Below are 43079 nucleotides of genomic sequence, written 5' to 3'. Positions count from 1 at the left end.
AGAGCCAGTCACGCTCTCCGGCGACATCTACGCGAGCCACCCAGACATAAGCGCCACTATCAGACTATGATCAAACTATTTTAGCGCCTATGGGCTTTCGCCGGGACGACGCCGTGTTGCGGTTTATGAATGCCGCATGGCCGTTACGGCTGCGGCTCGGCCTTGGCAAAGCGGTCGTCGAGCGCGTAGCCGGCGCCGCGCACAGTGCGGATCGGATCCTGCTCGCGGCCCGGATTGAGCAGCTTGCGCAGGCGGCCGATATGCACGTCGACGGTGCGCTCATCGATGTAGATGTCGCGGCCCCAGACGCTGTCGAGCAATTGCTCGCGGCTGAACACGCGGCCGGGATGCTCGAGGAAGAATTCGAGCAGGCGATACTCGGTCGGCCCGAGATCGATCGGACGGCCCGAGCGCGCCACGCGGCGCTTCTCGCGGTCGAGCTCGATGTCGCCGTAGGTCAGCACGGTCGCAAGCCGCTCCGGGCTGGCGCGGCGCAACAGGCCCTTCACCCGCGCCAGCAGCTCCGGCACCGAGAACGGCTTGACGATGTAATCGTCCGCGCCGGTGGCAAGCCCGCGCACGCGCTCGCTTTCCTCGCCGCGCGCGGTCAGCATGATGATCGGAAGCTGCTTGGTCTCGGGCCGCGCCCGCAGGCGGCGGCACAGTTCGATGCCGGACAGGCCCGGCAGCATCCAGTCCAGCACCACGAGGTCGGGGACGCGCTCCTTCAGCCTTGTATCCGCATCGTCGCCGCGCCCCACCGTCTCGACATCGTAGCCTTCCGCATCGAGATTGTAGCGCAACAGCGTCGTCAGCGCTTCCTCGTCTTCGACTACCAGAATGCGTGCGCTCATCGGTTTAAGTTCTTTCTCTGTGGTGATCCGTTGCCCAGACGCAAACCGAAACGCTTACTTCCTTGAGCATAGTCCCCGCGGAAACGATTTGTCGCGAGGATCGTCCAGTTTCGCTCTTGCCGGTTCCGTGCTTGCCGATCATGCCTCAGTTGCCCGGCACCGTGGTGGCAAAAGTGGTCATGTCGCCCTTCGGGCGCTTGTCGGTGATCTGCTGGCCCTCGATCATGTAGAACACGGTCTCGGCGATATTGGTGGCGTGATCGCCGATCCGCTCGATGTTCTTGGCGCAGAACATCAGATGGATGCAGAACGAGATGTTGCGCGGATCTTCCATCATGTAGGTGAGCAGTTCGCGGAACAGCGAGGTGCAGATCGCATCGACCTCCTCGTCGCCCTTCCAGACGTTCATCGCCGCCGGCAGGTCGTGCGCGGCATAGGCGTCGAGCACCGACTTGACCTGCGACAGCACGAGGTCGGTCATGTGCTCGAGGCCGCGGATCAACTTCAGCGGCTGGAAATCGCTCTCCAGCGCCGCGACGCGCTTGCCCATGTTCTTGGCGAGGTCGCCGATCCGCTCGAGATCAGTGGCGACGCGCATCGCGCTGACGATCTCACGCAGGTCGATCGCCATCGGCTGGCGGCGCGCGATCGTCAGCACCGCGCGCTCTTCGATGTTGCGCTGCAGATTGTCGATCTCGATGTCGGCGGCGACCACGCGCTTGCCGAGCGCGACGTCGCGACGGATCAGCGCGTCGACCGACTCGGTGATCATTCGTTCGACCAGGCCGCCCATCTCGGCGACCAGGCGGGTCAACTCCTGCAGGTCGCTGTCGAATGCCTTGGCGGTATGTTCAGAAGCCATCGCTTGTCTCCCTCAACCATGATCCCGGGGATCATGGCTTCGTGTCCTGAATTTTAGCATGACCTGATCGGAAAACCGGTTTCCACTTTTCCGGATCATGCGCCGGTCAACCGAACCGGCCGGTGATGTAGTCCTGGGTGCGCCGATCGCTCGGTGAGGTGAAGATCTTGTTGGTGTCGTCGAACTCGATCAGCTCGCCGAGATACATGAAGGCGGTCTTGTCGGAGACGCGCGCCGCCTGCTGCATGTTGTGGGTGACGATCGCGATCGTGTAGTCCTCGGAGAGTTCCTGGATCAGCTCCTCGACCTTGGCGGTCGAGATCGGGTCGAGCGCCGAGCACGGCTCGTCGAACAGGATCACCTCGGGGCGCACCGCCACGGTGCGTGCGATGCACAGGCGCTGCTGCTGGCCACCGGAGAGCGACAGGCCGGAGGCGTTCAGCTTGTCCTTGACCTCGTTCCACAGCGCGCCGCCGCGCAGCGCCTTCTCGACCCGGTCGTCCATCTCGGACTTCGAGATCTTCTCATAGAGGCGGATGCCGAAGGCGATGTTCTCGTAGATCGTCATCGGGAACGGCGTCGGCTTCTGGAACACCATGCCGACCCGCGCGCGCAGCAAGTTGAGGTCGAGCTTGGGGTCGAGAATGTTGGTCTGGTCCAGCATCAGCTGGCCGACCGCGCGCTGACCCGGATACAGGTCGTACATCCGGTTGAAAATGCGCAGCAGGGTCGACTTGCCGCAGCCGGACGGGCCGATGAACGCCGTGACGCGGTTGGTGCCGAGCGCCAGGTTGATGTTCTTCAGCGCGTGGTGCTCGCCGTAATAGAAGTTGAGGTTGCGCACCGTGACTTTCGGCGGCGCTTCCGGCAGCGGAACCTGGGGAATGTGGCCTGCGGCAGTCGTGGAGACGGAAAGCTCGGTCATTTTGCGGCCCTTTCGGCACCAAGGATACGCGCGCCGATATTCAACGCGAGCACGGTGAATGTGATGAGCAGCGCGCCGCTCCACGCCAGCTCTTTCCAGTAGGCGTAGGGGCTCTGCACGAAGTTGTTGATGGTCACTGGCAGGTTGGCCATCGTCTTGGTCAGATCCAGGCTGAAGAACTGGTTCGACAGCGCGGTGAACAGCAGCGGCGCGGTCTCGCCGGCGACGCGGGCGGTCGCCAGCAGCACACCGGTGATCAGACCCGATCGCGCGGCACGATAAGCGATCCGCTTGATCACCAGCGAACGCGGCAGGCCGAGCGCGGAGGCGGCCTCGCGCAGCGGATTGGGCACCAAGAGCAGCATGTCCTCGGTGGTGCGCAGCACGACCGGGATCACGATCACCGCGAGCGCAAGGCTGCCTGCGATCGCCGAGAAGCCGCGCATCGGCACCACCACCGCACCATAGATGAACAGGCCGATGATGATCGAGGGCGCGCTGAGCAGGATGTCGTTGATGAAGCGGATCACCGAGGTCAGCTTGTCGTGCTTGCCGTATTCGGCGAGGTAGGTGCCGGCGAACAGGCCAAGCGGCGCGCCGATGCCGACGCCGATCACGGTCATGATGACCGAGCCGACGATGGCGTTGAGCAAGCCGCCTTCGGTCGAGCCGGGCGGCGGCGTGTTCTGGGTGAACAGCTGCACGCTGAGGCCGGCAAGGCCGTTATAAAGCAGCGTGATCAGGATCAGCGCCAGCCAGGTAACGCCGAACAGCGCCGCGCCGACACAGAGTGCGCGGATGACGATGTCGCTGCGGCGGCGGGATTTGTAGATCGGGTTCATGGCGTTACTTCCCCGCCTTCTTTTCAAGCCGCATCAGCATCAGCCGCGCGCCGGCGAGCACGAAGAAGGTCAGCACGAACAACAGCAGGCCGAGCAGGATCAGGCCGGACTGGTGCAGGCCGTCGCTCTCGGCGAATTCGCTGGCGATCGCCGCCGAGATCGTGGTGCCCGGCGCGAAGATCGACGACGAGATCCGGAACGAGTTGCCGATGATGAAGGTCACCGCCATGGTCTCGCCGAGGGCGCGGCCGAGCGCCAGCATGATGCCGCCGATCACGCCGACGCGGGTGTAGGGGATCACGACGCTGCGGACGACTTCCCAGGTGGTGCAGCCCATGCCGTAGGCGGCCTCTTTCAGCACCGGCGGCACGGTCTTGAACACGTCGACCGAGATCGCGGTGATGAAGGGCAGCACCATGATCGCAAGGATCAGCGCGGCGTTGAACAGGCTGAGATAGGACGGCGGGCCTGCGAACACCGCGCCCAGCACCGGGACGCCCTCGAAGATCCGGATCATGAAGGGCTGGAACGTGTTGGCCAGGAACGGGCCGAGCACGAAGAAGCCCCACATGCCGTAGATGATCGAGGGGATGCCGGCGAGCAGCTCGATCGCGATGCCGATCGGGCGGCGCAGCATTTGCGGGCAGAGCTCGGTGAGGAACACGGCGATGCCGATGCCGACCGGAATGGCAATCAGCATCGCGATGACCGAGGTGATCAGCGTGCCGTAGATCGGGCCGAGCGCGCCGAGCACCGGTGGATCGGCCGAGGGCGCCCAGCGCTGCGTCCAGAGGAAGGCGAAGCCGTATTCCTTCATCGCCGGCCAGGCGCCGACGATCAGCGACAGGATGATGCCGCCGAGGATCAACAGAACCGAAATCGCCGAGATACGGGTGATCCAATAGAAGGTGAGGTCACCGAGCTTGAAGGCGCTGAGGGCCTTGGCGCGATCGTAAGGTCCCGCGGCTTCCATCACATCGCTCTGAACAGCCATGTCTGCCACGCCAATCCCCTCTTTAGTATGCAAAAGCCACGCAAACCGCTACGCCCCGAAGCGATCTTCACTGACGCATTTGGCCGGGCGTCGTCGTTCCAGCCACGCCCCTTGAGGCGCGAACCCGGCCTCGATCGCGCGCTTGTTGCCGCGGTGATGGAGACCGGGTCTTGGTCGCTCAACCTGGGCCGCGATCGAGTCGGCACAGGCCCTGTCGCAGCGTCGGACTTAGCTCTTGATGTCCGACGACCAGGTCTTCTCGATCAGCTTGACGACCGAGTCCGGCATCGGGATGTAGTCGAGCTCTTCGGCCGCCTTGTCGCCCTTCTCGAAGGCGTACTTGAAGAACTTGAGCGCTTCCTGCGAGGCCGCCTTGTCGGTCGAGTCCTTGTGCATCAGGATGAAGGTCGCCGCGGTGATCGGCCAGGAGGCCTCGCCCGGCTGGTCGGTCAGGATCACGTAGTAGCCGGGAGCCTTGGCCCAGTCGGCATTCGAAGCGGCAGCCTGGAAGGCAGCCATGGTCGGCTGCACGGTCTTGCCGGCCTTGTTGACCAGCCCGGTGTAGGTCAGCTTGTTCTGCTTGGCGTAGGCATACTCGACATAGCCGATAGCGTTCTTGGTCTGGCTGATGTTGCCGGCAACGCCTTCGTTGCCCTTGGCGCCGACGCCGACCGGCCACTCGACCGCGGTGCCGGAACCGACCTTGGACTTCCAGTCGGCGTTCGACTTGGAGAGATAGTCGGTGAAGTTGAAGGTGGTGCCCGAACCGTCCGAACGGCGCACGACGGTGATGGCATCGCCCGGCAGGGTCAGCTTCGGATTGAGTTTGGCGATCGCCGCGTCATTCCACTTGGTGATCTTGCCGAGATAGATGTCGCCGAGCACTTCGCCCGACAGGATCAGGTCACCCGGCTTGATGCCTTCGAGGTTCACGACCGGGACGATCGCACCCATCACCATCGGCCACTGCACGAGGCCGTCCTTCTCGAGTTGCTCGTGCTTGAGCGGCGCGTCGGTGGCGCCGAAGGTCACGGTCTTGGCCTGGATCTGCTTGATGCCGGCGCCGGAGCCGATCGACTGGTAGTTCAGACCGTTGCCGGTCTCCTTCTTGTAGGCGTCAGCCCACTTCGAATAGATCGGGAACGGAAACGTCGCGCCCGCGCCGGTAATATCGGCAGCGAAGGCCGACGTCGAAGCGGCGATCACGCCGGCTGCGACGATTGCTTTGATGAAATTCATGGGTGCTCTCCATCCAGTGAGCGAAGCGCCGAATGCGCCCGATCGCGCTCACGCCGGTCCATCTAGGAGCGGTCGGTGCTGCTTTTACGAAGGTTGGATGACAGTTGGATGACAGTACTAAGCTTCTGAAAACGCTTAGCTCTGAGTTGGCAACGGGGTCTTCGGCCGGGGAAAACAGGCGGTAAAAGTGGCCCCGTTCTTCGGCACGCTCTCGATCAAAAGACGCCCGCGATGACGGTTAAGAATATGTTTCACCAACGATAATCCGAGGCCCGTTCCGCCCTGGTTGCGGCTGTCGCCGACGTCGACCCGGTAGAAGCGCTCGGTCAGCCGCGGCAGGTGCTCGGGGGCGATGCCGGGGCCGAAATCCCGTACCATGACACGGATTTCGGGGGCCCCTTCGCCCGATGCACCCGAAACGGCCTGATTCAGCGACACTATGACGCGCCCCCCGGAGGCGCCGTATTTGAGGGCATTCTCGATCAGGTTCTCGAACAGGCGGAGCAGTTCCTCGCGGTCGCCGGCGATCATGACCGGAGCCTGAGGCAGGTCGACCTCGATCTCGACCTGGCGCTCGCTGGCCAGTGCCTCGAGCCCGTCGGCGACCTGGCGGATGATCGGCACGATGTCGATCGAGGCCTCGGGCCGCACATGGGCCGACAACTCGACCCGCGACAGCGACAGCAAATCGTCGATCAGCCGCGCCATGCGGGTCGCCTGGGTGTGCATGATGCCGAGGAAGCGCTCGCGCGCCCGCGCGTCCTCGCGCGCCGGCCCCTGCAGCGTGTCGATGAAGCCGGACAAGGCGGCGAGCGGCGTGCGCAGCTCGTGGCTGGCATTGGCGACGAAGTCGGCTCGCATCTCCTCGACCCGGCGCAGCGGCGTCAGGTCGTGGAAGGTCATCAGCATGCACTTCTCGGTGCCGCCGAACTGGGTCGGCACCGGCACCGGCGTGATCACCAGTTCCATCCAGCGATCGACCGGAACGTGGTCGGTGTAGGTGGCGCGGCGTGGCTCGGTGGTCGCGATCGCCTCGCGCAGCGCGGTGATGATCTCCGGCGAGCGCAGGGCAAATTGCGCCAGTTCGTTCTTGCGCAGCGCAGGCGCGAGCTGCGCCGCTGCGGCGTTGAGATGGATGACGCGGCCGGCGCGATCGAGCAATACGGCCGGATCCGGCATGCCGGCGACGACCGCGCTGACGGCGGCGGCCTCGACCGGATTGACGCCGCGGACATCCTCGCGCGAGGTTCCGGCATCATGCAGCCGCCACGGCACCAGCGCCGCGGCCGCGATGCAGACGAACACGGCGCAGGCGCGCACCAGCGACAATTCGCCGAGCGCGACCACCACGCTCAAGGCCAGCGCTGCGGCAAGCAGGATCAGCGCGGAGTGGCGCAACCGGTCGGGCCAGGGCGAGAAGATGGAGGAATGCGAATCGTCAATTGCCATCGCGGCGGCTTTCATCCCGTCGGTTCATGTCTCGCCCAGGCGCGGTCATAGCGACCTTCCCTCGGGAGGCATCGGGCCGCTTCATCAGACCCCGGAGTCACCGCGCTTGCGAACCAGAACCGCCTCATGGTGCGGCTCGGCGCGGGGACCCGAATCAGCCTGCGGCAGCCGTTTGAGTCGGGCGCCGACAATAACCTCCCGAAACGTCAGCAAGATTACAGATATGACGAACGGCGCAATATAGTAGAGCAGCCGGAACAGCAGCATACCGCCGAGCAGGTCCTCGCGGTCCATCTGCCAGAGGCCGACCAGCATAGCGGCGTCGAACACCCCGAGGCCGCCGGGGGAGTGGCTGGCGAAGCCGAGCAGGGTCGCCGACACGAAGATGACGGCGACCACGACGAAGCCGAGATTTGGCTCGTCCGGCACCAGCACGTACATCGCCAGCGCGCAGAAGCCGAGGTCGAGGATGCCGATTGCGATCTGCAGCAGCGTCAGCGGGCCACCCGGCAGGGTCACCGTCCAGGGGCCGCGGCCGACCACCCGCGGCTGGGTCCAGACCCAGACCACATAGGCGACCAGCGCGGTGATGATCGCGAATGCCAGCGCCCGGTTGAGCCAGGGCGGCAGCTGGTCGATGTTGGCGGCGGCCTCGGGGTGGTAGGCGATGCCGAGCCCGAGCACCGCGGCATTGCCGAGCCAGAAGGTGAGCCCGGCGAGAAAGCAGATCTTGGCGACGTCGATCGCGTTCAACCCCCACGCCGAATAGATCCGGTAGCGCACCGCGCCGCCGGTGAAGACGCTGGCGCCGACATTGTGGCCGATCGAATAGGAGGTGAAGGCCGCGAGCGCGTTGATGCGATAGGGCACATGGGCGTGGCCGATCGCGCGCACCGCGAACAGATCGTAGAAGGTCAACGTGAAGTAGCCCGCCGCGACGAACAGTCCCGCCAGGGCAATCTGCCGCGGCTCGGTGCTCTTGATGGCCTCGAGCACCTCGTTGGTGTCGATGCCGCGCAGCATGTGATAAAGGACGTAGCAGGCGATGCCGATGACGGCGATGCTGATGACAACACCCAGCCGATGCAGGATTTGCTTCTGGCGCAGAAACGCCATCGCCCTGCGTATTGCTTCCAGCATCTAGACCTCGAATTGCGATCCCGCGACGACGGCTCCCGGGCGATCTCCGCCGGCGCTTCGCTGTGCCCTGGCCCGTGTAGCGCGTTTTAAACCGGAGTGGAATTCGTCAAAAGACAATAAAACGCGCATCTTCAAGATATTACGGATGATTCATGACAGCGGGTGCACAAATATGCGCGTTTCCCGCCGCCTTCGACAAGACTTGACATGCGCGTGCGGCAGTTAGCCCGCCGAACGGTCTGCAAGGCCATCCGGAAAACTACGGTGAAGTACCGGCACGGCCGAATAGAGAATGATCTTCCGGTACCCGCCGGGAGGCGCTCCGCCGATCATCAATCCCGCGCGGCCGTGACCGCGGCGACGATCTCGGCGGCATCGGGAAAATGTCCCTTCGTGCGCCTGGCGACAACCTCGTCGCCGAGCTTGACCTGGAAGATGCCGCCCTTGCCGGGGATCAGCGTCGCATCGACGCCGAGGCGCTCGCGCAACAGCGCCGCGGCCTCTTTGGCACGCTTCTCATAGCCGCACGGCCGGCAATAGGTGATCGAGACATCCCTCATGTCACGCGCTCCGTGCCCCTCATGCGGCGTGGCGCTGCGCGGAGGCAGCCTCGACGCCGGCGATCCAGCCGGCCACAGAACGGCCGATCGCCTCCGGATGATCCTCCTGCAGATAGTGCGCGCCCGCGCCGAGTTGAATGACCGCGCAATGCTTGAGCGTCTTGGCGAATTCGGCGGCAAAGGCTGGTGACACCAGTGCCCCGGGCGTCGCCGCGAACAGCAGCTTCGGATAGGTCGATGCCACGAGCGCCGCATGCGCCACCGTGAGCGCCTCAGTGACATCGGCCGGCTCGCCCGCGATCGGCAGCTCGCGCGGCAGCATCAGGGTCGGCTTGCGGCTCTCGCGCGTCGCAAACGGCGCGCGGTAGGCGGCCATCTCCTCCTCGCCGAGCGTGCGCAGGATCGAGCCGGGCAGCACGCGTTCGACGAACGCATTGTTGTCGAGGATCATCGCTTCGCCCTCGCCCGGCGTGCGGAATTTCCGGAACGTCTCCCGCGCGGCGTCGTGCTGGTGGAAGTCCGACCAATCGCGCATCGGGCGGATGAACTCAATGAAGGCGAGCCCGCGCACCAGTTGCGGACGGCGTACCGCGAGGTGGAAGGCGAGCGCCGTGCCCCAATCCTGGGCGACGAGATAGGCCGAGGCAATGCCCAGCTCGTCGATCAGCGCATCGAGATAGTCCGCCTGGTCGAAGAAGCGATAGCCGATGTCGGGTTTGCCGGACTGGCCGTAGCCGATCAGGTCGGGCGCGATGCAGTGCCCGACGGGGGCGACCAGCGGCATGATGTTGCGCCAGATGTAGGACGACGTCGGATTGCCGTGCAGGAACAGCACGTGCGGCGCGTCGCTACGGCCGGTCTCGCGATAGGCCATCGTAGACCCAAGCACGGCGCGATGATGCAGGCTGATATCGGGGGATCTGGTCATGGCAACTCCTTGAACACGGTTTGGAATGCGATCGTCTTGAAACGCGTCAGCGCCGCTTCGCTGCGTTCGACCTTCATGCGCAGCATCGCGCCCTGCCAGGATGCGAGCAGGAAATCGGCCAGCTGATCGGGATCGAAGTCGGAGGCGATCTCGCCGGTGGCCTGAGCCTCGGCGATGCAGGCCGCAAACGGCGCGCGCCATTCCCGGAAGATGTCGTCGAGCTGCTCGCGCAGCATCTCGCTCGAGCCCGATGCCTCGAGGCTGAAGTCGCCGATCAGGCAGCCGCGGGTGAAACCGTCACGCGCGAGCTTGCCGGTGATCAGATCGAGATAGCTTCTCAGCCTTTCGCGCGGCGTCAGCGTCAGGTCGCCCAGCGCCTCGGCGACGAGGCCGCGGACATAGAGGAAGTAGCGGTCCAGCACCTCTGACGCGAACAGCTCCTTCGAGCGGAAATGGTTGGTGAAGGAGCCCTGCGGCGCGCCGGCTGCGGCAGTGACGTCGCGCACGCTGGTGCCGTGATAGCCGGTCCGGAACATTTCCGTCAGGCCGGCGTCGAGGATGGCATCGCGGAGAGAGGGTTTTGGCATGGACAGGATTTAATACGTACGTACGTATTGATGTCAAGCGCTAAAACGAATGCAGTTCGCCCTGCGCTTGGCGACGCCGCTCAGGCCTGTCGGATCAGGGGATTGAGGTCAGCTCGCGGGCTTGCTGCGCGAAACCACCCAGTCGCGCAGCCAGGAGCCGATCGCGCAGCCGACGAGATAGAGCGCGAACATGACCAGGAAGAGATCGAGCCAGTAGCCGAACCGGCCGGGCACGATTCGCGCGAACGACGCCGCCACCAGCGCGGCGGCGAGCAGCGCCAGCCAGCGCATCCAGACCTTCGAGACCCCCCGCGCCCGATGCACCACCGCGATCCAGCCCATGCAAAAGCCGAGCAGCGCCGCGCCGAGCAGCCAACCCCAGAAGAATGTCGCGAGCACGGTCATCGCTACTTCACCACGAATTCGATGCGGCGGTTCTGCGCCTTGCCGTCTTCACTCTCGTTGCCGGCCAGCGGCTGCGTGCTGCCATAGCCGATCGGCGTGAAGCGGCTGGCAGGCAGCCCGGCGCGCACGAGGTAATCCACCACGGCCTGCGCGCGGCGTTCCGACAGTGCCTGGTTGGCGGCCTCCTCGCCGTCGCTGTCGGTATGGCCGGCGATCTCGATCGTCGCATTGGGGCAGCGCAACGCGGTCTCGATCAGGCGGTCGAGCAGGCCGGCGGAATCCGGCACGATGTCGGCCTTGCCGGACTCGAAGCGGATCTTGCCCTTCGAGAGAATTTCGGAAAACAGCTGCTGGCACACCGTGGGATCGACCGGGGCAGCCGCCGGCTTGACCGTGACCTCGGCCTTGTACTGCCAGCCCTGCGGAAAATCCTTGCCGAGCCCGTCGCGGATCTGGCCGGCGGCAGCATCGTAGAGCGCATCGCCCGACAGCTTCACCTCGCGGTCCGATACCACCAGCGTTCCGGTCGATAGCCGCGACAGCGCGCCGAGCGCGGGCACCACCGCGGCCGCGAAACCCGACGGCGCGCCGATGCTGGCCTTGAGATTGTCGACCACCTTCTCGCTGAAGAACTTGCGGCCGGCGGCGGCGACCAGCGCGGCATGCACGTTGTTGTCGGGCACGTAGCCGGTCAGCGTCAGCGTCACCGAAACCGGGTCCTTGTAGGCCTGGAACACGTAAGGCGGCGCCTTGATGTCGTTGGCGGCGATCGAATAGCCTTCCGGCAGGTTCTTCAGCGCCGCGGCGACCGCTTCGCGTCCGCCGAGCTCGCGCGCCATGCCGGCGAGATTGACCTTGTTGTCGGTCAGCGTGATCTTGCCTTCCTTCAGCTTGCCGATCTGGTCGAGCAACAGCAGCGCCGCCGCGTCGAACCGCAGCGGCGCGCCGCGGGCGAGCACCATCTGATCCACCACCTCAACGCCGCCGAGACCGGCCTTCGCGGCTTCGGTCAACTTGCCCTTGCTCGACGGCAGCGGCGCATTGCCGCCGAGCGTGACCCGCACGACGTCGCGTTCGGCGGACCAGACAAAGGGCTTGGCTTCGGGAACAAGGCGGGTCTCGTCGTTGACCAGCCGCACGCCGGGCACGGCTTCGACCGACGCCACCGCGCTGAGGCGGCCGTCTTCGGAGAAGGCGTTGGCCGCGAACGTAACGTCGCGGCCGTCGACGCTGATGCGGCGCTTGTCGAGGACTGTGTCCTTCAGTGCGGCATTGGAGCGCGCGGCAAGGTCCGCTTCGACCGTTGTGGTGCTCGTCCAGGCCGCGATACCCCAAAGCACGACCAGTGGAATCACCCCCGGCCACCACTTGCTACTCCACTTGAAAAGTCCGTGCATTCAGCGTCCTGCGGGGTCGGGAACCAGAGAGAAAACAAACCCTTGGCTGACTGTCAAACCCCAAATGACGCGCCATGGCGGGGGCGCCATGTCGGACCGGGATAACAGTTTCTTCAGTGGTCTTTCGCTAAGTTTGCCGCGGAATGCAAATCGGCCGGCCCGCGCCCTCATGAAACAACTCCGCAACACCGTGATCCGTGCCGGGATGGAGGCGTTGTATTTCTCGGGTGCGCATATCCTGCTGCGGCCGATCTTCGCCGGCGTCGGCGCCATCTTCATGCTGCACCACGTCCGTCCGCGGCGCGGCGACGCGTTCCAGCCGAACCATCATCTCGAGGTCACGCCGGACTTCCTGCGCGCGATGCTGACACATCTGCGCGCGCTCGACGTCGACGTGATCAGCATCGACGAGGCGCATCGCCGTCTCGCCGAACGGAATTTCGCACGGCGCTTCGCCTGCTTTACCTTCGATGACGGCTATCGCGACAACCGCGATTTCGCGCTGCCCGTGATGCGCGAGTTCGGCGCCCCGTTCACGGTCTATGTCGCGAGCGATTTCGCCGAGGGCTGCGGCAGATTGTGGTGGATCGCACTGGAGCGGGTGATCGCGGCGGCGTCCGCGATCGAGGTGCCGATCGACGGCACCATGACGCGGATCGACACCGCGACAGCGCAGGCCAAGCGGACTGCCTTCGGCCGCATCCACGACTGGCTGCGTTCACTGCCCGGCGAGCAGGCGATGCAGGCCGAGATATCCGCGCTGTGCGCCCGTCACGGGGTCGACGAGACCGGCATCGTGCGCGAGCTCTGCATGTCCTGGGACGAGTTGCGCGGCTTCGCCGAGGATCCGCTGGTGACGATCGGCGCGCACACCATCACCCATTGCAATCTCGCCAAGCAGAGCGAGACCATCGCATCGTTCGAGCTCGCGACCAGCCGGGCGCGGATCGAGGATGCGCTGCAGCGGCCGGCATTGCATCTCGCCTATCCCTATGGCGACCGGATCGCCGCCGGGCAGCGTGAATTCGCCCTCGCCCGGTCGATCGGCTTTCGGACCGCGGTGACGACGCGGCCGGGCATGCTGTTTCCCGAAAGCGCCGACCATCTGACCGCCTTGCAGCGGGTCTCGCTGAACGGCAATTACCAGGACGCGCGCCTGCTGCCGGTGCTGACATCAGGCGCCGCTACAGCGGTGTGGAACGGCTTTCGCCGCATCGACGCGGCGTAAGCTACTCTTCGTAGCCCGGATGCAGCGAAGCGTAATCCGGGGCCGTCGCATCCGCGGATAGCATTTTCCCGGATTTCGCTTCACTGCATCCGGGCTACCGATCCCTTCCCTCTCCTTGACTCGCTCCCCGGGCGCGCCCAGAACCACTGGCAACGCAAAGGAGGAGCGCATGTTCAAGGATCTGTTCTCGCTGAAAGGCCGCGTCGCATTGGTGACCGGGGGATCGCGCGGCATCGGCAAGATGATCGCGGCCGGCTTCCTCGCGCAGGGTGCCGCCAGGGTCTACATCACCGCGCGCAAGGCAGGTCCCTGCGAGGCGACCGCCCAGGAGCTGTCCGCCGCCTATGACGGCGAATGCATCGCGCTGCCGATCGACATCTCGACCGTCGAGGGCTGCGAGAAGCTCGCGGGCGAGATCATCAAGCGCGAGCCGAAGCTCGACATCCTCGTCAACAATGCCGGCGCGGCCTGGGGCGCGGATTTCGACGAATTTCCGGAGAGCGGCTGGGACAAGGTGATGAACCTCAACGTCAAGTCGATCTTCTTCCTGACCAAGGCGCTGGCCAAGCCGCTGCGTGCGGCGGCGACGCACGACAGGCCGGGCAAGGTGATCAACATTGCCTCGATCGACGGCATCTTCGTCAACCCGATGGAGACCTATTCCTATGCCGCCAGCAAGGCTGCGGTGATCCATCTGACGCGCCGCATGGCGACACGCCTGATCAAGGACAACATCAACGTCACCGCGATCGCACCGGGCGCCTTCAAGTCGGACATGAACCGCGCCGCGCGCGACCACGCCGACGAAGTCGCCAAGCGCGTGCCGGCGAAGCGCGTCGGTACCGACGAGGACATGGCGGGCACCGCGATCTACCTCGCCTCGCGCGCCGGCGACTATGTCGTGGGCAACACCATCGCGGTCGATGGCGGCGTGGTCTACGCGACCGCGGGGCTGGAGATCGCGGGCTAAGCAGCCGCGCGACCGACCTACGGCAACGGCTCCGCCGAAGGGCGGGGCCGTTTTCGTCGCTGGCTCACCTGCTTCCATAGGGCTGTGGGCGCTTGTCATTCAAATGCATTACATTGGATGCGAGTGAAGGAGATCGCTATGGCTTCGAATGCCCTGGTCCAAACCCGCATCGATGCGGACGTAAAGGAAAAGGCCACCGAGGTTCTGGAGAACATGGGTCTCACGGTATCCGGCGCCGTGCGGATTCTGCTGACACGCACGGCCAATGAAGGAATGCTTGGAACTCGTGAGCAACAGCCAGGCTTACGACAGCTGGTTTCGCGAGAAGGTGCACCAGGCGTTGGCGGATGCCCGGCCCGGTCTCGATGATTCCGAGGTCGAAGCGCATTTCGCGCAACGCCGCGCCGCCGCGCTTCGAAAAGCGACAAGGCGTAAGCGGTGAAACTCGTCTGGTCGCGCTTCGCGTTATCCGATCGCGACGACATTTTCAGCTACATCGAGGCCGAGAATCCTCGCGCGGCGGTCCATGTTGACGAACAGATTGCCGATGCTGCGCGGCGCCTGCTCGACTTTCCTATGGCCGGCCCGGGCGTGTTGCCGGCACGCGCGAGTTGGTCATCCCGCGCACACCTTATGTCACGGCGTACCTTGTTGACGGTGAGACTGTTCGCATCTTGCGCGTGCTTCACGGTGCGCAGATGTGGCCCGACGAACTTACAAATGACGATTGAGGCCGCGCCTCCGTACCGGCATCTGACCAAAAAGAAAGGGACGAGCCCCGGGACCTTTTCGGCTCGCCCCTTCCTGTTCTCTCCCTGCGGAAAGAAACTGTTAGGTCACGATGCGATTTTCGCATCATGACCTATCCGTTGTTTGAGCATGATCTCTTCGGAAAACCGCTTCACACTTTTCCGGATCATGCTCGCGCCGATCAGCTCTCGATCCTCACATACTCGAAGTCGCCCGGCTTGTTGTCGATGCCGACCTTGGGCGGCGAGATCCAGGAGGCGAACTGGCCGGGTTCGGTCACCGGTTTCATCAGCGAGGCGATGAAGTCGCCGTCCGCGGTCGACGGCAGCCAGTCGTTCTTGCGCTTGGCCCAGGTGGCGTCGTCGATCAAGAGGCCATCGGGCGTCGCATGGACGTCCTTGAACTCGCCGATCTGGCGGTGGAAGGCGGTGTTCGGCACCGCGAGCTTGTAGTCGATGCCCGATGTCGAGATCACCTTGTTCCAGCGCAGCATGCCCTTGACGCAATCCTGCGTGTAGTCGTCGCGCAGCCGCATGTTGAGCGCGGTCAGCGCCGGCTCGTCGACCATCTTGATCTGGCCGTCCACCATCTTCATGACCGGATAGGTCGAGCTCTTGAGCTGGTGGTCGTCGTCGATCGTGGTCTCCTTGTAGCGGCCTTTGATGCCGGCGTTGAAGGCATTGGCCGCGTTGGTCGACACTTCCGAGCCGAACAGGTCGAGCGACAGCGAATAGTGCAGGTTCAGCTTCTTCTGGATGGTCGGCAGGTCGATCACGCCAAGCGCGCGGATCTTGGCGATGTCGTTCGGATCGGTGATGCCGGCTTCCTTCATCGCATCGCAGGTGCGCTGCACAACGCGGGTGATGCCGGTCTCGCCGACGAACATGTGGTGGGCTTCTTCTGTCAGCATGAAGCGGCAGGTGCGCGACAGCGGATCGAAGCCCGACTGCGCCAGCGAGTGCAGCTGCATCTTGCCGTCGCGGTCGGTGAAGTAGGTGAACATGAAGAACGACAGCCAGTCCGGCGTCGCCTCGTTGAAGGCCCCTAACATGCGCGGGCTATCCGCGTCGCCCGAGCGGCGGCGCAACAAATCATCCGCCTCCTCGCGGCCGTCGCGGCCGAAATACTTCTGCAAGAGGTAGACCATCGCCCAGAGATGGCGGCCTTCCTCGACATTGACCTGGAACAGGTTGCGCATGTCGTAGAGCGAGGGCGCGGTCTTGCCGAGATGGCGCTGCTGCTCGACCGAGGCCGGCTCGGTGTCGCCCTGGATCACGATCAGGCGGCGCAGCATGGCGCGGTGCTCACCGGGGACTTCCTGCCAGGCCGGCTTGCCATAGTCCTCGCCGAACGGAATGACGCGGTTCTCTTCCTGCGGCGCGAGCAGGATGCCCCAGCGATATTCGGGCATCCGCACGTAGTCGAACTTGGCCCAGCCGCGCGGATCGACCGAATAGGCGGTGCGCAGATAGACCAGCGATTCCTGGAAGCCGTCCGGCCCCATGTCGCTCCACCAGTCCATGTAGCCGGGGTGCCAGCCTTCCAGCGCCTTGAGCACCTGGCGGTCCTCGGCGAGATTCACATTGTTCGGAATCTTGGTCGAGTAATCGACGTTCATGATGTTCATGGCCGTGCTCCCTTAAACTCGCGTCATGTCGAATTGCGCCTTCTGGCCGGTGCCGTAGCGGCGCAGTGCGCCGTCCTCACCGACCGCGTTCGGCCGCTGGAATATCCAGTTCTGCCACGCCGTGAGGCGGGAGAAGATCTTCGATTCCATGGTCTCCGGGCCGACGAAGCGCAGATTGGCTTCCATGCCGGTGAGACCGTCGGGCGAGAACGAGGTGCGCTCCTCGAAGAACACGCGGACCTCGTCGTCCCAGTCGATGTCGTCGAGCGCGAAGGTGACGAGACCGAGCTCCTCGGCCTCCTCCGCGTCGAGCGCCTTGCCGATCGAGCCTTGCGCGCGCTCCAGATCCGACGGATCGGCCTGGAAGCGCGATTGCAGCCGGGTCAGGCCGTGGCTCATCGGATAGGGCCCGAAATTCATCGCCGTCAGCTCGATCGCCGGCGGCGGACGGTTGTCGCCCTGCTTCTGGCCGATCAGCATGTACGAGCGGTCGGCGGCGAACACGAGCTCGGCCAGCGTGCCGACGAAGCAGGAGCCGGGCTCGACCAGCGTCACCAGCGTGCGCGAGGTGACGTCGATGCGCTTGAGCACGCGCTTCCAGTAATGCCTGACCTCGTTGACCAGCCAGTGCGCCTTGTTGGCCTCCAGGAACGCATCATAGGACACGACATTGGCGCGGTCGCCATGGCTCTTGAACACCAGCATCGCGATCTCGAGCTCGTTGATGCGCAGATGCAGGATCGCGTCATCGAGCTCGCGGGCGACCTGCAGCGGCCAGAACGCAGCGCCCTGCGCGATCATGCCGTCGATGTCGGCGGGCGCCGTGGTTTCCGGCGCCTTGATCGAGATGGTGGCGATGCGCGCCGCGCGATCGATGTCGACGCTGACGAAGCCATAGCGGATGGCGCTGTCGTCGATGGTGCGCGTCAGCGGCGCCAATGCGATGCCCTTGCCGGCGCCGTTGCGCTTCGACTTCGCGGCGAATTCCTTGACGCGCTCGGCCAGCTTGCCCTCGAGCTTGGAGTTCGGCGCGATCTCGTCGACCAGGCGCCAGGAAACGGCGCGCTTGCCCTTGATGCCTTCCTCGATGGTGCAGAAGAAATCGGCATGGTCGCGGCGCACCTTGCGCTTGTCGACGACGCGCGTGAGCCCGCCGGTGCCCGGCAGCACCGCGAGCAGCGGCACTTCCGGCAGCGCGACGGCGGCAGCGCCGTCGTCGGCCATCATGATGTGGTCGGTCGCGAGCGCCAGTTCATAGCCGCCGCCGGCCGCGGTACCGTTGACGACGGTGATGAAGCTCTGCCCGGAATTCTCGCTGGAGTCTTCCAGGCCGTTGCGGGTCTCGTTGGTGAATTTGCAGAAGTTGACCTTGTGGGCATGGGTCGAGCCCGCCAGCATGCGGATGTTGGCGCCGGCGCAGAACACCCGGTTCTTGCCCGAGCGCATCAGCACCACCTTGACCTCGGGATGCTCGAAGCGCAGCCGCTGCACGGCGTCGGCAAGCTCGATGTCGACGCCGAGGTCATAGGAATTGAGCTTGAGCTGGTAGCCTTCGAACAGGCCGGCGTTCTCGTCGACGTCCATGGTCAGCGTCGCGACGTCGCCCGCAGCGTCGAGCTTCCAGTGCCGGTAGCGCGACGGGTCGGTCTGGAAGTCGATGTACTTCGCCCCGCCTGCAAGGACGCGCTCGTCACCAGCCATGGGCCACCCTTATCTGTTGTCTTGCTGTTGTTCGTTTGAAGGTTCGTCGTCGAGGTCTTCATGCACAATAATGCATGTTTTTGATCTGGTCTAGTTCAAAACGCAAAAACATGCATTTTGTTTCATGTTCGCGAAATTCACACGCTCGGCCAATGACCTGGCATCGGCACCAAAGGTCAGGCCGCCAGTGCCGGGTCGTCGCGCAGCGCCGCTTTGGCGAATTCGGCGACCGCCTCGAGCGTCACCGCGGGCGCCTCGCGATGCGGCGAATGGCCGGCACCGGCGATGGCCGTGACATCGACCGGGCAGTAGCACTCCTCCTGGGCGATCTCGACCTGGCGCATGGTGCCGTACTGGTCGGCCGCGCCCTGCACGATCAGCACCGGCACGCGGATATAGGCGAGATAGTCGGAGATATCCCAGTCGCGGAATGCCGGATCGAGCCAGGCGCCGTTCCAGCCATAAAAGGCGTTGTCGACATCCTTGTGCCAGCGCGCCAGCTTCTCCTTCAGATTGGTGGTCTCGTATGCGGTCTTGATCTCGGCGATCGACTTCACCGAAATGTCCTCCACGATGAAGTGCGGCGCCAGCAGCGCCAAGCCGTGCAGGCGATGATCCTGTTGCGCGCCGGCATAGATCGCGGCAATCGACGCGCCGTCGGAATGACCGAGCAGCAAGCCGCGGCGAAAGCCGATCCGATCGAGCAGCTTCGGCAGCACGTCGAGCGCCTCGCGGTGCATGTAGTCGACCGGACGCGGCAGCTTCGCCGGCGACGAGGCGCCATAACCCGCGCGCGAATAGGCGAACACGCCGGCGCCGGTCGCCGCCTGCAGCTTCTCGGGGAAGTCGCCCCACAGCCCGACGCAGCCGAGGCCTTCATGCAGCATCACGATGGTCGGCGCCGCGTCCGGCGAGGGACCGATCATGCGGTATTCGAGCTCGGCGCCGTCGATGCTGAGGAAGCCGGAGGGTTTCAAGTTTGTCATGGTAGGCCTTCCTCATCGTCGTCCCGGCGAAAGCCGGGACCCATAACCACAGGCGTTAGTTGTTGCGCAAAGCTGTTGAACAGCGTCTCTCGAAACGAAGGCCGCGGCGTATGGGTCCCGGCTCCCGTGCGCAATTGCGCACTAGGCCGGGACGACGCGGGGAGCTAGTGCTCGTGTTCCCGCAATTTGAACCGCTGGATCTTTCCGGTCGCCGTCTTCGGCAGATTGTCGACCACATCGATCCAGCGCGGATATTTCCACGGGCCGATCTTCTGCTTGACGTGCTCCTTCAGCGCCTCGTGCAGGCCGGCGGCTGAACTGTCGGGCCGCAGCACCACATAGGCCTTCGGCTTGAGCAGCCCTTCCGGGTCGGCCTCCGGCACGACCGCCGCCTCCAGCACCGCGGGATGGGTGATCAGCGCGCTCTCGACCTCGAACGGTGACACCCAGATGCCGGAGACCTTGAACATGTCGTCGGCGCGGCCGCAGAAAGTGTAACGGCCGTCGGCATCGCGCGTGTATTTGTCGCCGGTGCGGGTCCAGGCGCCCTCGAAGGTGGCGCGGCTCTTGGCCCGTTGATTCCAGTAGCTCTCGCCGGCCGAGGGCGCATCGACCAAGAGTTCGCCGACCTCGCCGTCCGCGACGTCGGCGCCGGCCTCATTGACCAGCCTCACCTTGTAGCCGGGCACCGGACGGCCGGACGAGCCGTATTTGATGTCGCCGGGCGCATTCGACAGGAAGATGTGCAGCAGCTCGGTCGAGCCGACGCCATCGAGGATGTCGACGCCGAACCGCGTCTTCCAGGCATTGCCGACAGATTCCGGCAGCGCCTCGCCGGCCGAGGTGCAAACGCGCAAACGGTTGCCGCCGGACTGCGCCTTGGTCGCCTCGTCGTTCAGCATCGCCGCGAACAGGGTCGGCACGCCGAAGAAGATGCTGGGATGATATTTGTTCATCAGCGCGAACATCACCGCCGGCGTCGGCCGCTCGGAGTTCAACACCGTGGTGGCGCCGACCGACATCGGGAAGGTCAGCGCATTGCCGAGCCCGTAGGCGAAGAACAGCTTTGCCGCCGAGAGGCCGACATCATCCTCGCGGATCCCGAGCACCTGCTTGGCATAGGTCTCCGCGGTCGCCGCGAGATTGGAATGCAGATGGCGCACGCCCTTCGGCATGCCGGTCGAGCCCGACGAATAGAGCCAGAATGCCGGCTCGTCGGCATGGGTCGGCGCGGTGGCGAACACGTCGCTCTCGCGCGCGATCTCATCGGACAGCTTCTTGTGGCCATGCGCATCCTTGCCGGAGACCACGACATGCTCGAGGTCGGGCATCCGCGCGATGATGTCCTTCACGACCGGCAGCAGCGCTTCCGACACGAACAGCACGCGGGCGCGGCAATCACCGAGGATGTAGGCGTATTGCTCCGCGGTCAGCAGCGTGTTGAGCGGCACCGGCACCACGCCGGCGCGGATCGCGCCGAGGAACACGATCGGGAAATCGACCGTGTCCAGCATGATCATGGCGACCCGCTCTTCGCGGCGGACGCCGAGCTGGCGCAGCATGTTGCCGACGCGGCGGGTCTGCTGCTGCAACTGGCCATAGGTGATTTGCGACACCGTATCGTCGAACACGACCTTGTCGCCGCGGCCTTCATCGACGTTGCGGTCGAGCAGCCAGGAGACCGCGTTGTAAGTCATGCTCCGCTCCTCGGACCCGGACGTGCCACGCTTCCCTCTCCTGTGAATTTAAGAATTATAATTCATACAAAGCCACCACGTTGGCTTGCTGTCAATCCTTATCGGCACTATGTTTCCTAGAACCTCGGTCTGATTCAGTCAGGACCGCGCGTCGCACAGGGATCATGACCGCAGCCAACGACCCGGAAACCGACTTCCTTGAACAGCTCGGCCAGCGCGTGCGCACGATGCGCGCCCTGCGCGGCATGTCGCGCAAGGTGCTCGCCAAGGTTTCCGGCATTTCCGAACGCTACATCGCCCAGCTCGAAAGCGGCAAAGGCAATGTCTCGATCGTGCTGCTGCGCCGTGTCGCAGGCGCGATGGGTGCGCATCTCGAGGACCTGATCCCCTCCAGCGAGCCCGTGCCGGACTGGGCCGTGATCCGCGACCTGCTGCGCAAGGCGTCGCCGAACCAGATCGCGCAGGCCAAGGACATGCTCGCCGGCAGCAGCCCGTTGGCGCCGCGGCGCGCCTCGTTCTCCGGCATTGCGCTGATCGGCCTGCGCGGCGCCGGCAAGACCACGCTCGGCCGGATGCTGGCGAAGAAGATCGGCTGGAGCTTTGTCGAGCTCAACAAGGAGATCGAGGCGCAGAACGGCCTCTCGGTCGCCGAGATCATCGCGCTGTACGGCCAGGAAGGCTTCCGCCGCATGGAGCAGGCCGCGCTGACGCAGCTGTTGGCGCGGAAGGAATTGATGGTGCTGGCGACCGGCGGCGGCATCGTCTCCGAGGCGCTGACCTTCGATTTGATCTTGTCGTCGTTCTACACGATCTGGCTGAAGGCCGAGCCGGAGGAGCACATGGCGCGCGTGCGCCGCCAAGGCGATCTGCGCCCGATGGCCGACGACCGCTCGGCGATGGCGGAATTGCGCAACATCCTGGTCAGCCGCGAGCCGCTCTACGCCCGCGCATCGGCGGTGGTCGACACCGCCGGCCTCTCGGTCGACGCCGCCGCCGCGCGGCTGATCGATTCCGTGCGGCCGGTACTGCAGAACGAGGCGCGCTCGTTCGGTCTGCGCAGCGTGGCGCTGTAATCTCACAGCACAAAAAGAAACACTACCCCCGTCATTGCGAGCGAAGCGAAGCAATCCATCTCTCCGCGCGCGTGGATGCATGGATTGCTTCGTCGCTATCGCTCCTCGCAATGACGAAAATCGTCAGCGAAGTTGAACTACCTTAGAGCAGCCGGCTCTTCACATCATCAGCACCATCCCGCAGCAGCGGCAGGAAGCGGTCGATCAATTCCTGCATCGGTACGCGATCGACATGCGCGCCCATGTTGATCGCGGCGACGATGGTGCCGTCGTAGCGGCGCACCGGCACCGAGATGGAGCGGAAATGCGGCTCGGCCTCGCGGTCGACCAGTGAATAACCCTGCGCGCGATCGGCGATGATGGTGGCGAGCAGCCTCTTCGGATCGGTCGTGGTCTGCGGCGTCACCGGATCGCGGCGCATCGCCTTCAGCCGCGTCGCGAGTTCGGCATCAGTGAGGCGGCCGAGCATGGTGCGGCCGACCGAGGTGCAGAATGCCGGCAGCCGGTAGCCGATGTCGAGACCGGCGGAGAACACCCGGGTCGGGCTCGAACGCGCCACGAACACGACATCGTCGCCGTCGAGCAAGGCGAGCGAGGCGATCTCCTGTGCCGCGCTCGCGATGCGATCGAGCACCGGCTGCAGCACCGTCACCACCTGGTTGGATTGCAGGAACGAGCCCGCGAGCGTCAGCACATGCGGCGTCAGCGTGAACAGCTTGCCGTCGGTCGCGACGAAACCGCCATGCGCGAGCGTGAACAGGATGCGGCGCGCGGTGGCGCGCGGCAGATCGGCGGCGCGCGCCAGATCGCTCAGCGTCGCAGGACCCGACACGGTGCCGAACACCTGCAGCAGGCGCAGGCCGCGATCGAGCGCCTCGACGAAGTCGGTGGCGCGCTCGTCCTGGTCGGTCCGCTTCAGCTTGGGCATGGCGTTTTAGGTTGGGTCGCGGCTTTGAACGGTTCAAAAATTGCACTTGCTGTCCAAACAAGACATGGCATAATTCGCACATTCGTTCAATAGGCGAACAAATCCAATCCGGGAGACGCCGCCATGATGAGCCAGGAAGCGAACGATCTGATCACCCGCACCGGCCGCAAGGACCCGTGTGGCAGGCTGATGCGGAGTTACTGGCAGCCGGCGGCGCTGGTCGACGAGCTGGAAGGACCGCGCCCGGTTCGGCCGGTGCGGCTGCTTGGCGAAAACCTGGTGTTGTTCCGCGGCGAGGAGGGAAGCTACGGGCTGATCGATCGCCACTGCGCGCATCGCGGCGCCGATCTCGCCTTCGGCCGGCTCGAGAATGGCGGGCTGCGCTGCGCCTTCCACGGCTGGCTGTTCGACACATCAGGCCAATGCATCGAGACGCCGGCGGAGCCAGCCGGCTCGCAGCTCTGCAAGGGCATCAGGCAGCGCTCCTATTCGGTAGTCGAGAAGAGCGGCATCCTGTGGGCCTGGCTCGGCGAAGGCGCCCCGCCCGCCTTTCCGGAGCTCGACTGCTTCGTTGCGCCCGGAAGCCATACGTTTGCGTTCAAGGGCCACATGAACTGCAACTGGCTGCAGGCGCTCGAGGTCGGCATCGATCCGGCGCACGCCTCCTTTCTGCACCGCTTCTTCGAGGACGAGGACACCTCGGCGGCTTACGGCAAGCAGTTCCGCGGCGCCTCGGCCGGCAGCGACATGCCGATGACCAAGATCCTGCGCGAATATGACCGGCCGATCATCAATGTCGAGCACACCGAATATGGCCTGCGCCTGATTGCGCTGCGCGAGCTCGACGCGGAGCGCACCCATGTGCGCGTCACCAACCAGCTGTTCCCGCACGGCTTCGTCATCCCGATGTCGACCGAGATGACGATCACGCAGTGGCACGTGCCGGTCGACGACGAGAACTGCTACTGGTACGCGATCTTCACCAGCTATGCGGCGCCGGTCGACAAGCAGAAGATGCGCGACCAGCGGCTCGAGCTCTATACGCTGCCGGACTACAAGTCGCGCAAGAACAAGAGCAACGATTACGGCTTCGATCCGCACGAGCAGGCGACCGAGACCTATACCGGCATGGGCACCGACATCAATGTCCACGACCAGTGGGCAGTGGAGTCGATGGGGGCGATCCAGGACCGCACCAACGAGCATCTCGGCCAGAGCGACAAGGCGATCGTGCAGTACCGCCGCCTGCTGCGGCAGGAGATCGAGAAGGTCTCCGGCGGCGAGAAGCCGATGCTGTTCCTCGACGACGCCTCCGCGCGCAGTATCCAGGGCCCGGCCACGATGGACGGCATCGGCCCGACCCAGGGCTGGGAGCTCTACTGGATGGCAGTCGACGTCAAGCGCCGCCGCGGCGCACCATGGGCAGCTCCCGTGCCGCGCGAGATCGCCGGCAAGGTGCATCATCTGACGGCGGCGGAGTGAAGATGGTATCAATGGCTCCGCATTGTATCCTTCACCTCGCCCCGCTTGCGGGGAGAGGTCGGATCGCGTTAGCGATCCGGGTGAGGGGGTACAGGTCTATCGGCATATCGAGTCGGCGGAGAGAGCCCCTCACCCCGACCCTCTCCCCGCGAAGAGCGGGGCGAGGGAGAAGTGAAGGAGTGACGCGGTGAGCTTCGTCGAGCGTCACGGCCTGTGGTCGGATGAGCAGAAGGAGGCCGCACAACGCCTCCGCCGCGTCGTCGAGGAGAAGAACCTCGAAGTCATCCGCCTGTCGTTCCCCGACCAGCACGGCATCCTGCGCGGCAAGACGCTGATCGCCGGCGAAGCGGTGCGCTCGCTGGAAAGCGGCTGCTCCATCACCACGACGATGCTCGCCAAGGACACCTCGCACAAGACGGTGTTTCCGGTGTTCACATCAGGCGGCGGCTTCGGCATGAAGGAGATGGAAGGCGCGGCCGACGTGCTGATGGTCGCCGACCCCACCACCTTCCGCGTGCTGCCTTGGGCGCAAAACACCGGCTGGCTACTCTGCGACCTCTATTTCAGCGACGGCCGGCCGGTGCCGTTCGCGACCCGCAACCTCTATCGCAAGGTGCTCGATCAGCTCGGAAGCCGCGGCTACGATTTCGTCGCCGGCCTCGAGGTCGAATTCCATCTGTTCAAGCTCGACGACGCCCACATGGCGCCGGAGGATGCCGGCCAGCCCGGACGGCCGCCGTCGGTCAGCCTGCTGTCGCACGGCTATCAGTACCTCACCGAGCAGCGCTACGATCTGATGGAGCCGGCGCTCGAGATCATCCGCCGCGACATCATCGCGCTCGACCTGCCGTTGCGCTCGGTCGAGGTCGAATTCGGTCCGAGCCAGTGCGAATTCACTTTCGCACCGACTGTCGGTCTTGCGCCGGCCGACACCATGGTACTGTTTCGTTCGGCAGTGAAGCAGATCGCGCGCCGCCACGGCTATCACGCGACCTTCATGTGCCGGCCGAAACTGCCGAACGTGTTCGCGAGCGGCTGGCACCTGCACCAGTCGCTGGTGTCGCGCGCCAATGGCGAGAACGTCTTCATGGCCAAGGAGACCGGCGAGCCGCTCAGTGCGCTCGGCCGCGGCTGGCTCGCCGGCCTGATCGAGCACGCCCGGGCCTCGACCGTGTTCACGACGCCGACCATCAACGGCTACAAGCGCTACCGCTCCTATTCGCTGGCGCCGGACCGCGCGATCTGGGGCCGCGACAACCGCGGCGTGATGATCCGCGTGCTCGGCGGCGCCGGCGATCCGGCAACCCGGCTGGAGAACCGGATCGGCGAACCAGCCGCCAATCCCTATCTCTACATGGCAAGCCAGATCCTCTCCGGCCTCGACGGCGTCGACCGCAAGCTCGACCCCGGCCCGTCGGCCGGCACGCCCTACGAGGCCAAGGCCGCGCTGCTGCCGAAGTCGCTGCGCGAGGCCGTGTTCGCGCTCAACGACGATCCGTTCTTCCGTCAGGCGCTGGGGCCGGAGTTCGTGGACTATTACGTCTTCATCAAGAACGCGGAGATCGAACGCTTCCAGGCCGAGGTGTCGGACTGGGAGCACCGCGAATATTTCGAGATGTTTTGACGGAAGCGTCGGCGCAGGCGCTCCGCCGCTCTAGAGCATGATCCGGAAAAGTGTGAAGCGATTTTCCGCAAAGATCATGCTCAAACAAAGAGCTAAAGCGCGATGACGATTCAACCCAATCTCATCGCGCTTTAGACGCTTGCAAGGTGAGCCGCGACGGCCGCTTCGTTCCATTCCAGACCGACACCAGGCGTGTCGGGAATATGCAAAAGACCATCCTTGATTTCATACGGCCGTTCGAGAATCGGATCGGCCCAGTCCTGCCATTCCAACCAGTGAGCGGTCTCGGTTGCGCGCATGACGTGAGCGGCGACTTCCGGATAAAGATGCGTTGAGATGGGGATACCCGCGGCGCCGGCGATCGCAGCCGCCCGCATCCAGCCCGTCACTCCGCCGATACGCATGAAATCCGGCATCACCAGGTCGCAGGCCTTTCTCGCGATCGCCTTATGCATCTCCCTCGGACCATAGAAGTTCTCGCCGATCTGGATCGGTGTCTTCAGCTCCGCCGCCAGTCGGGCGTGCCCGTCAAGATTGTCATAGACGACGGGCTCCTCGATCCAGTCGAGGCCATAGTCATCGATCGTATGGCACCGCTCGATGGCTTCGGCGAGATTTAGCCCCTGGTTGTAGTCCACCATCAAATGCATGCGATCCCCGACTGCTTTTCGAACGGCGTCGAGGGTCGCCAGATCCTCGCGCGGATCGCTTCTGCCGAGGCGCAATTTCAGGGCTGAGAACCCTCCTTCGTCGCGCAATTCCAAAGCCTCGGCCGCGACGGCGGCCGGCTCCTTCAGCCAAAGGCCGTTGCTATTGTAGGATCTCACGGCACCGACCGTCGCCCCCAACAGCACGCACAGCGGCTTGTTTGCGGCTTTCGCCAACGCGTCCCACGCGGCCATGTCGAGGCCCGACGCCGCGATCATCGACAATCCCTCATAGCCGACAAAGTGAAGCGATTTGCGCGCCGCCTCGAACAACTCGACAGGCGCCACGCTCCGACCTCTGAGCAATTCGCCGAGATCATGCAACGCCGGAACCAGATATCGCAGCGATTTCACGATGTAAGGCTCGAGATAGCTTCGCCCGACAATGCCCTCCTCCGTCACCAGATCGATGAGGACGAGCGGCCACTCCGATATCGTGACAATGCGCGCGACCACGGGCCGCTTCAGCTTGAGCACCACCGGACGAGCTTTGATTTCTCTGAGCGTCAACGAATCGGGCATGGCAATGGCTTTCGCAGCGCGAGGAAGCTGGCTGGCGCGGGCCGAAAAATCCCGGAAGCCATTCCAATTGGTTTTTCAACCGATGTAAATTCACTACCCGGTATATTTAAGAGGTGACTGCATGGCGCGATCTGCAGAACCGACACGGCGGCGCATCCTTGCTGCCGCATACGTCCTGTTTCGACAGCGCGGATATAGCCGCGTGAGCATGGACGAAATCGCATCGGCGACGAGGGTGACGAAGCGCACGCTCTACAATCATTTTCAAAGCAAGGATCAGCTGCTCGCCTTCGTGCTCGAAGCTCAGAACGAACTGGCCCTGGCCGCGTTTGCAACGTTCGGCGACAAGCTGTCCGGTTCGCCGGCGGCGATCATCGACGGCCTGTTCCGCGACCTGGCGGTCTGGGCGGACAGGCCGCGATGGGCCGGCTCGGGATTCACCAGGCTGGTCATCGAGTTGGCCGATCTCCCTGGCCATCCCGCACGCGCAATTGCGCGCCGGCACAAGGCCTTGCTCGAAACCCATCTCGGCGCGCTGCTGAAGCGGGCCGGTGTCCGCGACGCTCACCGCCGTGCGCGCGAGATCTGGCTGCTGTCCGAGGGCGCGATCTCCCTGATGTTGGTGCATGGCGATCGCGCCTATGCCGCAGCAGCGGCCGACGCAGCGAAACGACTGCTGCGAGGCTCTTCACGGTAAGCCGCGGCAGCCCGCCTCTCTGATCCGTCATCCTGAGGAGCGCGTAGCGCGTCTCGAAGGATGCACGGCCACCAGCCGGGCCATCGATCCTTCGAGACGCCTGCAACGCAGGCTCCTCAGGATGACGGCGATACGGCAATGCTTGCTGCTCAAATCCCCAGATACTTGTGCTGCAGATCCGGCTCGGCGATCAGCTCCTCGCTGGTGCCGCTCCACACGGTGCGGCCGCGCTCGATGATGTAATGGCGGTCGGCGATGCGGGCGAGGTTTCCGACGTTCTTGTCGATCACCAGCACCGACTGCCCGCGCTCCTTCAGCATCGACAGGCAGCTCCAGATCTCGTCGCGGATTAGGGGCGCAAGACCCTCGGTCGCCTCGTCGAGGATCAGCAATTTCGGATTGGTCATCAGCGCGCGGCCGATCGCCAGCATCTGCTGCTCGCCGCCCGACAGCGTGACGCCCATATTATTCGTGCGTTCGGCGAGCCGAGGAAACAGCGCGTGGATCTTGTCGATGGTCCACGGATCGGAGGCACTGAAGCGATTGCCCGACGCGGCGACGAGATTTTCGCGCACCGTGAGGTTGGGGAAGATCTGGCGGCCTTCCGGCACCAGGCCGATGCCGAGCTTTGCGATCTTGTAGGACGGCAGGCCGCGCACCGCCTCGCCGGCGAAGCGGATGGCGCCTGACCGCGCCGGCGTCAGGCCCATGATCGAGCGGATCGTCGTGGTCTTGCCCATGCCATTGCGGCCCATCAGCGCGACCATCTCGCCCGACTTGATCTTGAGCGACAGGCCGAACAGCACCTGGCTCAGCCCGTAGCAGGTCTCGATGCCATCCACTTCAAGCAAGGTTTCAGTCATTTTGGTCTCAGCCATGGCGCGTCACCGCATGCTGTTCGCCGAGATAGGCGCGCTTGACCTCGTCGTGCTTGCGGATCGCGTCCGGCACGTCGCAGGCGATGACGCGGCCATAAACCAAGACCGTGATGCGGTCGGCCAGCGCGAACACCGCCTCCATGTCGTGCTCGACCAGCACGATGGTGACTTCCTTGCGCAGCTCCTTCAGCAGCGCAACCATCCGCGTCGATTCGGTGACGCCGAGCCCGGCCATCGGCTCGTCCAGCAGCAACAGTTGCGGCCTGGTGGCGAGCGCGACCGCGAGCTCGAGCTCGCGCTGCTCGCCATGGCTCAACTGCGACACCACGATATCGGCGCGCGTGCCGAGGCCGACGCGCTCGAGCGCCGCGCGCGCGGCCTCGCGCAGATGCCGTTCCTTGCGCGCACTGCCCCAGAAGCGGAACGAGTGGCCGTCATGCGCCTGCGCCGCCAGCGCGACATTGTCGATCGCGGAAAAATCCTTCAGCAGCGAGGTGATCTGGAACGAGCGCGCCAGCCCGAGGCGGCTGCGCTTGTAGGACGGCAGGTTCGTGACGTCGCGGCCGGCAAAGCGGATGGTGCCGGAGTTCGGCATCACTTGCCCGGTGAGCTGGCTGATCAGCGTGGTCTTGCCGGCGCCGTTGGGGCCGATGATGGCGTGCAATTCGCCCGGCACCACCTCCATCGAGAGGTTGTCGGTCGCGGTGATGCCGCCGAAGCGGCGGACCAGATTGTCGACGCGGAGCAAGGGATCAGGCAAGGAATCAACCACGGCGCATCCTCCCGAGCAGGCCCATGATGCCGCCGCGCGCGAACAGCACGATCAGGAGCAGCACCGGGCCCAGGATCAGCCCAGAATATTCGGTGAACTGCGACAGCAGCTCCTCGAGCAGGAGATAGACGATCGCGCCGATGACGGGACCGAACAGCGAGCCCATGCCGCCGAGGATCACCATCACCATGAGATCGCCGGAGCGGGTCCAGTACATCACGGCGGGGCTGACGAAATCGGTGTTGTTGGCAAGCAGCGCGCCGGCCAGGCCGCAGATCGTGCCTGATATCACGAAACAGACCAAGCGGTAGCGATTGGCATGGAAACCGATCGCCTGCATGCGCTGCTCGTTGGAGCGGACGCCCTGCACCACGAGGCCGAAGCGCGAATTGACGATGCGCCAGATCAGATAAAGGCTACCGAACAGGCAGGCCAGGCAGAGGTAATAGAACTGGTTGCGATCCGACAGGTTGATCAGACCGGCGAAATCGCTGCGCTTGTAGACGGTGAGCCCGTCGTCGCCGCCGTAGCGCGACAGCGCGGAGGCGATGTAGTAGGCCATCTGCGCAAAGGCCAGCGTGATCATGATGAAGTAGACGCCGCGGGTGCGCAGCGAGAGCGCGCCGATCAGCAGCGCAAACAGCGCCGAGACGGCGAGCGCCACCGGCCACTGGATGAAGCCGGAGCCGACCCCCTCGGCGGCGAGGATGCCGACGGCATAGCCGCCGATGCCGAGATAGGCGGCGTGGCCAAAGCTCATCATGCCGCCATAGCCCATGATCAGATTGAGGCTCGCGGCGGCGAGCGCGAAGATCACGATCCGGGTGAACAGCGTGAGGATGAAGATATTGCCCGTGACCGCCGAATAGAACGGCAGCAGCATCAGGGCGGCACACATCAGCGCCGCGACCGCATTGGAGACGTTGAGCTTTCGCATCATCGTTTGGCCGCCGGGAACAGCCCCTCGGGCCGCAGCACAAGGATGATGGCCATCAGGAGGTAGATCAGCATCGAGGACAGCGCCGGCGCCGCGGTGGACGCCGCCGCCCCGCTCAGCACCTTGCGCAGCAGGTCCGGCAGGAAGGCGCGGCCCATCGTGTCGATGATGCCGACGAAGATCGCGGCCATGAACGCGCCGCGGATCGAGCCGATGCCGCCGATCACGATGATGACGAAGGCCAGGATCAAGATGTTCTCGCCCATGCCGATCTGCACGGTGAGGATCGGTGCCTGCATCAGCCCGGCGAGGCCGGCGAGCGCCGCGCCAAGGCCGAACACCAGCGTGAACAGCAGCTTGATGTTGATGCCGAGCGCCCCGATCATCTCGCGGTTGGAGGCCCCGGCGCGGATCAGCATGCCGATGCGGGTACGCATCACGACGAGATAGAGCATTGCTGCGACCGCCAGCGCGACCACGATGATCATGAGGCGGTAGGCCGGATAGTAAACGCCGGGAATGATCTGCACCGGCACGGTGAGCCAGGCCGGCAGCGGCAGCGCGAGGCCCGCCGGGCCCCAGATCAGCCGGACGGCGTCGTTGAAGAACAGGATCAGACCGAACGTCGCCAGCACCTGGTCGAGATGGTCGCGGCCATAGAGATGCCTGAGCGCGACATATTCCAGCGCGATGCCGAGCAGCAGCGTGGCGCCCAGCGCCATCAGCGCGCCGAGCACGAAGCTACCGGTCCAGGCCACGAAGGTCGCCGCGAAATAGGCGCCCATCATGTAGAGCGAGCCGTGCGCCAGATTGACGAAGTCCATGATGCCGAACACCAGCGTCAGCCCGGCCGCCAGCAGGAACAGCAGGAGGCCGAATTGCAGGCCGTTCAGCAGTTGTTCGACGACGAGATACATGGATCCTTCATACCGGGCTGAAACAAAACAGCGGCAGCGCAAGCACGCCGCCGCATTGCACATTGCGGGTTCTCCCTCGCCCCGCTCTTGCGGGGAGGGGTTGGGGTGAGGGGCTCTTTCCGCAAACCGAATGCCGGGAAAGAGCCCCTCACCCAATCGCTTCGCGATTGACCTCTCCCCGCAAGAGCGGGGCGAGGTAAAGAGAAGCAAGCCGCGCGCCAAAAAGACGCCCGACAATCACTTCATCGGACACTTGTCGTGGAAGCGGTCCTGGTCGTCCTTGACGATGGTCGCGACCGTCTTCAGCGAGAGCTGGCCCTCGGCGTCCTTGACCACGTCCTGCAGATAGAAGTTCTGGATCGGAATGTGGTTGTTGCCGTACTTGAACGGACCGCGCACCGATTTGAAGTTCACCTTCTCCATCTCGGCCTTCATCGCGTCCTTCTTCGTCAGGTCGCCCTTCACCGCGACCACGGCGCTGTTGATCAGGTTGGCAGCGTCGTAGGACTGGGCGCCGTAGAAGGTCGGCCGCAGGCCCGGATACTTCTTGCGGTAGTCGGCGACGAACTTCTTGTTCTCCTCGTTGGGCAGGTCGTTGACCCATTGCTGCGCGCCGGGAACGCCGAGCGCATTGTCCTTCTGCAACGGCAGCGACAATTCGTCGATGGTGAAGGCGGTGTAGAGCGGAATCTGCTGCTTGATGCCGGCCTGCGCATACTGGTTCAGGAACTGCACGCCGGCCGCGCCCGGATAGAACACGAAGATCGACTCGGCCTTGGAGTTCTTCGCCTTGGTGAGCTCGGCGGAGAAGTCGAGCTGGCTCGGCCACACCGTATATTCCTCGCCGACGACCTGGCCCTTGAACGTGCTCTTGACGCCGGCCAGCATGTCCTTGCCCGCGGCGTAGTTCGGGCCGATCAGGAACACCGACTTGACGCCCTTCTGGTTCATGTAGGTGCCTACCGCTTGCGGGGTCTGGTCGTTCTGCCAGGAGGTCGAGAACACGTAAGGCGAGCACAGTTCGCCGGCGAGCTGCGACGGACCGGCATTGGCCGAGATCAGGAAGGTCTTGGAATCGACCGCGGTCTTCAGCGACGCCAGCAGCACGTTCGACCAGATGTAGCCGACGATGAAGTCGACCTTGTCGGACTGCACCAGCTTCTCGGTCTTCTGCTTGCCGACATCCGGCTTCTGCTGGTCGTCCTCGTAGATCACCTCGACCGGCTTGCCGTCGATCTTGCGGCCGAGATGGTCGAGCGCGAGCTCGAAGGAATTGCGCATGTCGTTGCCGATCACGGCGGTCGGACCGCTGAAGGTCGAGACGAAGCCGATCTTGACGCTGTCAGCCGCCATCGCGGGCTGCGCCAGCGCCATAGCCATGGCGCCTGCCAGCCAAAATGCCTTTTTCATATTCACTCCCCTCCTCAACCAAAGATCCCACGAGGCTCGATCACGAGGGCCCGGGGGGTCACGCTTTGCGCGCGTCGTTCTGTGACGTATTTTGTGCGCGATATCGCAAGTCTGCAGCAAGCATGAACCGACGGCGCTGACTTAGAACCTTCGGCGCATACCCCAGCACCTTGCATCATAATTCGTCTAAATCGACCATGGCAAGAAATATAATGCCGGTTGCGTGGGCAACGATTGTCGCAGGCACCGGCCTTCCGCAACGACCCACGCCCGCACTGCAGCAGGCTTTAACGATCCGGTAAAGCACCCGGAAACCACAGGCCGGCAAGCGCCTGCGGGCTTCATGGTCCGGAAAGCATCCCTGGCCGACGCTGCCGCCAAAGGGGTGCGTCACATGCTGAATTACATCTTCGGCTTCAATGCCCGGATGGGCCGACTGGCTTTCTTCTTCTGCACCTTCGTGGTGGGCCTCGGCTTTATGATGCTGGTCTACGGCGTCACCGGCAACGCACCGGCGAGCGGCAGTATGGACGTGCTGCTGGCGCAGGCATCGAGCAACTCCGTGCTGGTCATTGCCTTCTACGGCATGCTCGTCATCTGCTTCATGCTGCAATCGATGCGGGTGCGCGACATGGGCTGGGATCCGGTCTGCGTGATGGCGGCATGGATCGCCCTCCTCGTGCTCGACAGGGCCATTGCCGGGCGATTTCCCGAATATGCGCTGACCTATCAGCACACCGAAACGGTGGTCGGCGCCGCCGTCAATGGCGCAATGAACATCGTCCTGCTGGTCTGGCGGAGCGGCGGCTATTACGAAGAAGCCCCGCCATCGCAGCGCGAGACCGGCGACGATGGCCTGTTTGAAAGACGCAGTACGCCGGCCGCAGGCGGCAGCCGCGTCGCGCGGATCGCCAACGGCGAGTTCGGCGGCAAGACGCGGTAGCAGCCGTCGTCCCTGCGAAAGCAGGGACCCATAACCACAGGATCAGATTGTTGAAGAGCGCTGGGGCCCGAGCGATACAAGACGATTCCCATTCGTGGTTATGGGTCCCGGATCGCGCGGAGCCTGTCATCGGGCGGCGCTTCGCGCCGACCCGTTCGCTTGTCCGGGACGACGCGGAATTTGCCGCGCGATCACCGAGCCAAAGGCTGGCGGCGAGGGCCGATTACCCCTTGTCCACCGCCCATTCGGCGCCGTCGATCGCATAGGACGCGTGGCGGAAATCCCTGATCGTCGCAACCTTGTCGGCCGACCAGTCGAGCAGCATGAACGATCGCGGCGGCGCGTCCAGAGCGGTCGGATCGAACACCAAGATCGCGGGGCGTCCCTCGACCTGTCCGGTCACCAGGTGCCAGTCGTCGATCTTCGAATAATTGCCGAAGTAGCGCGACACCTCGGCCTTGCCGTTCAGCCGCGTGCGGTTGACGAGCTCGAGCCTGATGTCATCGGCGATCATGGCGCGGATGGCGTCGAAGTCGCGGGCGTTGAAATGGCTGACATAGGCGTTGAGCCTGACGCGATCGGCCGGCGACAGGCCGGGCCGCGGCGCGTCGTCCGGCTCGCTGGCAAACTCGCGCAGCTGCGTGCGTCCACGGTGCAGCGCGGCTTTCACCGCGGGCAGGCTGAAATCCATGATGCCGCAGATCTCCTGCAGGGAGCAGCCGAGCACATCCATCAGGATCACGCTGGAACGCTGCGCCACCGGCAGGCGCATGAAGGTGCGCAGGCTGGTCGCGGCGATCTCGCGGCGGCCGACGTCATCGAGCTCTCCGGCCATCATGTCCACCTCCTCCGGCGCGTGGAGCGCTTCCTGGCGGTTGCGCCGCCTGAGGAAATCGAGCGCGGTGTTGTGCGCGATCCGGAACAGCCAGGCTTGCGGATTCTGGATCGGCGCGGCGGACCCGAAGGCTTCCACCGCCTTGATCAGCGCGTCCTGCAGCACATCCTCGCCGTCGATGACGGATCCGACCATGCGGGCGCAGTAGCGATGCAGCCTCGGCCGCATCGCCGCCAACAGCGTGTCGACGTCGGTCGCGGCCGGCGCTTGGTGTGGTGACGTCATGATGGCTCCGCCAGATCGGTGCACTGCCCGCCGGTTCACGGCTCATCCAGCATACGATAATTCCCGACAATCACCGCACTGCGAACCAGCGGCGGCTCGGCGCAACGATCGCGGATGCCGTCCTGGAACGCCTGGAACGCGGCCAGTTTCGGGATCGGGCTCGAACCGTCCTCGGCCGTGGTCTCGACCATGTGGATGAAGGTATCGTCCTCCAGCCGCAGGGTCAGATAGCGCACGCCGTCGGGCCTCGCCGCCTTCAGCTCGGCGAACACGGCCGACACCAGCGCGGCATTCTTCTCCGCCATCTCCGGCTTCGCCTTGTACCTGATCAGGGTCCGTCTCATCGCAGCCTCCTTGGCCTGGTTCTGCGGCCTGAATCGGCCGCCTCAGACCCAAGGACGTTCGCGAACCGCCAAAGGATGCGGTCCGGCAAAAATAAACTTCGGCCGCATCCTTTGCCCGTTCCGGTTCGTCCTTGCCGGCGAAGCGCGCCGCAATCTCGCGGCATGGCAACGGAGAACGACCATGCAGACCCCTCAGCAGCGCGCCGAACAGCGCTGGGTGCTCGGCCTCACCGCGCTGGCATCCTTCATGATGGCGCTGGACGCCATGATCATGACCACGGCCTTCGCCACCATCCGCGCCGATTTCGGAAGCGCCGTGGAGACGCTGCAGTGGACCGTCAACGCCTTCAACCTGACCTTCGCGGTGCTGCTCCTGACCGGCGCGGCGCTCGGCGACCGTTTCGGGCGGCGCAGGATGTTCGCGGCCGGGATCGGCCTGTTCGTCGTGGCGTCGGCGGCCTGCGCGCTGGCCGGCAACGCCGCGGCCCTGATCGCGGCCCGCGCCCTGCAGGGCGCGGGCGCGGCGCTGGTGATGCCGCTGGCGATGGCGATCCTGAGCGGCGCGTTCGGCCGGGAGGAGCGCGCCCGCGCGCTCGGCATTTTCAGCGGCATCACCGGATGCGCGCTGATCATAGGTCCCGCGATCGGCGGCTTCATCACCGAGCATCTCGGCTGGCGCTGGATTTTCTGGATCAACTTACCGGTCGGCCTGATCGCGATCGCCCTTGTGATCACGCGCCTGCGCGAAAGTTCTGGGCCGACGGCGCCGCTCGACATCACCGGCCTCACGCTGGTCGCGCTCGCGGCGCTGGCGCTGGTCTGGGGCCTGCTGCGCGGCAACGGCGTCGGCTGGGCCAGCGCGGAAGTGACGGGCGCGCTGATCGCCGGCGTGGCGCTGGCGGCGCTGTTCGTGCTGTGGGAGCTGCGTGCCACAAGCCCGATGGTGCCGATGCGGCTGTTCGCGGCACGGCCGTTTGCGTCAGGCATGGCCGCAAGCGTGCTGTTCTACGCCGCGATGTATGGCGTGCTGTTCCTGCTGCCGCAGTTCCTGCAGATCGCGCTCGGCTTCGACGCCTTCGGCGCCGGGCTTCGTCTGCTGCCGTGGACGGCGACGCTGTTCGTCACCGCGCCGATCGCCGGCGCCGCGGTCAACCGGTTCGGCGAGCGCACGCTGGTCGTCACCGGCCTCCTGATGCAGGCGATCGGGCTCGGCTGGATCAGCGAGATCGTGAGCCCCACAGTGCATTATTCGGCGCTGGTCGCGCCGCTGGTGCTCGCCGGCGTCGGCGTGTCGATGGCGATGCCGGCCGCGCAGAACGCGGTGCTGGGCGCGGTCGCCGTCAGCGAGATGGGCAAGGCCTCGGGCGTCTTCAACATGGGCCGCTTCCTCGGCGGCATGTTCGGTATCGCGGCGCTGGTGGCGAGCTTTTCCGCCAATGGCGCAGCCGATTCATCCGGTCATTTCGCAAACGGATTCGCGTCGGCGATGAGCCTTGCCGCAACGCTGTCATTCGCCGGCGCGGTCGCGGGACTGTTCCTGCCGATGCGGCGGCGGGCCGTCGCCGCGGCCGCGCCGCAGGATGCGTGAGGCTTGCGGCGATCGGGTTTTACTATCGGGCGATCGGGCATTTCGTGTTGGAATGGGGCTGCGAATGAATACATAATCAAACGACGAAGCCGTTCGAAACCGAGAGCGACATCAGATGACGCAAACGCCGGCCAAACCTCATCGCGTGGTGATCGTCGGCGCCGGCTTCGGCGGCCTGGAAGCCGCTTTCGGTCTCAGAGGGGCGCCGGTCGAGATCACGCTGATCGACCGCCGCAACCACCATCTGTTCCAGCCGCTGCTCTATCAGGTCGCGACCGCTTCGCTTGCCACCAGCGAGATCGCCTGGCCGATCCGCTATCTCTTGCGCGACCGGCCCGAGGTGACGACGCTGTTCGCCAATGTCTGCGGCATCGACGCCGCGGCGAAGCGGGTAGCGCTCGACGACGGCGGCAGCATTCCCTACGACACGCTGGTCCTCGCCACCGGCGCGCGCCACGCCTATTTCGGCCACGACGAATGGGAGCCGTTCGCGCCCGGCCTGAAGACGCTGGAGGACGCGACGACGCTGCGGCGGCGCATCCTGGTCGCCTTCGAGCGCGCCGAGCGCGAGACCGATCCGGAGAAGCGCGCGGCGCTGCTGACCTTCGTCATCATCGGCGCCGGCCCGACCGGCGTCGAGATGGCCGGCACCATCGCCGACCTCGCCAAGGACACGCTGCCGCAAGACTTCCGTCACATCGACACGCGCAAGGCGCGCGTGGTGCTGATCGAGGCCGGCCCGCGCGTGCTGGCCGGCTTCCCGGACGATCTCTCGGCCTATGCGCAAGCGTCGCTGGAAAAGCTCGGCGTCGAGGTGATGCTGGGCGAGCCGGTCACCGAATGCTCGGCCGACGGCGTGGTGTTCGGCGGCAAGAGGCTGGAGGCGCGCACCATCGTCTGGGCCGCCGGCGTGCGCGCCTCGCGCGCAGCCGAATGGTTGAACGCCCCGGCCGATCGCGCCCATCGGCTGCAGGTCGAGCCGGATCTCACCGTGCCCGGCCATCCCGATGTCTTCGCCGTCGGCGACACCGTCACGATCAAGGATCCCGACGGCAATCCGGTGCCCGGCATCGCGCCGGCCGCCAAGCAGGAGGGACGCTATGTCGCCGCGCTGATCAAGGCCCGGCTCGACGGCAAGACGCTGCCGCCGTTCCGCTACAAGCATGCCGGCAGCCTCGCGCAGATCGGCAAGAAGAAGGCGGTGATCGATTTCGGCTGGCTCAAGCTGCGCGGCTCGCTGGCATGGTGGATTTGGGGCCTCGCCCACATCTACTTCCTGATCGGCGTGCGGCATCGGATTGCGGTGGCGATGAACTGGCTCTGGATCCACACCCGCGACCAGCGCGCCGCGCGGCTGATCACGCAAGGCAGCAGCAAGGTCGCGCAGTAGGTGGCTCGGCACTGCGCTATCCTATTATCCGTCATCCCCGCGCAAAGGCTCCGCCTTTGTCGCTGGAGGAGCGCGGCACGCGCGTCTCGAAGGATCGACGGCCCCGCTAGTGGCCGTACATCCTTCGAGGCTCGCCCAGCGCCGCAATTGCGCCGCAAGGCTCGCACCTCAGGATGACGGATAACAATCTGTCTTAGCCTCTCAGCGCTGTACGCATTCTCACCCCATCACCTGGTGCGGCGAGCGGCCGAACGCGGCCTTGAAGGCGCGGCTGAAATGCGAGACGTCGCTGAAGCCGAAGCTCAGCGCGACATCGGTGACATGGCTGAAGCGCCGCTCCGCCAGCGCCTGATAGGCGGCGGCGAGGCGCTGCTGCCACAGCCATCGGATCGGGGTCGTGCCTTCGCGCGCAAACAGGCGATTGAGCGTGCGCGGCGCCATGTTCTGCGCGGTGGCGATCGCATCGAGATCGAGCCCGGGATCGTCGAGATTGGCCAGCATGTAGGCCTTGACCCGCGCCAGCCTTTCGTCGCCGCGCTGCGGCCCGTCGTCCGTCAGCTCGGTCTGCAGCGTGGTTGCGAAAATATCGAGCGCCGCCGCGCCAAGCCGTATCGCCGCAGGTCCGGCCGCGTCATCGAGCCGCGTCAGCCGGCGGATCAGCGATCCCGCCAGCGCTCCCACTTTCGACGCGTTGCCGACCCGCCGCGCCGTCAGGCGCTGCGCATCCGGCAGGCGTGCGAGCAGCAGCGGCCGCGGGATCGACACCATGATCGCGCGCGCGCTCGGGGCGAATTCGAGCGTGAACGGCTGCGCCTGGTCATGCAGCATCAGATCGCCCCGGCGCATGCGCACGTCGCGGCCGCCCTGGGCGAAGCTGACCTCGCCGCGCAGCGTGAGCCACAGCATGAAATAGTCGCGCGGATCCCTGCGGACATCGCTCGCGCTGCGCATCACCCGGATGCGGTCGGCGGCCGGCGTCGACGACCAGATGTCGTTGATGGCCAGCGGGCCGAGATGGCGGATCGAGATCGACGCCTGGAACGCCTCGTTGGCGACGCGGCGGCATTCGGTCAGCGAGAATTCGCGGCAGGTGACGTGATGCCAGCGGTCGAAACTGTCACCCGGCGCAACAAGCGTTTGCGCGACGACTGTGTGATCTAGGGTCTGCATCGGACCTTGCTCCCGCCCAACCCGGCAGCGGGACATTCTGCGTCCAGCCCTCCCTTCTGGCAAGCAGAGACCAGCGACTGGCCGGCGCAGCCAAGAACGATCGCGGGAACCGGCGTAGAAATTGTCTCTCACCAGGAGGAGACACCACATGGGCTACCAATGCGAAATCATCGATCCGGCGCGAACCGTCATGATCGTTGTCGACATGCAGAACGATTTCGTGGCCGAGGGCGCCAAGCTGCGTTCAGCCCAGGCCGCTGCCATGGTGCCGCGGCTGGCGCAGACCCTGAAGGCCTGCCGCGACAAGGGCATCCGCGTCGTCTACACCGCGCATGTGCATCGCAGCGACGGCAGCGACATGGGGCTCTATGACGATCTCTATTCGCCGATCGCCGACCGGTCGTCGCTGGTCGACGGCAGCGAGGGCGTCGAGATCTTCAACGACCTCGCGCCCGCCCCCGGCGAGCACGTCATCAAGAAGCACCGCTACAGCGCGTTCTTCGCCACCGATCTCGATCTCATCCTGCGTGAATGGGGCACCACCACGGTGATCATCTCGGGGACCACGACCGAGAACTGCTGCCACGCCACCGCGCGCGACGCCATGTTCCACAATTACAAGGTCGTCTTCCTGTCGGACGCGACCGGCACGTTCGACTATCCCGATGTCGGCCAGGGCGCGCTGTCCGCCGAGGAGGTGCACCGCGCCACGCTGACGATCCTCGCATTCTCAACCGCGCATGTGATGACGGCGGCCGAGATGCTGGGGCGAGTGAAGGTGGCGGGTTCGAAGGCGGCATAGCGAGTTCACGAACAGCGCATCGCACATTCGGTCTGCCTCTCCCCTTGTGGGAGAGGCCGGATCGCATGAAGCGAAGCGCAATGCGATCCGGGTGAGGGGTTGCGGTCTCTCCGGTCCGTACGCCGTGTGCAGAGATACCCCTCACCCCAGCCCTCTCCCACAAGGGGAGAGGGAGCGCAGCAGCATTCGCGGCGAAGAGCTCACTTCACCAGTGAGCAGCCGCCATCGGCCAGCGGGCGGAACGCCTGGTCGGCCGGGATGGTCGCGATCAGCTTGTAATAGTCGTAGGGGTACTTCGACTCCTCGGGCTTCTTCACCTCGAACAGATACATCGGGTGGATGACGCGGCCGTCCTGGCGGATCGTGGTGTCGCCGAACAGTTTGTCCTTGCCCTTGAAGGTCTTCATCTGCGGCACCACCGCCTTGGCGTCGTCGCTGCCGGTGGCGGCAACCGCGTTGAGGTAGGCGAGCGTCGAGGCGTAGACGCCGGCCTGGTTGCCGCTCGGCATTTTGCCGTTCATACCGGGACGCGCGGCGAAGCGCTTTGCGAACGCGCGGGTGTCGTCGTTCATGTCCCAGTAGAAGGCTTCCAGCAGCTGCAGGCCCTGCGCGACCTTTAGGCCCATGCCGTGGATGTCGTTCACGAACAGCAGGAACGCCACCATGGTCTGGCCGCCCTGCTGGATGCCGAACTCGGCCGCCTGCTTCACCGCATTGATGGTGTCGCCGCCGGCATTGGCGAGCCCGATCACTTTTGCTTTCGAGCTCTGCGCCTGCAGCAGGAACGACGCGAAGTCCGACGTGCCGAGCGGATGCTTGCTCGAGCCCAAAACCTTGCCGCCGTGCTTCTCGATGTAGTTCGTCGCCTCGGCCTCAATGCCTTTGCCGAGCGCATAATCGACGGTCACGAAATACCAGTCCTTGCCGCCGCGCTGCATCATCGCGGCCGCGGTGGTGTTGCCGGTGGCCCAGGCGTCGTTGACCCATTGAATGGTGTTCGGCGAGCAGGCCTTGCCGGTGAGATCGGAGCTTGCGGTCGACGACGCCAGGAACGTCATCCGGCTATCGCGCAGGATGGTGTTGATGGCGAGCCCGACCGCCGAGTTCGGCACGTCGACGATGGCATCGACGCCTTCGACATCGAGCCATTTGCGCGCGATCGCAGAGCCCACGTCGGCCTTGTTCTGGTGATCGGCATAGACGATCTCGACCTTGATGCCCTTGCCGCCGCCGCCAAAATCTTCCGCGGCCATGCGCGCGGCTTCCACCGAACCCATGCCGTTGGTGTCCTGGAAGATGCCGGAAATGTCGTTGAGCACGCCGACGCGGACCACGTCGCCGGAAATCTCCGCGCGTGCGCTGCCCGCGGCGCAGGCCAATGCCAGCGCAAGTCCAATCCTAGATCGCCCAACCCCGAAGCCCCTCATCGTCTCCCTCCCATGTTTCCTCAATCGACCTTTTGCTGGTCTTGAGCGTCTCGTCAGGCCGGCGTGATCTCGACCGGCAGGCTGCTGAGCCCGCGCAGCGTGTTGTTGAAAAGGCGCTTCGGCTCGCCGGTGATGTCGATCCTGGCGACACGACGCGCCAGTGCCGCCAGCATCACCTCGCCTTCGAGACGGGCGACGAGCTGGCCGACACACATATGGATGCCCGAACCGTAGCCGACGTGGCCCGACGTACGACGGGTGATGTCGTAGCTGTCGGGCGCTTCCCAGCGGCGCGGATCACGATTGGCCGCAGCGAGGAACATCAGCACCTTCTCGCCTTCAGGAATGCCGGCCCCACTGAGCTCGACGTCGCGCGTCGTGGTGCGGAAGAAAGTCTGGACCGGACTTTCGAACCGCACGGCTTCCTCGAAGGCGTTGCGCGCCAGCGTCGGATCGGCGAGTAGTTTCTGGAATTGGTCGGGGAAGCGGGCGAGGCAGTAGACGGCGGCGCCGATGCCGTTGACGGTGGTATCGAGACCGGCCGACAGCAACGAGCGCACCAGCAGCGGCGCTTCGGTCGCGGTAATGGCGCCGGTATCGACATGGGCGTGAATGCAGGCGCCGATGCCGCCCGGGGTGAGATTGTCGCGCTGGCATTGCTCGGCAACATAGGCCTGATGCGGCGCCGAGCGCTCGATCGCCTCCTTGCGGAGCTCGTTCGGCGGGCCGAAGGCATTGAACACCAGACTGGCGTAGGGCAGCAGATGCTCGCGGCCCTCCGGCCTCAGGCCGAGCGCATCCGGGAAGATCGACAACGGATAGGCTTCCGCAAGGTCCGCGATCGCGTCGAAGCGGCGCTTCTCCAGCAGCGCGTCGAGACGGGCCTCCGCGGCGGCGGCAAATTGCCCGCGAAGCTGCTTCATCACAGTCGCCGACAACACCGTGCTCAGCACGGCGCGGGTCCGGGTATGGGCGGGCGGGTCGGCCTCCAGGATCAGGCTCGCCGGCCGCCACGGCTTCTCCTTGGAAAAGTCGCTGAGGCCGACGCCGCGGCTGGAGCAGAAGGTCGCGGGGTCGTTCAGCACCGCATGGACCTCGGCGTAGCGCGCCACTCCATAGACATTCCACTTGTCGAGATAGACCACCGGCCCGGCCTCGCGCAGCCGCTCATGGGTCGGGAATGGGTCGGCGAAGAACTCGAGCGCGA

39 protein-coding genes and 2 pseudogenes (1 of these 41 only partly in view) are annotated in these 43079 nt (G+C 65.0%); 12 read left to right on the top strand and 29 right to left on the bottom strand.

Annotated features, from left to right (window positions below):
- Positions 1-143: 143 nt before the first annotated feature.
- The 13 genes from phoB to ACZBJS_RS24830 form a co-directional block, all read right to left on the bottom strand.
- On the bottom strand, positions 144-854 hold the full coding sequence (gene phoB, locus ACZBJS_RS24890; protein WP_016844067.1) for a phosphate regulon transcriptional regulator PhoB: 711 nt from the start codon (positions 852-854) through the stop codon (positions 144-146).
- Between the two features lie 145 nt (positions 855-999).
- Positions 1000-1716: a phosphate signaling complex protein PhoU gene (phoU, locus tag ACZBJS_RS24885; RefSeq protein ID WP_016844066.1), complete on the bottom strand. Its 717-nt coding sequence runs from the start codon at positions 1714-1716 to the stop codon at positions 1000-1002.
- 106 nt (positions 1717-1822) lie between these two features.
- On the bottom strand, positions 1823-2641 hold the full coding sequence (gene pstB, locus ACZBJS_RS24880) for a phosphate ABC transporter ATP-binding protein PstB (protein WP_076830980.1): 819 nt from the start codon (positions 2639-2641) through the stop codon (positions 1823-1825).
- Entirely contained in the window at positions 2638-3483 is an 846-nt protein-coding gene (pstA, locus tag ACZBJS_RS24875; RefSeq protein WP_050386784.1) for a phosphate ABC transporter permease PstA, read from the bottom strand. Before pstA ends, pstB begins: the two co-directional genes overlap by 4 nt.
- 4 nt (positions 3484-3487) lie before the next feature.
- Positions 3488-4477, bottom strand: a complete 990-nt coding sequence (pstC, locus tag ACZBJS_RS24870) for a phosphate ABC transporter permease subunit PstC (RefSeq protein ID WP_057019452.1) — start codon at positions 4475-4477, stop codon at positions 3488-3490.
- A gap of 228 nt (positions 4478-4705) precedes the next feature.
- Positions 4706-5716, bottom strand: coding sequence for a phosphate ABC transporter substrate-binding protein PstS (pstS, locus tag ACZBJS_RS24865; RefSeq protein ID WP_076830985.1), 1011 nt, complete (start codon positions 5714-5716; stop codon positions 4706-4708).
- Positions 5717-5851: 135 nt separating this feature from the next.
- A complete protein-coding gene (locus tag ACZBJS_RS24860) occupies positions 5852-7165 on the bottom strand; it encodes an ATP-binding protein (protein WP_057019526.1) in 1314 nt (437 codons plus the stop codon).
- An 84-nt stretch (positions 7166-7249) separates the two neighbouring features.
- The gene (locus tag ACZBJS_RS24855; RefSeq protein WP_026192163.1) at positions 7250-8305 is read right to left on the bottom strand and encodes a putative bifunctional lysylphosphatidylglycerol flippase/synthetase; all 1056 of its coding nucleotides are present in this window, start codon (positions 8303-8305) and stop codon (positions 7250-7252) included.
- A gap of 332 nt (positions 8306-8637) precedes the next feature.
- Entirely contained in the window at positions 8638-8865 is a 228-nt protein-coding gene (locus ACZBJS_RS24850; RefSeq protein WP_253638520.1) for a SelT/SelW/SelH family protein, read from the bottom strand.
- A 19-nt stretch (positions 8866-8884) separates the two neighbouring features.
- Positions 8885-9793 carry a haloalkane dehalogenase gene (locus tag ACZBJS_RS24845; RefSeq protein WP_316396598.1) on the bottom strand — a complete coding sequence of 303 codons (909 nt, stop codon included), beginning with the start codon at positions 9791-9793 and terminating at the stop codon, positions 8885-8887.
- A complete protein-coding gene (locus ACZBJS_RS24840) occupies positions 9790-10380 on the bottom strand; it encodes a TetR/AcrR family transcriptional regulator (protein WP_316396596.1) in 591 nt (196 codons plus the stop codon). The genes ACZBJS_RS24845 and ACZBJS_RS24840 overlap by 4 nt, the downstream gene beginning before the upstream one ends.
- A gap of 108 nt (positions 10381-10488) precedes the next feature.
- Positions 10489-10785 (bottom strand): hypothetical protein, encoded by a 297-nt coding sequence (locus ACZBJS_RS24835; protein ID WP_057019456.1) that lies wholly within the window; start codon positions 10783-10785, stop codon positions 10489-10491.
- 2 nt (positions 10786-10787) lie between these two features.
- Positions 10788-12182, bottom strand: coding sequence for an OmpA family protein (locus ACZBJS_RS24830; protein ID WP_316396595.1), 1395 nt, complete (start codon positions 12180-12182; stop codon positions 10788-10790).
- A 169-nt stretch (positions 12183-12351) separates the two neighbouring features.
- On the opposite strand from ACZBJS_RS24830, the gene ACZBJS_RS24825 reads away from it, so the two are divergent.
- The 4 genes and pseudogenes from ACZBJS_RS24825 to ACZBJS_RS24810 all read left to right on the top strand — a co-directional run bounded on the left by ACZBJS_RS24825 (position 12352) and on the right by ACZBJS_RS24810 (position 15111).
- Positions 12352-13410, top strand: coding sequence for a polysaccharide deacetylase family protein (locus ACZBJS_RS24825; RefSeq protein WP_316396594.1), 1059 nt, complete (start codon positions 12352-12354; stop codon positions 13408-13410).
- Between the two features lie 169 nt (positions 13411-13579).
- On the top strand, positions 13580-14380 hold the full coding sequence (locus ACZBJS_RS24820) for an SDR family NAD(P)-dependent oxidoreductase (protein ID WP_168858689.1): 801 nt from the start codon (positions 13580-13582) through the stop codon (positions 14378-14380).
- Positions 14381-14518: 138 nt separating this feature from the next.
- Positions 14519-14822, top strand: a pseudogene (locus tag ACZBJS_RS24815) (type II toxin-antitoxin system RelB/DinJ family antitoxin).
- Positions 14819-15111, top strand: a pseudogene (locus ACZBJS_RS24810) (type II toxin-antitoxin system RelE/ParE family toxin). The pseudogenes ACZBJS_RS24815 and ACZBJS_RS24810 overlap by 4 nt, the downstream one beginning before the upstream one ends.
- Positions 15112-15311: 200 nt before the next feature.
- Here the strand turns inward: ACZBJS_RS24810 and boxB are convergent.
- From boxB to ACZBJS_RS24790, 4 genes are all read right to left on the bottom strand, one after another.
- Positions 15312-16748, bottom strand: a complete 1437-nt coding sequence (gene boxB, locus ACZBJS_RS24805) for a benzoyl-CoA 2,3-epoxidase subunit BoxB (protein WP_316396651.1) — start codon at positions 16746-16748, stop codon at positions 15312-15314.
- Between the two features lie 21 nt (positions 16749-16769).
- On the bottom strand, positions 16770-18458 hold the full coding sequence (gene boxC, locus ACZBJS_RS24800) for a 2,3-epoxybenzoyl-CoA dihydrolase (RefSeq protein ID WP_316396593.1): 1689 nt from the start codon (positions 18456-18458) through the stop codon (positions 16770-16772).
- Positions 18459-18634: 176 nt separating this feature from the next.
- On the bottom strand, positions 18635-19444 hold the full coding sequence (locus ACZBJS_RS24795; RefSeq protein ID WP_316396591.1) for an alpha/beta fold hydrolase: 810 nt from the start codon (positions 19442-19444) through the stop codon (positions 18635-18637).
- Positions 19445-19608: 164 nt separating this feature from the next.
- On the bottom strand, positions 19609-21141 hold the full coding sequence (locus tag ACZBJS_RS24790; protein ID WP_316396590.1) for a benzoate-CoA ligase family protein: 1533 nt from the start codon (positions 21139-21141) through the stop codon (positions 19609-19611).
- A gap of 80 nt (positions 21142-21221) precedes the next feature.
- On the opposite strand from ACZBJS_RS24790, the gene ACZBJS_RS24785 reads away from it, so the two are divergent.
- Positions 21222-22214: a helix-turn-helix transcriptional regulator gene (locus ACZBJS_RS24785; RefSeq protein ID WP_256521265.1), complete on the top strand. Its 993-nt coding sequence runs from the start codon at positions 21222-21224 to the stop codon at positions 22212-22214.
- Positions 22215-22356: 142 nt separating this feature from the next.
- Here the strand turns inward: ACZBJS_RS24785 and ACZBJS_RS24780 are convergent, their stop codons facing one another.
- Positions 22357-23142: an IclR family transcriptional regulator domain-containing protein gene (locus ACZBJS_RS24780; RefSeq protein ID WP_057019464.1), complete on the bottom strand. Its 786-nt coding sequence runs from the start codon at positions 23140-23142 to the stop codon at positions 22357-22359.
- 123 nt (positions 23143-23265) lie between these two features.
- Between ACZBJS_RS24780 and ACZBJS_RS24775 the strand changes: the two genes are divergently transcribed.
- Both ACZBJS_RS24775 and ACZBJS_RS24770 read left to right on the top strand, forming a co-directional pair.
- A complete protein-coding gene (locus ACZBJS_RS24775; protein ID WP_316396588.1) occupies positions 23266-24624 on the top strand; it encodes an aromatic ring-hydroxylating dioxygenase subunit alpha in 1359 nt (452 codons plus the stop codon).
- A gap of 187 nt (positions 24625-24811) precedes the next feature.
- Entirely contained in the window at positions 24812-26248 is a 1437-nt protein-coding gene (locus ACZBJS_RS24770; protein ID WP_316396587.1) for a glutamine synthetase family protein, read from the top strand.
- A gap of 131 nt (positions 26249-26379) precedes the next feature.
- On the opposite strand, the gene ACZBJS_RS24765 is transcribed toward ACZBJS_RS24770, so the two are convergent.
- Positions 26380-27477: an enolase C-terminal domain-like protein gene (locus ACZBJS_RS24765; RefSeq protein WP_316396585.1), complete on the bottom strand. Its 1098-nt coding sequence runs from the start codon at positions 27475-27477 to the stop codon at positions 26380-26382.
- 121 nt (positions 27478-27598) lie between these two features.
- On the opposite strand from ACZBJS_RS24765, the gene ACZBJS_RS24760 reads away from it, so the two are divergent.
- Entirely contained in the window at positions 27599-28174 is a 576-nt protein-coding gene (locus ACZBJS_RS24760) for a TetR/AcrR family transcriptional regulator (RefSeq protein ID WP_057019467.1), read from the top strand.
- A 149-nt stretch (positions 28175-28323) separates the two neighbouring features.
- Here the strand turns inward: ACZBJS_RS24760 and ACZBJS_RS24755 are convergent, their stop codons facing one another.
- The 5 genes from ACZBJS_RS24755 to ACZBJS_RS24735 all read right to left on the bottom strand — a co-directional run bounded on the left by ACZBJS_RS24755 (position 28324) and on the right by ACZBJS_RS24735 (position 33088).
- Positions 28324-29052, bottom strand: a complete 729-nt coding sequence (locus ACZBJS_RS24755) for an ABC transporter ATP-binding protein (RefSeq protein ID WP_057019468.1) — start codon at positions 29050-29052, stop codon at positions 28324-28326.
- On the bottom strand, positions 29045-29812 hold the full coding sequence (locus ACZBJS_RS24750; RefSeq protein WP_057019469.1) for an ABC transporter ATP-binding protein: 768 nt from the start codon (positions 29810-29812) through the stop codon (positions 29045-29047). Before ACZBJS_RS24750 ends, ACZBJS_RS24755 begins: the two co-directional genes overlap by 8 nt.
- A gap of 4 nt (positions 29813-29816) precedes the next feature.
- A complete protein-coding gene (locus tag ACZBJS_RS24745) occupies positions 29817-30764 on the bottom strand; it encodes a branched-chain amino acid ABC transporter permease (RefSeq protein WP_410469742.1) in 948 nt (315 codons plus the stop codon).
- Entirely contained in the window at positions 30761-31678 is a 918-nt protein-coding gene (locus ACZBJS_RS24740) for a branched-chain amino acid ABC transporter permease (RefSeq protein ID WP_057019470.1), read from the bottom strand. Before ACZBJS_RS24740 ends, ACZBJS_RS24745 begins: the two co-directional genes overlap by 4 nt.
- Positions 31679-31915: 237 nt before the next feature.
- A complete protein-coding gene (locus ACZBJS_RS24735) occupies positions 31916-33088 on the bottom strand; it encodes an ABC transporter substrate-binding protein (RefSeq protein ID WP_168859335.1) in 1173 nt (390 codons plus the stop codon).
- A 223-nt stretch (positions 33089-33311) separates the two neighbouring features.
- On the opposite strand from ACZBJS_RS24735, the gene ACZBJS_RS24730 reads away from it, so the two are divergent.
- Positions 33312-34031, top strand: a complete 720-nt coding sequence (locus ACZBJS_RS24730; protein ID WP_316396582.1) for a DUF805 domain-containing protein — start codon at positions 33312-33314, stop codon at positions 34029-34031.
- Between the two features lie 223 nt (positions 34032-34254).
- Here ACZBJS_RS24730 and ACZBJS_RS24725 read toward each other — a convergent pair whose 3' ends face one another.
- Together ACZBJS_RS24725 and ACZBJS_RS24720 are read right to left on the bottom strand one after the other, a co-directional pair.
- The gene (locus ACZBJS_RS24725; RefSeq protein WP_316396581.1) at positions 34255-35151 is read right to left on the bottom strand and encodes a sigma-70 family RNA polymerase sigma factor; all 897 of its coding nucleotides are present in this window, start codon (positions 35149-35151) and stop codon (positions 34255-34257) included.
- Positions 35152-35186: 35 nt separating this feature from the next.
- On the bottom strand, positions 35187-35495 hold the full coding sequence (locus ACZBJS_RS24720; protein WP_057019474.1) for a hypothetical protein: 309 nt from the start codon (positions 35493-35495) through the stop codon (positions 35187-35189).
- Positions 35496-35676: 181 nt separating this feature from the next.
- Between ACZBJS_RS24720 and ACZBJS_RS24715 the strand changes: the two genes are divergently transcribed.
- On the top strand, positions 35677-37083 hold the full coding sequence (locus tag ACZBJS_RS24715; protein WP_316396579.1) for a DHA2 family efflux MFS transporter permease subunit: 1407 nt from the start codon (positions 35677-35679) through the stop codon (positions 37081-37083).
- 115 nt (positions 37084-37198) lie between these two features.
- Positions 37199-38473, top strand: coding sequence for an NAD(P)/FAD-dependent oxidoreductase (locus ACZBJS_RS24710; protein WP_316396577.1), 1275 nt, complete (start codon positions 37199-37201; stop codon positions 38471-38473).
- 219 nt (positions 38474-38692) lie between these two features.
- On the opposite strand, the gene ACZBJS_RS24705 is transcribed toward ACZBJS_RS24710, so the two are convergent.
- Positions 38693-39643, bottom strand: coding sequence for an AraC-like ligand-binding domain-containing protein (locus ACZBJS_RS24705; protein ID WP_316396575.1), 951 nt, complete (start codon positions 39641-39643; stop codon positions 38693-38695).
- A 148-nt stretch (positions 39644-39791) separates the two neighbouring features.
- On the opposite strand from ACZBJS_RS24705, the gene ACZBJS_RS24700 reads away from it, so the two are divergent.
- Positions 39792-40445, top strand: coding sequence for an isochorismatase family cysteine hydrolase (locus ACZBJS_RS24700; protein ID WP_316396573.1), 654 nt, complete (start codon positions 39792-39794; stop codon positions 40443-40445).
- Positions 40446-40645: 200 nt separating this feature from the next.
- On the opposite strand, the gene ACZBJS_RS24695 is transcribed toward ACZBJS_RS24700, so the two are convergent.
- Positions 40646-41872: an ABC transporter substrate-binding protein gene (locus tag ACZBJS_RS24695; RefSeq protein ID WP_316396571.1), complete on the bottom strand. Its 1227-nt coding sequence runs from the start codon at positions 41870-41872 to the stop codon at positions 40646-40648.
- 53 nt (positions 41873-41925) lie between these two features.
- Positions 41926-43079, bottom strand: partial view of a cytochrome P450 gene (locus ACZBJS_RS24690; protein WP_316396570.1) — the 3' portion only. 49 nt of this gene lie beyond the right edge of the window; the window shows 1154 of its 1203 coding nt (coding positions 50-1203); the start codon falls outside the window, past its right edge; the stop codon is at positions 41926-41928.

Source organism: Bradyrhizobium sp. KZN70725, from assembly GCF_055264925.1.
This window is presented reverse-complemented; position numbering and strand designations above follow the sequence as displayed.

Excerpts from the sequence above, each read along its gene's own strand:
- phoB (WP_016844067.1), bottom strand. The coding sequence starts at position 854 with ATGAGCGCACGCATTCTGGTAGTCGAAGACGAGGAAGCGCTGACGACG.
- phoU (WP_016844066.1), bottom strand. The coding sequence starts at position 1,716 with ATGGCTTCTGAACATACCGCCAAGGCATTCGACAGCGACCTGCAGGAG.
- pstB (WP_076830980.1), bottom strand. The coding sequence starts at position 2,641 with ATGACCGAGCTTTCCGTCTCCACGACTGCCGCAGGCCACATTCCCCAG.
- pstA (WP_050386784.1), bottom strand. The coding sequence starts at position 3,483 with ATGAACCCGATCTACAAATCCCGCCGCCGCAGCGACATCGTCATCCGC.
- pstC (WP_057019452.1), bottom strand. The coding sequence starts at position 4,477 with ATGGCTGTTCAGAGCGATGTGATGGAAGCCGCGGGACCTTACGATCGC.
- pstS (WP_076830985.1), bottom strand. The coding sequence starts at position 5,716 with ATGAATTTCATCAAAGCAATCGTCGCAGCCGGCGTGATCGCCGCTTCG.
- ACZBJS_RS24860 (WP_057019526.1), bottom strand. The coding sequence starts at position 7,165 with ATGGCAATTGACGATTCGCATTCCTCCATCTTCTCGCCCTGGCCCGAC.
- ACZBJS_RS24855 (WP_026192163.1), bottom strand. The coding sequence starts at position 8,305 with ATGCTGGAAGCAATACGCAGGGCGATGGCGTTTCTGCGCCAGAAGCAA.
- ACZBJS_RS24850 (WP_253638520.1), bottom strand. The coding sequence starts at position 8,865 with ATGAGGGATGTCTCGATCACCTATTGCCGGCCGTGCGGCTATGAGAAG.
- ACZBJS_RS24845 (WP_316396598.1), bottom strand. The coding sequence starts at position 9,793 with ATGACCAGATCCCCCGATATCAGCCTGCATCATCGCGCCGTGCTTGGG.
- ACZBJS_RS24840 (WP_316396596.1), bottom strand. The coding sequence starts at position 10,380 with ATGCCAAAACCCTCTCTCCGCGATGCCATCCTCGACGCCGGCCTGACG.
- ACZBJS_RS24835 (WP_057019456.1), bottom strand. The coding sequence starts at position 10,785 with ATGACCGTGCTCGCGACATTCTTCTGGGGTTGGCTGCTCGGCGCGGCG.
- ACZBJS_RS24830 (WP_316396595.1), bottom strand. The coding sequence starts at position 12,182 with ATGCACGGACTTTTCAAGTGGAGTAGCAAGTGGTGGCCGGGGGTGATT.
- ACZBJS_RS24825 (WP_316396594.1), top strand. The coding sequence starts at position 12,352 with ATGAAACAACTCCGCAACACCGTGATCCGTGCCGGGATGGAGGCGTTG.
- ACZBJS_RS24820 (WP_168858689.1), top strand. The coding sequence starts at position 13,580 with ATGTTCAAGGATCTGTTCTCGCTGAAAGGCCGCGTCGCATTGGTGACC.
- boxB (WP_316396651.1), bottom strand. The coding sequence starts at position 16,748 with ATGAACGTCGATTACTCGACCAAGATTCCGAACAATGTGAATCTCGCC.
- boxC (WP_316396593.1), bottom strand. The coding sequence starts at position 18,458 with ATGGCTGGTGACGAGCGCGTCCTTGCAGGCGGGGCGAAGTACATCGAC.
- ACZBJS_RS24795 (WP_316396591.1), bottom strand. The coding sequence starts at position 19,444 with ATGACAAACTTGAAACCCTCCGGCTTCCTCAGCATCGACGGCGCCGAG.
- ACZBJS_RS24790 (WP_316396590.1), bottom strand. The coding sequence starts at position 21,141 with ATGACTTACAACGCGGTCTCCTGGCTGCTCGACCGCAACGTCGATGAA.
- ACZBJS_RS24780 (WP_057019464.1), bottom strand. The coding sequence starts at position 23,142 with ATGCCCAAGCTGAAGCGGACCGACCAGGACGAGCGCGCCACCGACTTC.
- ACZBJS_RS24775 (WP_316396588.1), top strand. The coding sequence starts at position 23,266 with ATGATGAGCCAGGAAGCGAACGATCTGATCACCCGCACCGGCCGCAAG.
- ACZBJS_RS24765 (WP_316396585.1), bottom strand. The coding sequence starts at position 27,477 with ATGCCCGATTCGTTGACGCTCAGAGAAATCAAAGCTCGTCCGGTGGTG.
- ACZBJS_RS24760 (WP_057019467.1), top strand. The coding sequence starts at position 27,599 with ATGGCGCGATCTGCAGAACCGACACGGCGGCGCATCCTTGCTGCCGCA.
- ACZBJS_RS24755 (WP_057019468.1), bottom strand. The coding sequence starts at position 29,052 with ATGGCTGAGACCAAAATGACTGAAACCTTGCTTGAAGTGGATGGCATC.
- ACZBJS_RS24745 (WP_410469742.1), bottom strand. The coding sequence starts at position 30,764 with ATGATGCGAAAGCTCAACGTCTCCAATGCGGTCGCGGCGCTGATGTGT.
- ACZBJS_RS24740 (WP_057019470.1), bottom strand. The coding sequence starts at position 31,678 with ATGTATCTCGTCGTCGAACAACTGCTGAACGGCCTGCAATTCGGCCTC.
- ACZBJS_RS24735 (WP_168859335.1), bottom strand. The coding sequence starts at position 33,088 with ATGAAAAAGGCATTTTGGCTGGCAGGCGCCATGGCTATGGCGCTGGCG.
- ACZBJS_RS24725 (WP_316396581.1), bottom strand. The coding sequence starts at position 35,151 with ATGACGTCACCACACCAAGCGCCGGCCGCGACCGACGTCGACACGCTG.
- ACZBJS_RS24720 (WP_057019474.1), bottom strand. The coding sequence starts at position 35,495 with ATGAGACGGACCCTGATCAGGTACAAGGCGAAGCCGGAGATGGCGGAG.
- ACZBJS_RS24715 (WP_316396579.1), top strand. The coding sequence starts at position 35,677 with ATGCAGACCCCTCAGCAGCGCGCCGAACAGCGCTGGGTGCTCGGCCTC.
- ACZBJS_RS24710 (WP_316396577.1), top strand. The coding sequence starts at position 37,199 with ATGACGCAAACGCCGGCCAAACCTCATCGCGTGGTGATCGTCGGCGCC.
- ACZBJS_RS24705 (WP_316396575.1), bottom strand. The coding sequence starts at position 39,643 with ATGCAGACCCTAGATCACACAGTCGTCGCGCAAACGCTTGTTGCGCCG.
- ACZBJS_RS24700 (WP_316396573.1), top strand. The coding sequence starts at position 39,792 with ATGGGCTACCAATGCGAAATCATCGATCCGGCGCGAACCGTCATGATC.
- ACZBJS_RS24695 (WP_316396571.1), bottom strand. The coding sequence starts at position 41,872 with ATGAGGGGCTTCGGGGTTGGGCGATCTAGGATTGGACTTGCGCTGGCA.